Here is a 43,905-nt window from a genome sequence, read left to right as displayed (position 1 = left end):
TTACATCACAACCCATTTTTAATAAGCTTAATATGGTATCATCATTTGTATTCTTCTTACATTCCTCTAATAATGAAGAACTTGCTCCTACAGTAAAAGCATCGCTTAAAACAGATCCTTTTCTCTTACCCTGGTGCCTATGTTCTCTTTTCTTTCCCTTTTGCACACGTTCAATATCATTTAATAATATTTTACTTCTCTTCTTTGATACATGTTTAGTATAAGTCTTTGGTCCATCTGATAACGTATTTTTTACAACCTCTACATTTTTCTCTGCCTCTATCTCTGATTTTATACTATCAAACACCTTATAAAACTTAATATAATCTATTTTTTCTCTCTTATTATTATTATTTATATTTTCAAATCCTTCACTTATTTGAGATATATCAAACTTGTCTATCAAAACTGGTATATTACTATCTTTTACTTGATTTATTATGTCCACTGAAATAATATTTTTTATATCCCCTATTCTCATTAAGATTGTTTTCAAGTTGCCTTCTGTCATATCATCTTTCGTTATATCTTTAATTAATTTGCTCTTTAATACACTTTTTAATTCACCATTTGTTTTGTTAATTGCACCTTTTTTATATAGTAAATTTATTATACAATTACGCTTTCCTTCTTGGGTTATTAAATTAAATATATCATTTATTAGGGAAACATTTACTCTTTTTATTAGTACTTCTAAAGTATCCTCATTAGATAAATTAATTAACTCTACTAAAAGATCTTTAGGTAAAATCCCTCCAACTTTATCTAATTGTTTTTCTACCTCATCTTTATTATTCTTAGCACATGCACTCCTTAACTTTATTCTTGCTACTGCTCCTAACAGTTTAGCTCGTGCTTTACTATCCAGCATGCTTATTAGAGTTCTCCCCTTGTTGTCTTTATTGTACATATCTGCCCCATTATCTATTAAATATTCTATTATTTCTTTTGGTGCATTATGGGTACATGCATACATCAACGCTGTTTTACCATTTTCACTCTGCATATTTACTTCTGCACCGTTCTTTACCAATAACTCTACCACTTTCTTTTTTGCATTCATGACACATGTATACATCAAAGCTGTTAGCCCGCCTTTATCCCGCTTATTCACGCCTGCACCGCGTTTTAACAATAACTCTATCACTTCCGCTTTTGCATTACTGCCACATGCACCCATCAATGCTGTTTGGCCATCTTTGTCCTGCATATCCGCTTTTGCACCATTATCTAGCAATAACTCTATTACTTCTTTAGGTGCATTTACATCACACGCATACATCAACGCTGTTTGGCCATCTTCACCCTGCGCATTTACTTCTACACCGTTCTTTAACAATAACTTTACCACTTCTTTTGTTGCACATTTACATGCAATCATCAACGCTGTTTGACCTTCTATGTTTTTCATATTCACATCTGCACCGCAATCTATCAATAACTTTATCACTTCTTTTTTGGCACATTTACATGCAATCATCAATGCTGTCCGACCCGAATCACTTTTCATATTCACATTTGCACCGCGTTTTAACAATAACTCTATCACTTCCGCTTTTGCATTCATGGCACATGCAACCATCAACGCTGTTTGTCCCAAATCATCTTTCATATTCATTTCTGCATTATTATCTAGCAATATCTCTACCACTTCTTTGGGTGCGTTTATACTACATGCAATCATCAAAGCCGTTTGTCCCAAATCATCTTTCATATTCACGTTAGCACCACACTTTAACAACATCTCTACCCCTTTTTTGGTTGACCCACTGTTACAGGCATCCATCAATGCTGTTCTACCGTTTTTATCCTGCTTATTCACGTCTAAACTATTATCTGGCAATATCTTCATCACTTCATCATTCTTCATTAAAATACATCTCCCGTTCTTTTCTTTTACTAAAAAATCTCGATTAATCTAGCGTCAATTACCTCGACTCTAAAGGGTCATGGCTTCAACCAAATTAATTTTTGTGAAAATATTGTAGCATCATTAAATTTGTTTTTCAACTGTTTCCTTTATATTGGAAACTATGTTAAAAAAACTAATTTATGTGCCTAAGATGTTGCATCCATGGAAAAGCTATGCGTTTTAAAAAATATTCTAATCAAAAATTACAACAATTGATATAACCTTAAAATTAGAACTTAAAAAAGGTCGCAATATCATGTGTTGACTTTTAAAAAACACTATTATATAATAGCCCCTATGAAAAGTGTATTTTTTTGAAAATATGTTCTTTTGTTAACATAACTCTTTTGTTGATTTTTCATTTTTGAGGAGGCATAACTATAAAAAAAATATTAAGCAAGTTAACCAAAACAATTAAAGATTATAATATGATTGAACCTGGTGACAAAATAGCTGTAGCTGTGTCCGGTGGCAAGGATAGCCTTGTGTTACTTCTTGCGTTAAATGAATTAAGAAGATTCTTTATACATAAGTTTGATATTTGCGCTATCACTGTATCACTTGGATTTTCCGAATTTGATACTGCACCAATCGCAAAACTTTGTGAAAAAATTGGAATAGAATATCATGTCTGCAATACAATGATAGGTGATGTTGTATTTAATGTACGAAAAGAAAAAAACCCATGCTCGCTATGCGCCAATATGCGAAGAGGCGCAATAAATGACATGGCAACTAAATTGGGATGCAATAAAGTCGCGCTAGGACATAATAAAGATGATTTTGTTGAAACTAGTATAATGCGACTCTTCTATGAAGGAAATTTTAAATCATTTCTTCCTGTAACATATTTGAGTAGACAAAATCTATATGTAATAAGACCTTTATTGTATGTCCTAGAAAAAGAAATAAAGGAATATGCAAAGAAAAATAATCTGCCTATAGTAAAAAATCCTTGCCCGGCAGACAGAGCAAGCACTAGAGAAGATATAAAACAACTTCTTAACAATTTATCTAAAACAAATAGGAATTTAAAAAATAATATCTTTGGAGCCATACAAAGAAGTCAAGAGGAGTAATATACTCCTCTTATATTTGATTTTTCTTTTGACTATTTCATTTCTAATGTCACAATAATTATGTAAACGTACTCACCAAGCCTAAACTCTCTTTTTAATTGAATTCGTCCTTTTCTTACGTTTTTATCCCTATAAAATAATACCTCATGATAGGAAAAACGAGCCGATTGATATCGTCAACCAACTCGCTTAAGTAGTACAATGCAAATCATGAGAAAAAATTATAAAAAACAATCTACATAAACCCTCTAAACACAGAAGAGAATTTTGATACGAGGCGGAGCATAAGATGCACAATACGACATACGTCATCTTTTCAAGTGTATCTTTTATATAAGAAACGTGGATAAAGGAAGAAATTTATTTCTTTAAATCAATACATAAAAAATAGAATAAACGTAACTATGTCCCACGTATCCATATGATTCAAACAGGCCCAAGGCCTATTTTAACACAACGAAATATTCAAAGAGTTTACTACTTACTTTCCTGAAAAATTCTCATTTTTCTGGTGAACCATCCGAGACTCGAACTCGGGACACCTTGATTAAAAGTCAAGTGCTCTACCGCCTGAGCTAATGGTCCACGCAACAAATTCTTGCAACCTCGCCCCTCACAAGTATGTATTCTATAATATTTCATATTGTTTGTCAATACTTTTTATAAAAAAAATAGCTATTTTTCGTGGAAAAATATTACAAATTGTAGCATTTTATACTCTACTTTGGTGCACACATATTTGCTTGAGGTAGTTTTTGACTGGCTTCCAAAATTAGGCAAAATACGTATCTTGAGATGAATCTTGGTTAATCTCACTGTTTGCGTACTCTATTATACTTTGAGGAAAACCTACCACTTGCAAAAGCTTTATCGCGTTACTTGAAGCACATATCCCTTTATGTAAAATATAATCAAACAAAATATCATTCTCATTAATAACTTCCGAAAAATAATAATTGTCATAACTTTCTTTGAAATATCTGGCAATTTCTAAGTCGTGGGTTGATATCAACAACATACAACGCTTTCCTTTAAAATACTCTAGCACTGCCTTTGATGCAGCTATTCTTTCTTTTGTATTGGTACCCTTTAATATCTCGTCTATTGCAAAAAATATTAATTTCTCACTTTTACAAAGTTCAACCATCCTTTTTAAATATTTTATTTCGCGGAAATAATAACTTTCACCTGTTAAAATATCATCGCGAACTGCCATAGACGTAATAACACCACATTTAGGTATAACCGCTTTTTTAGCTATACAAGTATTAATTGTTTGCCCAAGTATCAAATTTATTGCTACTGCTTTAATAAAAGTTGACTTACCTGAAGCATTTGCCCCTGTTAGGATAGTGTTCTTATGATACTCAAAATTATTTGAAACAGCATTTTTCACAACCGGATGTACCACTTCTTCAAAGTAAAAACTATCCTTATCCATAATTTCTGGTATGACATAATCTTTTACACTTTTCCTGTACGATAAAATAGAAATACATAACTCGATTTCTCCAATAAATTTATATACATTCATAAACTCATTTCTTTTGTTAAAAAAGCCTATTATTATTTTATTATACAACATCATTTCCCACATAAACGGTTCAAATATACTTTCTATAATCACATTAAAAATACTTTGTTGTATATTTTGTTCTAAACTTTGTTTCAAAAAAAATAATTTTTTATTAACCTCTTTCAAAGATTTTATATCTTTCTTCATATGATGACTAAACTCAGGAACAGTATTACTTATAAAATCTGCCATATTTATTATATTTGAAATTTCAAACAAATTTTCAATTCGAATCTGCTTCTTTTTGATAATAACACTAAATCTATTAATTGTATAAATAACTCCGCAACCCAAAATAACTATTGGGGTCCTAAATATCGCACTAAATATAACAAACACAATCATTAAAGCTGACAACAACTTATACTTCCAAATATCATTGATCTTATATTTATCTATATTATTTATTTGTGAAAGAATATCCTCCAAGTTCTTTTTCCCTATTCTATAAAGTTTTTTTCTTATACTATTTCTCTTTTCTTCATTTTTGTCAAAATACGAAATTTTATCCTCAAGCATTTTTAAATCTTTTTCATTTTTTGAAAGATCATGAAGCCTCGAATACAAATATCGTTCTCCTATAAAACTATCTGTGTGATTAATTAACATAAATATATTATCCATACCAAGATCATCCCATGTTATGTCATCTACTACTTCATATTCCTTTAGACTCCCTTTATTATAAAATGATTTAAAATGTTGAATCCTTTGTTCTTGTTTTTTTAAGTCTTCTCGAGGCTTTCCAAATGTTTCTTTTATATACCTTTTAGTGTTTTCTTTTATCTTTTTATTTTCTTTTCGTATATCGCAAACTATAAAAATTATACCTAATATTATTATCATTACTGCTGACACACAAACTACCTCCTCTTCTTACACTTCTTGTGATTGTATCATATTAGCTCAAGTGAAGTCAATATACATCTCCTTGAAAAAACTTGTCTCATTTTTTCAAAAAAAATAAGTGCACTAAATCTTTAAAATTTAAGCACACTTAAAATTAGAAATTCTCTTGTTTGAGATATACATGTAGTAAGATTTGAAACAAAAATTATACGTTTTCTAATATATCTACTCTTATTTTATTTTCTAATACTTCCACTTTTATTACTATATCATTTTCTCTATTATTTTTAAATCTCAAGTCTGTGCTAGGATACGCTACCGTTGCATCATCACCAATTTGTGTATAAAAAACTTTTTTAGAATGTGCATGTCTTTCTAATATTTCTAGTTTAGCATTCTTAGCAGCTTTATATATAGTTGATGAAACTTGACAAACTCCTCCTCCAACTCCCACACCTTTCTTAGTTCCTCCCGTAGTTTTTATCAAAATAGGAGCCTCTCTATAACCCTTAATCTTCGTCCTCTCTCCCACTATTTTGTTAAATGAAAATTCCTGACCTGGAACTATTATTATGTTGTTTACACTCTTAGCTGCTAGCTTTATGTTATTAACTCTATCTGTATTTTTTTCATAAAGTGGTGTCTCACTGGTTGATATTAGTTGCAAATTCTTTTTTTGTGGTTTGTAATCACTAGATAATTTTATATTGATTGAATTTTTATTTAAACTGCTTTTATTTTTTTCTAAACTATAACAACCTACCTGTATATTAAATATTAACATTAATATCAGTATATTTAATATTTTTTTCATTTAATATCTTTCTCCTTATTAATATTCTACCATTACTTATTATAGTCTAGAACATTATTTTTTATTCTATAGCAAAAAAAATGACCTCTTAATCTAAATCAACTATATTTTAAATTTTTTACTCGTCTGGCAATACATTATCAACAACAGCTTTACTGGATTTTTCCATCACCAACTTAATTATATCCTCGTCTCCTAGTTCTAAAGCATAATCAAGAGCATACTTACCATATATATCTTTAATATTAGCATCTGCACCATGATCTAACAAAAGCTTTATTATACCTTCATCAGGAGAATAAGATATAATTGCACTTATTAAAGGAGTATATCCACAACAATCCACACTATTAATGTCCGCACCATTATCTAATAAGAATTTGACGTAGTCACAGCTTTTTGAATAAGCACAAGCACTTAACAAAACAGTCTCCCCCCACGTACTCTTTACATTAATATCTGCACCATATTTCAATAACAAATAAGCTTTTTCCTTATTTTGAATAAGATGTATACTCTCCTGGTTATTAAGAGTTTTATCCTCAACATTAGCACCATGTTCTAATAATAACTTTACCGAATCAACACTTCCAAGTAAGCAAGCATTATGCAAAGGTTTAAATCCAATAGAATCATAAGATTCAATATCTGCACCATATTCCAACAACAATTCTACAATTTCAGCATTTGAAGTAGTATTGCTAAGTATCGAATTGTGATACATATCACAGGCATTAACGTTAGCTCCATTTTCTAAAAGATATTTAGCAACCTCAACTTTATTATTATATGAAGCTACATATAAAGGTGTATAATCGCCTTGCCCTTTTGATTCAATGTCTGAACCTTTATCTAAAAGATATTTGACTACATCTAAATGCCCAAACTTACAGGCATAATGTATAGGAGCATTACCATCCTTATCTCTAGTATTAATATCCAAACCTTTATTTATCATTTTTTTTACTTCATCTAAATCACCCATCTCGCAAGCACGATTAAGTAATGCCTCATCCTCCAACGCCACTTTAGTTTTATTAAAACTATCTTGTTTGGAATCATCTCCATTCATGCTATAACAATAACCCATCTTTGCAAAAATCAAAACTAAACATACACAACAAAAAAAACTCTTTAAAACCTTTTTCTTCATACATATCTTCCTTCCTTTAAGAGAAAATACTTCTAAGTGACATCCTTCCCTACCTACATCTCAAATTTTTGCCATAAAATTCTCGTCGTGAAGACAAAGACTTCCTTTTTTTAACAACGTATAAACAGTCGGTTTCCCCCACTCTCTTCGATATCACCAATGTGCGAAGGTAATACAAGCTAACCCCGCAATTCTTTACTTCTTCATTTTTATTCCGAACAAGTTTGTGAGCTTTTTTAAAAAACTATAAACCTTCTTTTGCCCATCTCTTCTAATTTGTATTTTAGAAATGTCATAAACATTCCCCATCCATTATCACATATTGATTTTTCAAAGTTCAAATCTTGTGATATTGCCTTCATTTTTAGGTCCTCTATACATGTACAATTATATACATTTACTTGCTTTCTTGATAGTTTATGCAAAAAATCTCTTAAACTGATCTTAAGTCTATTACATTATCCCAAAATTGTCAATACTATATTTTAGGGACAATTCATTCCAAATTAAAATGATTCTATAAAAAAAAATAAGGATTACCCAAAACTCGGTAATCCTTGTCTCTTCTAGCTTATTACTTAATTATCTTTGATATAACTCCTGATCCTACAGTTCTTCCACCTTCACGAATCGCAAATCTTAATCCTTCTTCCATCGCAACTGGTGTTATCAATGTAACAGTCATCTCTACGTTATCTCCAGGCATACACATTTCTGTTCCCTCTGGTAGATCAACTATTCCTGTAACGTCGGTAGTTCTGAAATAGAATTGTGGTCTGTAACTATTGAAGAATGGTTTATGTCTTCCACCTTCGTCTTTAGTCAACACGTAAACTTGAGCTTTAAATTGTGTATGAGGATTGATTGAACCTGGTTTTGCTAAAACCTGTCCTCTTTCAATTTCATTTCTTTGAATTCCTCTTAACAATGCTCCTACGTTCTCTCCTGCATCTGCAAACTCAAGAACTTTTCTAAACATCTCAAGTCCTGTTACTACTGTCTTTCTTGATTCTTCTGCAAGTCCTACGATTTCAACTTCTTCTCCAACTTTTATTCTTCCTCTTTCAACTCTACCTGTTGCAACTGTTCCACGACCTGTGATTGAGAAAACATCCTCTACTGGCATTGCAAATGGTTGATCTGTTGGTCTTTGAGGAATTGGAATATATTCGTCAACTTTCTTCATTAACTCAACGATTGGTGCATACTCTGGTGCATTTATATCTGTTGATGTTGACTCCAATGCTTTTAATGCTGATCCTCTTATTATTGGAGTATTGTCTCCATCAAAATCATATGATGTTAACAAATCTCTTACTTCCATCTCTACTAACTCTATCAACTCTTCGTCGTCTACTTGGTCGCATTTATTTAAAAATACAACTATGTAAGGAACTCCAACCTGGTGAGCCAACAAGATATGCTCTCTTGTTTGTGGCATAGGGCCGTCTGCTGCTGATACAACCAATATAGCTCCATCCATTTGTGCAGCACCTGTTATCATATTCTTTACGTAGTCAGCGTGTCCTGGGCAGTCCACGTGTGCATAGTGTCTATTCTCAGTTTCATACTCAACGTGTGCTGTTGAAATTGTTATTCCTCTTTCTCTCTCCTCTGGAGCTGCATCTATTTGATCATATGCCTTATATTCTGCTCTTCCCAAAAATCCTAATACTTTTGTTATTGCTGCTGTCAATGATGTTTTACCATGGTCAACGTGACCAATTGTTCCAATGTTAACGTGTGGTTTGTTTCTCTCAAACTTAGCTTTTGCCATTATTAATTCTCCTCTCTAATTACTCTTTTTTATTTTTTTTATAATATGCAAGAACATTTTTAATATGATCTCGCTATTAGTGACTAAACAATCTACCTTGCTGCTTTTCCACTTATAATCTCTTCTTGTTTGCTCTTTGGAACTTCCTCAAAATGACTTATTTCCATAGAGAACACTCCTCTTCCTTGAGTCCTGGATCTCAATGTAGTAGCATATCCAAACATCTCAGCCAATGGAACAAATGTTCTTATAACCTGAGCACCAGCTCTAGCATCCATTCCTTCAATTCTTCCACGTCTGGAATTTATATCTCCTATTACGTCTCCCATATACTCTTCTGGAACTGTTATCTCAACCTTCATTATAGGCTCTAATAATACTGGATCTGCTTTTCTGCAGCCATCTCTAAATCCCATAGAAGCGGCAATCTTAAACGCCATTTCTGATGAATCCACTTCGTGATATGACCCATCTACTAATGTAACCTTCACATCCACTACAGGATACCCTGCCAATACACCGCTATTCATTGCCTCTTGTATCCCAGCATCAACTGATCCTATATACTCTTTTGGAATAGCTCCTCCAACAATCTTGTTCTCAAACTCATATCCTGATCCTGGTTCCTTAGGCTCAATTTCCAACCAGCAGTGTCCGTATTGTCCACGTCCTCCCGACTGTCTTACAAATTTACCCTCAGCTCTAACAGGTTTTCTTATTGTTTCCTTGTAAGCAACTTGTGGATTTCCAACATTAGCTTCTACTTTAAACTCTCTTAACAAACGGTCTACAATTATATCCAAATGCAATTCTCCCATTCCAGATATTATTGTTTGCCCAGTTTCTTTATTTGTATAAGTCCTAAATGTAGGATCCTCTTCCGCTAACTTTTGCAATGCTATACCCATCTTGTCTTGACCAGCCTTACTCTTTGGCTCAATTGCTACAGAAATAACTGGCTCTGGGAATACCATTGACTCCAATATAACAGGAGCTGACTCTTCACACAAAGTATCTCCAGTTGTTGTATCTTTAAGTCCTACAGCTGCAGCTATGTCTCCTGAATAAACCTTGCTAATTTCTTTTCTGTCATTAGCATGCATCTGAAGAATTCTTCCTATTCTTTCACGTTTATTCTTTGTAGAATTTAACACATAAGATCCTGATTCCAAAGTACCTGAATATACTCTAAAGAAGCATAACTTTCCTACATATGGGTCTGTCATTATCTTAAATGCCAACGCTGAGAATGGACCTTCATCATCTGCTGGTCTTTCAATTTCTTCCTCTGTATCTGGTAATACACCCTTTATAGCTGGTATATCTAATGGTGATGGCAAATATTCTACAATCGCATCTAATAATTGCTGAACACCCTTATTCTTGTAAGAAGAACCACATGTAACTGGAATCATCTTAACTGCAATTGTCGCTTTTCTTATTCCATTATGAATCTCTTCCTCTGTTAAATCTTCACCTTCAAGATACTTCATCATGTAGTCTTCATCTTGCTCTGCAACTGTCTCTACCAACAATGTCCTATACTCTTCCACTTTGTCCTTCATATCATCTGGAATAGGTCCTTCTTCTATAACTTTACCCAAATCATCTTTGAAATACAAAGCCTTCATCTGTACAAGATCTATCACTCCTAGGAAATTATCTTCACTTCCTATAGGCAACTGAATAGGCACCGCATTCGCTCCAAGTCTCTCTTTCATCATGGAAACACAATTATAGAAATCAGCTCCCATTATGTCCATTTTATTTACATATGCAAGCCTTGGAACATGATACTTATCCGCTTGTCTCCATACAGTCTCTGATTGTGGTTCAACTCCACCCTTAGCACAGAATACTGTTACAGAACCATCTAACACACGCAAAGATCTCTCAACCTCAACTGTAAAATCAACGTGTCCTGGAGTATCTATAATATTAATCCTTCTTCCTTTCCACTGTGCAGTTGTTGCAGCTGAAGTAATTGTTATTCCTCTTTCCTGTTCCTGAACCATCCAGTCCATTGTTGCTGCACCTTCGTGAACTTCTCCTATCTTGTGTACTCTTCCTGTATAAAATAGTATACGCTCAGTTGTTGTAGTCTTTCCCGCATCAATATGAGCCATTATACCTATATTTCTAGTATTCTCCAAGCTAAACTCTCTATCAGTAGCCATAACTCACCATCCTTTCGATTATCATTTTATAAACATTACCACTTATACTGAGCAAACGCCTTATTAGCTTCTGCCATTTTATGAGTATCTTCCTTCTTTTTAAAGGCTCCTCCCATATTGTTTATTGCATCAATTATCTCTGATGCTAATTTTTCTTTCATAGTTCTTTCATTCCTCTTACGAGCAAATAAAACCAACCATCTTAAGCCCAATGTCTGTCTTCTATCTGCTTTCACTTCTATAGGAACTTGATATGTAGCTCCTCCTACTCTTCTAGCCTTAACCTCTAGCACAGGCATTATGTTATTTAACGCCTCTTCAAAAACCTCCATAGGATCTCTTCCTGTTTTCTCTTTTACTATATCAAAAGCCTCATAACAGATTGTTTGAGCTATACCTTTTTTACCATCTAACATTATATTATTGATTAGTTTTGTAACTACCTCACTTTGGTAAACTGAATCTGGTAAAACTTCTCTCTTTGGTACATGTCCTTTTCTTGGCACTTTTCTTCCCTCCTTTTTTGATATTCATCAATAGGTACTCGTAGACTTTAAGAAAGTCCACGTCAGTGCTTTGTACTATATATAATCGTACTTAGCACGTAAACCACATATTTCCAAAAAATATGTCCACTAAAAATCAGACCCGCTCCGTGCTACAGCACGTACATTATCTAGTTTTTAGCACCTGCTTTAGGTTTTTTTGCACCATACTTGGATCTTGCTTGCATCCTATTCGCAACACCCGCTGTATCTAGTGTTCCTCTTATTATATGGTACCTAACACCAGGTAGGTCTTTTACCCTTCCTCCTCTTATCAAAACAACACTATGCTCTTGCAAATTGTGTCCTATTCCTGGAATATATGCTGTAACTTCTATTCCATTTGTAAGACGCACCCTGGCAACTTTTCTTAGCGCTGAATTTGGCTTCTTAGGAGTAGTTGTCTTAACAACTGTACATACGCCTCTCTTTTGTGGACTGTTAGAATCAACAAGTCTTTTTCTTATTGAGTTCAATGTCTTCTGCAATGCAGGCGCTGTAGATTTCTTCTTTAGGGTTTTTCTACCCTTTCTAACCAATTGGTTAAATGTAGGCATTTACGCTCACCTCCCTCTAAAACTAAACTTCTACCTATATATTTTAAAAACACAAACCAACATTTCCTTAAACTTATTAAAAAGAACTGTCTCTTGTGCCAATATAGTGCGAATAATTTCCACATCAAGTAACTTAAAAAGTATATCAAATAATTTTCTAAAAAGCAATAACAAGATTCGCTGAAATTATATATCTTGTCTTTATGGTAACCCCAAAGCTTTACAATTGACCTTTAGTAAATTCACTCTCTACCATTTTAAAAAAAACATTCCTTTATATATTGTATGTGTACACAAAAAAGCCATACCACTGCACGCGATATGACCTACAATCCTAATGGCCTGCCCAAGAGGATTCGAACCTCCGACCTACGGATTAGAAGTCCGTTGCTCTATCCTGCTGAGCTACGGGCAGTTACATGTTGGAGCGGGTGAAGGGAATCGAACCCTCACAATCAGCTTGGAAGGCTGAGATTCTACCATTGAACTACACCCGCACATCCTTGCTCTCTCCAACTGACAGAGATTATTTTACAACACTTTATTTTGAATGTCAATACTTTTTTTAAATTTTTTTACTTCCCATGTTGACAACTATAGTAACCCCACTATATAATTGTTTTTGATATATAATAGGAGGTTTTTTTATGAATAAAGATGAAATAATAAAAACATATCTAACAGGTAATGTTCAAAATCTTAGATATTTAATTACAGTATCCAATGATATAAATGAATTAAATAATGATGGTGAAACTGCCTTAACTTGGGCATGTGACAATGATGAAATTAAATTGGTAGATATGCTTCTTAATAATACCACAATTGATGTTAATAAAAAAAATGAATTTGGTCACTCTCCTTTATCAATTGCTTGCTACAATGGCAATGTTGCAATTGCCAAGTTGCTTTTACAAAGAGATGATATCAAATTAGACAACTTTAATCAATTGGGACTTACCCCTCTTGTTCTTGCATATGAAAATGATTCGTTTGAGATAATTAAGTTACTTATTGATAGAGGAGCAAATTTATACTCATCTGAAGAATTTAATCTTATGCACAGAGCTTGTATTGATAATAAAACTAAGGTAATATCTATTATACTAGATAAGTACAATAATAAATATTTAGATGAACCGGACGAAAATGGATTAACTCCACTTCATTATGCTTGTAATAATAGATCTATTGATGCGGTAAATTTGTTGTTATCAAAAGGTGCAAATCCTAACGGTACATTTACTCAACAAATTGCCCCTTTAACATTGTCTTGCCTTTATGGATCTTACGATATAGCAGAAATTTTATTAAAAAAGAAGGCGCATATTGAGCCTCTTGAACTATTAATTGATTCTTGTGATGATCTTTATTTTTTACCCTTTGAAGATGATTCACTTTTAATTAAGACTTTACTCAAAAGTTCTAATCTTAGTGTACGTATTAAAACTGCATTTCATGTGGGAAATAACAGAGTTTTAACAGAAGGTTTTTCTTTATATTATAATACGTTAGGCCCATCAGAAGCTACTTCATTGGCACAAAAACTAAAATTAAGTCCTGACTTTACCTATAATAATGACTTGACTGTTTCATTGACTGACCATATTAAAACTTTCATACAAGAAACAAATATGATTGAAAACCGCATTAATAATAGTAAACGTTTGCTACATAAACTTTTCTATAAGAAAGAATTACAAAGTTGTTTAAATAAAATTCTACTATTTAGAAAAAAATTACATCAAATCAGATCTTTACTATCTACACTAGATACTTTTGACTTTTTAGAAAAACCTTTATCTCCTGAGAAAAACCAAGAGCGAAACATAAATATATAGTATAATCTTGCCTAACTTGTAAATATATGATAAAATGGTCACTCGATATATCATGATTTTTTAATGAACGTTTATTATACGTTATCAGGTTAGGAAGATATTTATTATCCTTCTTTGCAAAAATCATGTGTATTTTAACTCGTTTTTGAAGGGACTGATTTTTGTGAATAAAATTTCTAGGCTTATTACTATCACCAAAAAAGGAGATGTAGAAGGCGTTATTGGATTACTATCCTCAGAAAAGGAGTATTTAGATAGCGTAGACGAGTATGGCAATACTGCCCTACACTGGGCTTGCTTTATTAACTCGTATCCTATTGCATCGCTTTTAATAATGTCTGGTGCTCCGGTAAACATAAAAAATAACTTCGGTTACACTCCTCTTAAAAATGCATGTGCCAACGCGTCTTTGCCTTTGGTAAAACTTTTATTAAACAATGGTGCTAAAGTGGACATCGATCCCTCTTTAGCATGGGCAGCTGAATGTGGTGCCCTAGATATCGTCAAACTACTCGTTGAACGCGGTGCACCTGTTAATGCTATACTGAAACATGGTGTACCTTCATTACTTTTATCTTGCGAAAATGAAAGATTGGATGTAGCTGAATACTTACTTTTGCATGGTGCGGAAGTTGATTCTAAAAATAAAAATGGTTTTACTTCTTTATTTTATGCATGTTGCCTTTCATCTACTGATATGGCTAGGTTATTACTTAAACACAATGCAACTATTAATTTAACTTCTTCGCTAGGTTTTACTCCTTTTTTCAGGGCTTGTATGTCTGGCAATGTAGAGTTAATACATTTATTGATGGAACACGGTGCAGACGTTGATATGGCATCCAAAAAAGTACTAACGCCATTATTTATGGCATATCAACAAAAAAATATAAACGTTGCTGCACTTTTAATTGAAAATTTTGCAAATCTTTTTGTTTTACCCCGTAATAAAGATGATATATTTATTCAAAAGTTACTTGAGACTAAAAATCCAAGAGTTGGCATACGTATATCTTTATACATAGGTAATCAATATGCCTTGGATACGTTTTTAGATAAACTTCAAGGAGTTTATTCTTCAAAAAATTTAAATTCTTCAAGTATTCTTAAATTTATTACCACATTAAAAAACTCAAGGGAATTTGTGGCACTTAACAGAAAAATCACAAATTTAGAGAATCGTTTAACACTCGATAGATCAAGCACAATATCGCTAATTGAATGTCGTCACATGCTTAACGCCATCAACAACTTTTCTCACTTCTTATCTTACAAAACACTTAACCCCGTTGGTAAAAAACGGCGTTTAAACAATGATAGATGTATCTAAATATTGTAGATTCATGTCGGTGTCGCTACTATAGCACACCGACATTTTATATCCACCATCAACATTATATGTACAAAAATGATACTTACATTGTTTATCACAAACTAGCGTATCTTCATTTATAGTAAATTTACTAAACGGCATACCACTAAACCCTGTTCCTATACACTTTACGTAACTTTCTTTTTGTGTCCACATTTTAAAAAAATAATCCTTTCTCTCCTTTTGTTCCACAGTTTCAAATTTTTTTATATCTTCCTTTGAAAAAAAACGATTCACTATTTTAAAATTAACATCTCGTATCTTTTCTATGTCTACCCCTATAGGCAATTTATCCACTGCTATAACTAAAATATTTCTTGTATGAGAAATACTAAAGTAACACCCTCTTATATTTGATACATAAGGCTTTCCTCGTTTATTTTTCTTTATACACGGTTTAGTACCTGGAAAGTTTTTTTTCAAGATATATCTTAGTATATTATCTCTATCTCTATCTCTATCTTTATATTCACTACATATGTATATATTCATTTCTCCTCCTTTGTATATTTTCATTGTCCTTGTGTCATATTAACATATACAATCCAAAAAAACAAATACAAAGTTGAGGTAATAATTATGTTTCTAGAAAATAAACTACTTTTGAAAAACATCACACTTTCTGTTCTTGTAACTCTATTCTTAGGGATATATCTTTGGCATATGGTCCCAAATCACACATCCTCAAATACAGTGACAAAACTTAATTACAGTACTCCAAATGTTCCAGTTCAACAAAATTCTTTTTCTATACCTACTGTTGTATCCAATAGCATAAACGGTGTTGTTGGAATATCTGCACTAAAAATAAACAATGATATACTGTTTGGCAATTCTTCAAGCTGGGGTATAGGATCTGGTGTTATTGTAAGTACCAATGGTTATATATTAACAAATCAACATGTAACAAACAATGATTCCGAAAAACTTGTCGTAACCTTTTCGGACGGATCTGAAAAAGAAGGAACTCGCGTATGGTCCGATGAGATGCTAGATTTAGCTATAATAAAAGTTCCTTCCTCTAATTTAGAGGTACTACCGCTAGGTAATTCTGATACACTCACTGTAGGTGAAATTGCAATAGCTATTGGAAATCCTTTGGGCCTCCAGTTCCAACGTACTGTAACATCAGGCATAATCAGTGCATTAAATAGAACTCTTCGTGTAGATACCAGCGATGGTGAAAATTATATGGAAGATCTTATTCAAACTGACGCCAGTATAAATCCTGGTAACAGTGGTGGCCCCCTTCTAAATTCGCAAGGTGAAGTAATTGGTATAAATACAGTGAAAATAGACACCGCGGAAGGAATTGGATTTGCTATTCCTATCAATATTGCAACACCTATTATCAATCACTTCATAGAAGATAATAAATTTGTTGAACCTTACCTTGGTGTATTTGCATATGATAGGGCATTAATTCCCTATGTGATGCAAGATTTAACTCTACAAAATGGAATTATTGTTGTAGATGTCGATGAAAATGGTCCCGCATACAAAAGTGGTATCAAACAAAATTCTATAATCATAAGTATAGATGATAAGGTAATAAATACCATGCTCGACCTTAGAAGCTATCTTTATAGCAAAAAACCTGGAGATGTTGTTTTAGTAAAATATTACTCTGACAATGAGTTAAAATCCTCCTCTGTCAAGCTTACAAAAAAATCTTAATTATATTTAATCAAAAACAACAGTTCGACAATTTTCTTAATAACGATTAGTTTATAATGTACATGCTTGGTAAAAAATGTCATAAGACATTTAATTCTATCTATTCTAAAAAAATATTAAGGAGGAGTTTAGATTGCAACAAGGGAAAATAAAAATCCTTTTAGTCGAGGATGACAACAATTTCAGAAGCATGGTAGAAAATTATTTAAACGAGCAAGATGATATAGAGGTCGTAGGCAGTGTAGAAGATGGAATAAAAGCATGTACTAGCATACCTAACACCAATCCCGACATTGTGATAACAGACATAATCATGCCTCATTTAGATGGTATAGGCATACTAGAGAGGATACAGCACGAACATCTTCTAAAAAAACCAGCCTTCATCATCCTATCCGAGGTTACTAGCGAAAGTGTTATAAGAAAAGCAATGAGCTTAGGTGCACAATACTATATCACCAAACCATTCGATATGAAAACTTTGGTTAAAAGGATAAAAGATATCTATATGAACGCTCCACTATCAGACACCAAACTCCCACGTCAAACGTATCTAAAGACTATGCAAGAAAAACTCAATTTGCAAGAAAAAGTAACTCACATAATGCATGATTTAGGGGTTCCTGCACACATAAAGGGATATCACTACATACAAGACGCAATACTTATGGTAATAGATGATTTAGATATGATCAACTCCATCACAAAATTACTTTATCCTTCTATTGCCAAAAAATACAAAACTACATCCAGCAGGGTAGAACGAGCAATTCGTCATGCAATAGAGGTCGCGTGGGGACGTGGACAAATTGAAGTAATCGATGAAATATTTGGCTACACAATAAGTAATGGCAAAGGAAAACCTACCAATTCTGAATTTATTGCCATGATAGCAGACAAACTTAGATTGTCGGAAGCTATTGCACTGTAACCTATACTGTCAAAACCCAATTGCTATATAATAGCCTCCAATTGGGTTTATATTTTTCGTCAAACTAAATGCAACATTTTATTATTCAAAGTAAATGCAACATTTTTTATATTAGGGGGTGCGTTTACTTTGAATATTATCTTTCATATTTTTCTTTTGTAAAAATTCTAATAATATATTGTATCCTATGAAAGTATGTAGTATAATTGGGCATGGACATACTCTTCATATTTTAACCATATGTAGTATATAGTCTTAGCTATCATGCTAAATACCACAAGCGTCGAAATTTTATACGGAGATACATTTAATTAGGAGGTCTTTTTTGATGAGTAAGAAAATAAAAAATATGCTATTCTTAGTAGGAATAGTATGCATCTTAGGTAAAAGTAATGCTTATGCAAACAAATTAAATTTGGTAAGAACTCTTCCTTCAACCAAATCTCAGATTGATTCTAGTTATTTAACATTAAACGAAGATACATTTATAGAAAACGGTCGATTATTTGTTCCATTAAGGGAATTAGCTGAAAAAATAGGATGCACTGTAACCTGGAATTCATCAACTAATCAGATAAAAGTAACACGCGGATTTAAAAGTGTTTTGTTTGCTTTAAACAAAAATAAAATATTTGTAGACAATATAGAAAAAACTATTGATGTCGCTCCCAAATTGATAAATAACAAGACATATCTTCCTATCAGATATTTGGTAGAGTCATTGGGTGATAAAGTTGAATGGGTACCACCATTTAATTCCAATTATTTTGTCGAAATACTGGAACAAGATAAATCTTATGTTAATGGTAACTGGTGTAATATAGTGGATTTGTCAAAAACATATCAAGAAAAATTAGACAATGGTGCTATAGTTAATATAAAAGTATCTGTACCTCAAATATTAAACACAAATGATTCTGTTGCTATAGACAAGATAAATGAATATTATCGTAAACTTGGACGTGATCAATTTGACAAATTTAAAAAGCTTTCTCTAGATTGTAACGATTTGGATCCTGAGGTTATAAAGCATTTTAAGGCAGAAAATGTCGATTTTCAACTTTCATACGCAATCGGATATAATGCTAATAATATTTTATCCGTTATAAGATTGTCATATGTTAGTGCAATGTGGGCTACTCACCCATCATATGAATTGTATTGTGATACTTTTGACATAAATACAGGTAAAAAACTACGCATTGATGAGATATTAAATGGATCTACTGATGAAATCAAGGATTTCCTAATCAACAGATTCTCAAAAATGATAGATGAAAGTAAGTATTATGACTTTACTGTAAAGGAAGGCGTAAAAAACAATATATCTGAAGTTCAATTTTATTTGAGTAATAATAACCTCGTTTTCTTCTTTAATCGCTACATTGTTACTTCCTATTCAGGAGGAATGCCTGGTATTTCAATTGATCTACAAGAGAATTCCTTGTTGTTTAAACGCAAATTCACCAATATAACCAATGTTGAGGAAGAAAGTAATGTGTTGAACACTGCTAAAAATATTTACACCAATCCAGTTATAATTGATAAATCTATATTAAATGGACAAGATTGCTATATCTTGCAATGTGATAATAATTTAATTGCTATTGATAGAAATTGTGAAAACTTATATACAATTGTGAATAATAAAAATTCATATCATATATTAAATACTAAACGTATCAACAAGATTAACAATCTATCTGCATTAAGATTAGTAATGAACAAAATGAATTCAGAAGATCTGTCATATGACATTGGTGGAGTTTTACACAATGATGACGGCGAATATATAATAGTTGCAATGCAAAGCTTAGAAGAAGATGTTACTTCAAAACTTGCTGTTAATAAGGATACAGGTGAAATCTTTAGCTATTACTTTGAAGAACATAAATAGAACTTATTTAATAACAAAACATCTGACCTCTACTATTTATGGGGTAGGTGTTTTTGTTTAATAACAATGGCCACAGGGAAGGATTTCTCATTAAATAGAAATCACTTATCTATAAACACCGTTGTAACTTTTTGTTTATTTTTTGTGTGTGTTTTTCCGATATAATTACAGGTAGCATTTTGTTGCCCTATTTTATAGTATTTTATCAAGGAGGGATTTTATGAATTTATTTAAAAAATTATTTTTCGTAGCTAGCTTATCTCTTTATGTGTTTACCGCACCTTCATTTGCTGATAACAAACAAATATACGTGGACAATCATCTAATATCATTAAAAGAAGAAATAATTGTAGGTGATAGCGTATTAGTTCCATTAAGAGATGTTTGTGAAAACTTAGGATATAACGTTTCTTGGTATGGTCCTTCACGTTTGATACATTTGAAAAAGAATTTTCACGATATTTTAATTGATCTAAAAAATGAAAAAGTTTTCGTAAATAATAACGATAAAGGCGAAACTTTTTCAACAAATATTTTAAATGGTAGAACTTATGTATCTTTAGATGTATTAAATAATATTTTATGTGATACTCTTACATGGGATACAAATAAAAATTTGGTATCAGTAAAAACAGATGCTGGAACATTTGGTGCTTCTAGTATTCATTATGCTGACACTTATTCTTTGCGTACAGATTTCAAAACATATTCCATACCTCAGATAATAAATCCTTTAAGGATGCAGTCCATAGATAAAATAAATGCAGTTTTAAAAGAAAAATTTATTCCTACTTCAGTTGAAACTTCAGATTATATAATTGGTTATAACCAAAACGATATTATATCTGTATGCCCAAAAAACAATAATAGTAACGGTCGCTTCTCACACCAATGCTATACATTTAATTTATCAACAGGCGAAGAACTTAAAATAACCGATATACTAAATGGCACTAATGATGAAATTTTAAATACCTTAGCTAAACTTGTATTAGACTCTTTATCTACTGATTTAAAGAAATCATATCCCGACATATACAACGTAAAATCCATCAAACGTAATATTTCAAATTTTACATGGTTTATAGATAAGGAAGATATTGTATTCTTCTTTGATGGAAATCAATATCAAATCCACGAATATAGGCTAAACATGCGTAATCATTCTAGCTTATTAAAAACTAATTTGTGTATCTTTAATGATCCAATTGAAGAAGCTTTTGTAAAACAACGTGTAAACGATTTCTGTGTACAGAAACAATACTTCAATTTCAACATTTCCCTAATAGACAAAACAGCTTTTAATAACAAAGCTTTCTACGTATTTCTTATAAAATCATCCTCAAATGAAAATAATAAGGTTTTATTAGTGGACAGATCTTGTGATGATTTTTACTTAAGTAAAATTGACAATAACTTGTACGTATTTTCATCTTTTGAAAAATATACTCTTAATAAAATAACTGACTTAGATATGTACAAAGCTGCATTATCTAAAGATTATAGTAGCAATTTCTATGAAGTAACAGACTATAAAAAAGATTCCCATGGTAATACTATGATGGAATTAACTTGTTTGTATAATAACACAAAACTTCATGTCTTCGATAAAATAACTTATGACCTATCTGAATTATCAGATGAACCTATTTGTAATATATGTACCAGAGATTTTCATGGTTATCTATATACTGTACCATATATAAATATAAATTCAAGCGATGCTTATGTTACAAATCTAGAAATAGATAAGTTAAGCAATGCTTATTTTGAATCTTATAGATATAGTTATTCTGTAAATGACAATACATTATCTCTTATAATATCTCTTGCATTTAAAGAGATACACGCTTACAACTTTGACTTAACTACGGGCAATCGTTTGTCCAACGCAGATTTATTACAACGCAAAAATTTATCTTCGGATGAATTTTTAGATAAGCTACATACTCAAGTAAAAAATGCCTTTTTAGTACAAAATAAGATATCTTCACAAGATGCTGATCGCTACTTAGACGAGTATAAAAAAGAGCTTTTATTAAATTGTTCTCTAGTGTTACCTATATATTTGTCTAATGATACTAATAAGTTTATTACAATAACAAGAATTCCAAGTATAAATAAAGATACAAATTCACCTTTACAAATACTCGATATACCAATTAATTGATAAAATAACAAAACAAGAGCCTATGGCAAGATTTAATCCTCTGCCATAGGCTCTTGTTATAATATCTAACGATCCATCGATAATGATTGTTGAGATTTTTCTTTAACTTCTTCTGGAATTACTTTTTGCCTTGTTTTATCTATATTTTCCTCTGACTCATTATCTTTCTCTTCTGGTTTTGCTTCTGGAGCATTAGATGATGTGTTACTCAAACTTTCTACTTCATTATCTTTCTCTTCTAGCTTACCTTTTGAGTCTTCTTTCTCTTTCACAGAAGCTTCTTCTGGTTTTGCTTCCGGGACATTAGATGATGTGTTACCCAAGCTTTCTACTTCATTAGCTTTCTCTTCTACCTTACCTTTCAAATCTTCTCCCTTTTTCATAGAAACTTCCTCTGGATTCTCTTTCTTTTTGTTTATAGAATCATTATCCTCCAAATTAGCCAACAACCCATCTTCACCTAAACTCTTATCTATAGAATCCTTAACCAAACCTACTTTTGCTCCTAAAGACTCTACTAGTTTCTGATATTTCTCCTTTAACATTTGCATAAAACCAGCTGGCTTATATAACACTAGCAAGCACGGGATCACTACTGGCAAATTAAAAGCATATAATAACTTCTTTGCAAAACCATCAGCAAAACCATCAAACGGTGCTCTTTTTTTCTTTAATGTATCATATAAAGCTATAGCCCACAAACCTAGAAATCCAAATACCACTATATATGCTAAAAACAACCATTTAGCTGAAGGTCTTCCGTCTTTTGGCTCTTCTTTAGTATTAGATTCAGCACCAGTATTACTTTTCTCGCCTTCACCAGAATTACTAGAAGTTCCTTTTTCTAAATTATCTTCTTCTCTACCCTTTTCCTTTTTGGTATCAGATTCAGCTCTAGTATTACTCACTCTATCTTCAATAGAATTACTAGAAGTTCCTTTTTCTAAATCGTCCTTTTTATCTAATGGTATATTGGAGACCATATTGGGATTAATTTCTTTACTCATAATATCTAACTTCCTTCCATTTAAAAATCTAAGCTCATTATATCATCATTTGGTTTCTTTTACAACATTTTTTAAAAAAAATTAGGCTTTAAACCATTAATGTCATGATTTATCTGCCTAAATCTTATTATACAAAACCTGTCTACATTACTGCTAGAACATACGGAGAGGGCTCTTTAAGAAAAGCTACAATCTCTCCACATATCATAGATAAGTCAAGACGATGTATCTTTTTATACTAATTCAAGTATTGCTACTTCAGCACCGTCGCCTCTTCTTGGGCCTAATTTATAAATTCTTGTATATCCACCTTTTCTCTCTGAATACTTAGGTGCAATTTCATCAAATATCTTATTTGCTAGATGTATATAATTTCCATCTTTATCTTTTGTTCTATATAACCAACTAGTTACCATTCTTCTTGCTTGCAATCTAGAAGGTGCGTCAACCTTAACTTCCTTAGTTGCAAACTCTCTTTCTACAACACTATATTCCCTACCATTTTTAGACTTAACTACCTTTGTTACTTTCTTTCCTTTAGCATCTACTTTTGCTTTAGATACTTTTATCTCTTTAGTAGTATAATTATTAGCCTCTTTAGCTGCAAGTGTTATCAAATTTTCAACTATACTTTGTATCTCTTTAGCACGTGCTAATGTAGTCTCTATCCTACCACTTTCAAAAAAAGCTGTAACTAATCCTCTTAGCATAGCCCTTCTTTGATTCGCCACACGTCCCAATTTTCTATTAACTGGCATTGTATAAACCTCCCTTTTTTATTGACCAAATCCAACTCTTCTTTGAATGCACTACTAAAAGCTTTTGCTTTATAGCAACACCCCTAGTATCTAAAAAATCAACCCTAAGTAGATTCAACAACCTACATATTAAAATTTCTTTATCTGATACCATATTTATTTTTCAAAATCACATATACTTATCATTCTTCTGAAGGTGACAACTTCAAATTCAATGCATCTAACTTTTGTAAAACTTCCTCTAATGATTTTCTTCCTAAGTTTCTAACTTTCATCATATCATCTTCAGTCTTACTTATTAGATCCTCTACAGTGTTTATATTTGCTCTCTTTAAGCAATTATATGACCTAACAGATAAATCTAACTCCTCTATTGTCATCTCAAGAACTCTCTCTTTCTTTGGCTCTTGCTTTTGAATCATTATTTCCTTTTCTCTTGTAGTCTCTGATAAATCAATAAACAAATTTAAATGCTCATTTAAAATTTTAGCGCCTAAACTTATTGCCTCATCTGGCTTTATACTACCATCTGTCCACACTTCCAATACTAACCTATCATAATCTGTTACTTGACCTACACGTGTATTTTCTACTTTATAATTCACCTTTGTAACAGGTGTATATATAGAATCTATTGATATAACACCTATAGGTTGCCCACTATTCTTGTTTCTTTCAGCAGACACGTAACCTCTTCCCTTTCCTACTGTCATCTCTATGTATAACCTATGCCCACCTTCTAATGTAGCTATATGTAGATCAGGATTCAAAATTTCAATCTCAGAGTCAGTCTTTATATCTCCTGCTTTAACTTCTCCTTCTCTATCAATATCGATATATATAGTTTTTGGTTCTTCAGCATAAGATTTTAGAGACAACTGTTTTATGTTTAGGATTATCTCAGTAACATCCTCCATTACCCCTGGAACTGTTGTAAACTCATGTAACACTCCATCAATCTTTATAGAAGTTACTGCAGCTCCTGGCAAAGATGACAACAATATCCTTCTCAAAGAATTACCTAGAGTAATACCATAACCTCTCTCTAATGGCTCAACAACAAATTTTCCATAAGTAAATTCTTCATTTTCAGCTACCTTTTCAATCTTTGGTTTTTCTATCTCTATCATCTAAAAACCTCCTTTAATTACATGCATTATCTCGTAAAGTGGTCTACTTCCTCCCAATATGACTCTCATACCCATCGAGTGTACTTGTCATATTAGCTAAATCCAAATTTATATTGACATTCCCCAACGACTAGCGTCGTGGGATTCTTGTTTTAACAAGCATAAACTCGGGGACTGTCATACCCTACTCAAAATTGCTTCTTATGTATCAATCTTCAATTTCTCACAACCAAAAATAAATCTTACATAGGTCACCTAAAACCATAAGTTCACTACATCCTTATAAACTATTTAGAGTACAACTCAACTATTAGATGCTCTTGAACTTGTAGATCCACATCTTCTCTCTCCGGTAATGCAATAACTTTACAACTGAAATTAGCAGCATCAACCTCTAGCCATCTTGGTGCCTTAACACTATTTGACTCTACAATTTCTTTTATAACAGAAATACTCCTGCTCTTCTCCTTAAGAGCTATAATATCCCCTACTTTTACCAAGTAAGATGGAATATTAACTTTTTTGCCATTAACAGTTATATGATTATGCCTTACAAACTGTCTAGCCTGAGCTCTTGAATCAGCCAACCCCATCCTATAAACAACATTGTCCAATCTTGTTTCTAATAAAGTTAATAAATTTTCACCTGTAACACCTTGTTTCTTAAACGCAATCTCAAAATATTTCCTAAATTGACGTTCCAAAATACCATAGAATCTCTTGGCTTTTTGCTTCTCACGCAATTGTAATCCATACTCTTTCAAATTTTTCTTTTGTTGACCATGCTGACCTGGAGCATAAGCTCTTCTCGCAACCGGGCATTTCTCTTTATAACACTTTTCTCCTTTTAGAAAAAGCTTTTCTCCTGCTCTACGACAACGCCTACACGACGCCCCTGTATATCTTGCCATTTATTCAAACACCTCCAAATTAATTCTTTAAAAGCCCTAAGCTAACCCCTTCGTACGCTTAAGTCTTCTATACATCCGTGTCTTAACCTAATACAAAACTAAACTCTTCTCCTCTTTGGTGGACGACATCCATTATGCGGAATAGGAGTCACATCCTTTATAAGAACTACCTCTAACCCTGCTGCTTGCAATGCTCTAATAGCTGCCTCTCTTCCTGATCCAGGCCCTTTTACATATACTTCTACATATTTTAACCCATGATCCATAGACACTTTCGCTGCAGTCTCCGCTGCCATTTGTGCCGCAAACGGCGTACTCTTTCTTGAGCCTTTAAAACCTAATCCACCTGCACTGGACCATGCTATAACATTACCAGCAACGTCAGTTATTGTAACTATAGTATTATTGAAAGATGAACGTATATGCGCTGCACCTCTCTCTACATTTTTACGCTCTCTTCTTTTTCTTGTAGTTTTTTTAGCTCCCTTTGCTACTGCCATCAGATTTCAAACCCTCCTTCTATTTCTTTTTCTGCCCTACTGTCTTTTTAGGACCTTTACAAGTTCTCGCATTTGTCTTTGTCTTTTGACCCCTTACAGGCAATCCTCTACTGTGTCTTATTCCTCTGTAACATTTAATTTCCTTAAGTCTTTTAATGTTTAAGGCAATTATTTTTCTAAGTTCACCTTCAACTTTATAATTAGATAGCTCTTCTCTTATTGCTGCAACTTGAGCTTCTATTAAATCTTTCACTCTTATATCAGGACTTACGCCTAATTTTCTCAAAATTTTATTTGACAACGATCTACCTACACCAAAGATATAAGTTAAACCAATCTCTATTCTCTTCTCTCTAGGCAAATCAACTCCGGCTATACGTGCCATTCTTTTACACCTCCAAAATAAGTTCTTTCTAGTTTTGCAAAACAGCAAAATTGTATTAATTAGGACATGGACAATACCATGCAGCCGCTCCTATTTTATCAACAATTTTATTAAATTGCATCTTAAATAATCCTTTGTGTCAAAGCAAAAACCCAACACGGTTAATTAAACTCTAACATTCAAATTCTATATTAGATTGCTAAAAATGTCAAGTGTTTTAAAAAAATAACTAACCTTGTTTTTGTTTGTGCTTTGGATTTTCACAAATTACCATTACACGACCTTTTCTCTTTATTATCTTACATTTTTCACATATAGGCTTAACGGATGGTTTTACTTTCATCTAATATCCCTCCTTTACAATTACTTAGCTCTCCATGTAATTCTTCCTCTTGTTAAATCATATGGCGATAATTCCAATCTCACTTTATCCCCTGGAAGAATTCTTATAAAGTTCATTCTTAACTTTCCTGAAATATGAGCCAATATCTTATGTCCATTTTCTAACTCTACCTGAAACATAGCATTTGGTAAAGCTTCCAATACTGTTCCTTCTACTTCTATTACATCTTCTTTAGACATATATTTTCTCCTATTTTTATATTTTTTTACAACATAGTTAATATCAGAGGATCTTTATCTGTGATCGCTACTGTATTTTCATAATGAGCCGATAACTTCCCGTCAGCAGTAACAACTGTCCACTTATTACCTAGAATTTTAATTTTATAAGTACCTATATTAACCATTGGCTCAATTGCTAACGCCATACCTCTTTCTAGTCTAGGTCCCCTAAATATAGTTCTATAATTAGGAATTGATGGATCCTCATGCATCTCTTGCCCTATGCCATGTCCCACATAGTCTCTCACTACAGAATATCCATGGCTTTTTACATAGTCTTCCACTGCTCCAGAAATATCTATTATTCTATTGCCTTCAACAGCTTTACTCATGCCTTTAAAGAAACTTTCTTTTGTAACTTCTATAAGCCTACGTGCCTCTTCTGATATATTACCTACTGGCACAGTTCTTGCTGCATCTCCATGATATCCATTATAATAAGCACCTATATCAATACTTATTATATCTCCTTCTTTTAAAACTCTAGCTCCAGGTATTCCATGTACAACCTCCTCATTCACAGAAGCACAAATACTTGCTGGAAAATCAACAGCCCCAGGTAACCCTTCATAACCTTTAAAAGATGGAATAGCATTATGTTTTTTTATAACTTCCTCTGCTATTCTATCTAACTCCAATGTAGTCACTCCAGGAACTACATTTTTCCGGATTTCTTCATGTGCTAATGCTACTATCTCTCCTGCTTTTCTCATTATGTCTAATTCAGCTTTATTCTTTATTGTTATCATATTATACACCCAAAACTCATCTTTCTATAGCGTCTATAACACTATCAAAAATCTCTTCAACAGTCCCCTTACCCTGTACTGTCCGTATCTTCTTATTATTAGTATAATACTCTACCAATGGCATAGTCTCCTGTTTGTAAACGTTAAGTCTTTTCTTCACAGTTTCTTCTTTATCATCATCTCTTTGAATCAATACAGTACCACATTTGTCACAAGAAACATTATCCTTTGATTTATTGAAAATCACATGGTATGTTGTGTTACACTTAGTACACACTCTTCTCCCTGTCATTCTCTCTAATATATCTTTTTCATCAACCTCTATGTTTAATACCATATCCAAATCCTTACCCTGTTCCTCTAATGCTTTGGTAAAAAACTCAGCCTGTGATATAGTTCTTGGATATCCGTCTAGAATAAATCCATTCTTAAACTCATCTTTTAATAACACTTCTTTTACCATGTTATTAGTCACATGATCAGGAACTAATAATCCCTGATCTATGTAACTTTTCGCAGCAACTCCTAGTGGAGTACCGTTTTTTATAGATTGTCTAAATATATCACCTGTTGATACATGAGGTATACCGTATTTTTGAGAAATCTTCTCAGCTTGAGTTCCTTTTCCCGCTCCAGGAGCTCCCAACATTACTATATTCATAAAATCCTCCTTATCTTACCAACAAGTTTCATTCAAAACTTACCCTAAAAAACCTTTATAGTGTCTCATTATCATTTGAGACTCTATTTGTTTTACTGTATCTAATGCAACATTTACAAGGATCAATACACTTGTACCAGCAAACCATACTCCATTAATATGTGTTAACTTTCCTACTATTGATGGGAATAACTGTATGATCGCCAAAAATATTGCTCCAAACCAAGTTACTCTATTCAAAATTTTAGATATATATTCCGATGTAGGTTTACCTGGTCTTATACCTGGAATAAATCCTCCATTTTTCTTCATATTATTCGCAATCTCAATTGGATTGAATTGAATATATGAATAAAAGAATGTAAAGAATATTATCAATACACCTGTAAGTAGCGCAAACAATATACTTGTCTGTGCATTTCTAAACCAAACAAGTATTTTATTTTGTGAATTTGGTGCAAACACTGATATTATTGTTGATGGTAATGCAACAAAAGACATTGCAAATATTATTGGCATTACTCCTGCTAAGTTTACTTTGATTGGAATATGTGTACTTTGGCCACCGTACATTTTTCTTCCAACTACTCTCTTTGCATATTGAACAGGTATCCTTCTCTCTGCCTCTTGCACCCATATAACTAATGCTATAATTGCCACAAACACGGCTAAAACAACACTTATAGCTAAATACGCCATCGCTCCCTGTCCAAATTTACCAGCTCTAAAATTCTGAACTATAGCAAGTGCACCTACTGGAGCTCTAGATACTATTCCAGCAAAAATAAGCATAGATATACCATTACCAATTCCTTTTTCTGTTATTTGCTCACCTAACCACATCAAAAATGCTGTACCTGCTGTAAATGATAACGTAACTGTAATAAAACTTAACACATTCAATCCACCATATATTGATGATCTCATACCTATAGTCAAACCAACTGCCTGCACAAATGCCAATACCACTGTTGTATATCTTATAATTTGGGCTATAATCTTTCGTCCCTCTTCTCCCTCTTTTGATAACTGTTCAAATTTAGGGATAGCGACAGTTAACAATTGAACTATTATAGATGCATTTATGTAAGGAGTTATACTCATTGCAAATATTGTTGCATTCGCGAATGAACCCCCCGATACTATATCAAAAAATCCAAAAATAGCTCCACCACGCCTCATTAAATCTTGCAACCTTGCTGCATTCATACCTGGTACAGGTATATGTGAACCTAACCTAAAAACTAACAACATAAATATAGTAAAGAATATCTTCTTTCTAAGATCTGAAATTTTCCAGGCATTCCTAAATGTGTCTAGCATATTACCCACGTTATATCACCTCTACCTTTCCTCCTACAGACTCTATTTTTTCTTGCGCTGTCTTTGTAAATTTAGTGGCTTTAACTACTAGTTTCTTTGAAAGCTCCCCATTACCTAGTATCTTAACTCCATCTACAACTTTTTTTACTAACCCAGCTTCTTTTAATAAAGCTGCTGTTACTTCTGTATCATTATCGAATCTTTCTAAATCAGATACATTGACTACAGCATAAATCTTTCTGAATATGTTATTAAATCCTCTCTTTGGTATCCTTCTGTACAAAGGCATTTGTCCACCTTCAAAACCTAGCCTTACTCCTCCACCAGATCTTGCGTTCTGACCTTTATGCCCTCTTCCAGCTGTCTTTCCATTTCCTGTTCCATGCCCTCTTCCTTTTCTTTTACTAACTTTCGTAGAATTAGGTATAGATCTTAATTCATTTAGTTTCATATTCACACCTCCTCATTAAATCTCTTCCACTTGTAATAAATGAGGTACCACTGCTATCATACCTCTTATTTGAGGATTATCATTTTGAACAACTGTTTGGCCTATTTTTTTTAATCCTAAGGCCCTTACAGTCGCAAATTGATTTTTTTTAGCTTTGTTTGTACTTTTTATTAAAGTTATTTTTAATTTTGACATCAAAGTTTTCCTCCTAGCTTAAAACTTCTTCTACGGTCTTGCCACGAAGCTTAGCTATTTCTTCAGCTGTTCTTAGCTCCATAAGACCATTTAATGTTGCTTCTACCATATTTCTAGCATTGTTCGACCCTAAAGACTTAGTTCTTATGTCTTTAATTCCTGCTAACTCTAGTACCATTCTAACTGGTCCTCCTGCTATAACTCCTGTACCTTTTCCTGCAGGCTTTAATAAAACCTTTCCTGCTCCATGTATTCCTACAATTTCATGTGGTATTGTCGTATCTAATAACGCAATAGTCTTTAGATTCTTTTTAGCTTTCTCTACAGCTTGCTTAATTGCATCTGGAACTTCACGAGATTTTCCTGTTCCGATACCAACATGACCATTCCTATCTCCTACCACTACTAATACGCTAAAGCGAAAATTCCTACCACCTTTTACAACTTTTGTTACACGCTTTGAAATTACTACTTTTTCCTCCAACTCAAGAGTATTTGGATCTATTCGTTTGTTTTCTTGCACTTATTTTTCCCTCCTTTATTAAAATTTCAAACCTGCCTCACGAGCAGCTTCAGCTAAAGCTTTTATTCTGCCATGATATATACATCCACCTCTGTCAAATACAACTGTTGTTATACTTTTTTCAAGTGCTTTTTTCGCTATTAGCTTACCTAATTCTTTAGCTGCTTCTATATTGCCTCCAAAATCTAAGACCGATTTTAATTCTTCAGTAGATGCTGCAACCAATGTCATTCCAGCAGTGTCATCAATTATTTGAGCCCTCATATGCTTTAAGCTTTTATGCACACTCAATCTAGGTCTACTAGCTGTTCCGCTTACTTTTTTTCTTACCCTTCTGTGAATTCTCTCTCTTCTTTTCTTCCTGTCAAGTTTTACTGCCATGCCAATTTCACCCCTTCCTATTTTTTACCTTTCCCGCCTGCTTTTCCTTCTTTACGTCTTATTCTTTCTTCTTTATACTTAATTCCCTTTCCTTTATAAGGTTCAGGCTCTCTCTTACCTCTTATATTGGCTGCAAACTCTCCAACAATCTGCTTATCTGCACCTTTTACAATTATAACATTAGGTGCTGGCACTTCTATAGATATTCCTTCAATCTCTTCTATTTCAACTGGATGTGAATATCCTAATGAAAGAACTAATTTCTTTCCTTGTTTCTGTGCCCTATAACCTACTCCGTTTATTTCCAACTCTTTTTGGAAACCTTCTGTAACACCTAAAACCATATTGGCTATCAATGTTCTAGTTAACCCATGCAATGCTTTATGCTTCTTTATTTCAGATGGTCTCTTAACTTCTATAACACCATCTTTAAATTCTATGATCATATCTTCATGTAACTTCTTTTTTAATAAGCCTTTAGGTCCTTTTACTGTAACCATATTCCCGCTTTCTAACTTAAACTCTACATTCTTAGGTACATCTATCGGCTTTCTTCCTATTCTTGACATTTCCTTTTTCATCCTTCCATTCTTAAGATTATGAACTACTTTGGTCCTTTTCAGAATTTTTTTAATTACCAAACATAAGCTAATACTTCTCCACCAACACCTAGTTTTCTAGCATTCTTATCTGTCATTACACCTTTAGATGTTGAAATTAATGCTATTCCCAAACCTCCCAAAACCTTTGGAAGATCCTCTTTTCCTGCGTAAACCCTAAGTCCTGGTTTACTGATTCTTTTCAATCCAGAAATAACACCCTTCTTATTAGCATACTTCAATGTAATTCTTATAATACCTTGCTTATTATCCTCTATTACTTGTACCTCACGAACATATCCCTCTTCTAGCAATATATTAGCTATTGCTTTCTTCATATTTGATGCAGGAATATCTACTGACTCATGCTTCGCCGCACTCGCATTTCTTATTCTTGTTAATAAATCTGCTATAGTATCAGTTATTTGCATTTTTCTTTCTACCTCCCTTCTTAATTTTACCAGCTTGCCTTCTTAATTCCTGGTATTTGACCTTTATATGCTAACATCCTAAAGCATAAACGACAAATACCAAACTTCCTCATATATGCATGTGGTCTACCACATAACTTACATCTATTATACTCTCTTGTTTTATATTTTTGCTTTCTTTTTTGCTTCTCTTTTAGAGACATCTTTGCCATCAAACTTCCCTCCTTCTAGTTGTGGTGAAATGGCATACCTAGCATAGTCAAAAGTTCTTTTGCTTCCTCATCTGATTTTGCAGAAGTAACAAAAGTGATATCCATACCCCTAATTTTATCTATTTTATCATACTCTATCTCTGGAAAAATAAGTTGCTCTTTTATTCCCAATGAGTAATTACCTCTTCCGTCAAAAGAATTTTCTGAAACTCCTCTAAAATCTCTTACTCTAGGAAGACCTATATTAAATAGTTTATCCATAAACACATACATTTTTTCTCCTCTTAGAGTAACTTTACAACCTATACTAACACCTTCTCTTAATTTAAAAGCTGCTATAGATTTCTTAGCTTTTGTAACTATTGGTTTTTGTCCTGTTATTAATGCCAAATCGTTCATAGCCGACTCAATAGCTTTTGGATTTTCTCTTACTTCTCCCAATCCTATATTTATAACTATTTTTTCAACTTTTGGTACTTGCATAATACTTGTATATTTAAATTTTTCTTTTAACGCACCTTGTACTTCTTGCATATATCTTTCCTTTAACCTAGACATTCTTTTCCTCCTTTCTACTTATACCTAACTAAGCTTTTTTGGCTTTCTTTATAACGTCTATTGTTTCTTTACACTTTTTGCAAACTCTAACCTTATCTCCATTTTCTAGAATTTTTCTCTCTACTCTAGATGCTTTATTACATCTTGGACATACTAGCATAACGTTAGATGCATCCAATGCTGCTTCTTGTTCTATTATACCACCTTGTTGACCTGCAGATCTTGGTTTTTTATGTTTCTTAACAATATTTATACCTTCCACTACAACTCTATTCTTATTTGGATATACTTTTAATATCTTTCCTTCTTTTCCTCTATCTTTACCAGTTAATACTAATACTTTGTCACCTGTTTTTACATGTACCTTATTTGCCATGATATAAACTCCTCCTTCCTCATATACTTCTAGAAACTTTATCTTACAATACCTCTGGTGCTAATGATAATATCTTCATGTATTCCTTATCTCTTAGCTCTCTAGCACATGGTCCAAATATACGTGTACCCCTAGGATTTTTGTCATCCTTTATTAAAACTGCTGCATTCTCGTCAAACCTTATATATGATCCATCCGGTCTTGCAACTCCTCTTTTTGTGCGAACAACAACGCACTTTACAACGTCTCCTTTTTTAACAACTGCTCCTGGTGTTGCCTCTTTTACAGAAGCAACTATTACATCTCCTATATTAGCATATTTTCTCAACGAACCACCAAGAACTTTTATACATTTAACTCTTCTGGCTCCACTGTTATCTGCTACCTTTAGTTCTGTTTCAACTTGTATCATATCATACGCCCTCCTTCCTTATTCACTACTATTTAGCCTTTTGAACAACTCTAACGAGTCTCCATCTTTTATCTTTACTCAACGGTCTTGTTTCCATAACTTCAACTATATCCCCTATTTGACACTCATTATTCTCGTCATGGGCCTTTAGCTTATATGTTCTCTTTATTATTTTACCATACAATGAATGTGCTACGTTATCCTCAACTGCAACTACAATTGTCTTTTCCATCTTGTTACTTAAAACTTTACCAACTCTTGTTTTTCTCAAACCTCTCTTCTCTGCCACCTCTAATTGCCTCCTTTCCATCTACACCTTAATTAAACACTCTTTATTTCTCTTTCTCTAATAATTGTCTTTATAACAGCTATATTCCTCTTGACTTTTTTTATCTTCATAGGATTCTCAAGCTGATTAGTAGCAGGTTGAAATCTCAATTTGAACAACTCTTTCTTAAGCTCATTCAACTCTTTTTCTAATTCTTCATTAGTCTTTTCTCTGATCTCATTAGCCTTCATTTGCTTCACCACCTACTTCTTTTTCACGTGCAATAAACTTACACTTGATTGGCAATTTATGCATTGCAAGTCTTAATGCTTCACGCGCTACCTCCTCTGGTACTCCTGATAACTCAAACAACACTCTACCTGGCTTCACTACAGCAACCCAAAACTCTGGTGAACCTTTACCTTTACCCATACGAGTTTCAGCTGGCTTCTTTGTTACTGGTTTGTCTGGAAAAATCTTTATCCAAACCTTACCACCCCTCTTTATGTAACGAGTAAGCGCTATTCTGGCAGCTTCTATTTGATTACTTGTAACCCAAGCAGGCTCCATAGCCACCAAACCATAATCCCCATACGCAAGGAAATTTCCTCTTCTTGCTACACCTTTCATTCTACCTCTATGCACTTTCCTACGTTTAACTCTCTTTGGCATTAACATCAGTTTTTACCTCCTTCCACTTCGTCATTCCTCTTCACAGCTGGAAGTACTTCTCCTTTATAAATCCAAACTTTTACTCCTAATTTTCCATAAGTAGTATTTGCTTCTGCAAAACCATAATCTATATCAGCCCTTAAAGTTTGAAGTGGAATTGTCCCTTCATGATATTGCTCTGTTCTAGCTATCTCCGCTCCACCTACACGTCCTGACACTGAAGTTTTTATTCCTTTTGCTCCAGCTTTCATTGCCTTAGACATACACTGTTTCATCGCTCTTCTAAATGAAATTCTTCTCTCTAACTGAGATGCTATATTCTCTGCAACTAACTGTGCATCCATCTCTGGCTTCTTTACTTCTGTTATATTTATAACTATTCCTCTATTAGTTACCTTTTCTAAAATTTTACGAAGCTCTTCTACTCCAGCACCACCTTTTCCTATTACAATACCTGGTCTTGAAGTGCTTATGTTTATTTTTACTTTATTCGCCGCTCTTTCAATCTCAATTCTTGAAATACCTGCTACATATAATTTCTTCTTAAGTACTTCTCTTATTTTAAAATCTTCTACCAAAAACTCGCTAAACTCTTTTTTATTTGCATACCACTTTGTGTCCCAATCTTTTATTATACCAACTCTTAGACCGTGTGGATTTACCTTCTGACCCATTATTCAACCTCCTTTTTTTATTATTTCCTTTCTTTTACTACTATTGTAATATGACTTGTTCTCTTATTTATTCTATTTGCCCTTCCTTGCGCTCTTGGTCTAATTCTCTTCAATGTTGGACCTTGATTTGCATAGGCTTCTGCAATATATAAACTTTCTGAATCTAGTCCATTATTATTAACAGCATTAGCTATAGCAGAATTCAATAATTTCAAAAGAATTGGTGAAGCTGCTTTTGGTGTATTCTTTAATATACCTGTTGCTTCTACTATTCCTTTATTCCTTATTAGGTTAAGGACAATTCTTGCCTTTCTTGAAGAAATTCTAATATATTTTACTATAGCTCTTCCTTCATCTTTTCCTATACCTTGCTCTCTTTTCTCTTTCTTAGTAAGAACTGGTAATCTTTTTGATTTTGGTACATGCACTACTTTGTTTTTCTTAACCTCGTTACTAACTTCTAAATTCTTTTTTTCCTCTGACACCTTACTTTCCTCCTTTCTCTAGAATTCATATCATTTCACCGAAGATGAACGTTCATTATTTTTACCATGTCCTTTGTAAGTCCTTGTTGGTGCAAACTCTCCCAATTTATGACCTATCATATCCTCTGTTATATATACCGGAACATGTTTCCTTCCATCATGAACAGCTATTGTGTAGCCTACCATTTCAGGATATATTGTTGAAGATCTTGACCAAGTTTTTATAACTTTCTTCTCGCTGTCATCTGCCATTTTTAATATTTTATCAAACAACGATTTTGAAACAAATGGTGCTTTTTTCAATGATCTACTCATGTAACTTTATTCCCTCCTTTTAAAACTTTTTTATTCTACTTCTTATTCCTTTTCTTCACTATATACTTATCTGATTTTTTATTTTTCTTTCTTGTCTTATACCCAAGTGTTGGTTTACCCCATGGTGTAACCGGACTAGGCCTTCCAATAGGTGATTTACCTTCTCCTCCTCCGTGTGGGTGATCTACTGGATTCATTACGATACCACGTACCTTAGGTCTTCTTCCCATCCATCTTTTTCTTCCTGCTTTTCCTATTGTAACATTCTCATGATCTAAATTTCCAACTTGACCAATTGTAGCTCTACAAGTCACCAACACCATTCTAACTTCTCCTGATGGAAGTCTTACTTGCGCATACTTTTCATCTTTAGCCATAAGTTGGGCAACATTTCCTGCAGATCTAACCATCTGTCCACCTTTGCCTGGCTTTAACTCAATATTATGAATCAATGTACCTACAGGTATATTTGATATTGGCAATGCATTACCTACTCTTATATCTACATTATCTCCTGACTCTATTATATCTCCTACTTTTAACCCTAATGGAGCCAATATATATCTCTTCTCTCCGTCATTATAAACAAGCAATGCAATATTTGCACTTCTGTTAGGATCATATTCTATAGAAAATACTTTTGCTGGAACTCCATCTTTATTCCTTTTAAAGTCTATAAGCCTATATTTTCTTCTATTCCCGCCTCCGCGATGACGAACAGTTATTCTTCCATGCATATTTCTTCCGCCAGTTTTCTTTAATGGTCTAAGAAGAGACTTCTCTGGCTCTGTTCTCGTAATCTCATCAGATTTTACGAATGTCATAAATCTTCTCGCCGGTGTAACCGGTTTACAACTTTTTATTGCCACTTTTTCTCACTCCTTTTTTTAATATTTCTATTGAGCTGTACCAAATATCTCAATCTCTGTTTTATATTTCTTATCTACAGCAGCCTTCTTTCCGCCCTTTTGTAAATAACTTTCCTCTCCTGGATTCAACGCAATTTGAACAATTGACTTCTTCCACGCTGCTGTGTAACCTTGGTGAACTCCTACTCTTTTTTTCTTTCCTTTGCAGTTAATTATGTTCACTTTCAAAACTTTAACTCCAAAAAGCTCCTCAACAGCTTTTTTCACATCTATCTTAGTAGCTTTCTTATCTACTACAAAAGTGTATTTACCTTGGCTCATTAAAAAATTGCTTTTCTCTGTAATATAAGGCTGTATAATGATATCCTCTGCTCTTTTCATTATGCATACACCTCCTCAACCTTAGACACTGCATCTTTTGTCATAATAAGATTTCTATGTCTTAGTATATCATAAACATTTATTGTATTAACTGATGCAACAGTCACTCCTGGTATATTTCTAGCTGAATTAACTACCTTTTTATCGCATCCTTCTATAACTAGCAATGCTGTTCCATCCACCTTCAAGTTATTAAATATCTCTACCATTCTCTTTGTTTTAAATTCATCTAACTTTAACTCATCTAAAACCAACATCTCTTTCTCATTAACCTTTGAAGCAAATGCTGACTTCAGTGCTATTCTTCTAACCTTTTTGGGCAATGTATATCTATAACTTCTTGGCTTTGGTCCTAGTACAATTCCGCCACCTGTCCATTGTGCTGAACGTGTACTTCCTTGTCTTGCCCTTCCTGTACCTTTTTGCTTCCAAGGTTTTTTCCCTCCTCCACTAACTTCGCTCTTTGTCTTAGTGGATTGAGTTCCTTGTCTTTTGTTAGCAAGTTGATTTTTTACTACCAAATGCAATGTACTCTCGTTTACTTCTATTCCGAATATATTCTCACTTAACTCTAATTTCCCTACAACTTCACCTTTTACATTATGTACATCTATATTAGGCATACCTTATTCCCCCCTTCATTATTAATTTCCAGCCTTAACTGCTCCTTTTATTATAAGATACGCACCCTTTGGTCCCGGTACTGCTCCTTTTACTAATATAACATTCTTTTCTTCATCTATTTTTACCAAGGCCAAATTTTGAACTGTTACTCTCTCTGCTCCCATATGTCCTGGTAATTTCTTCCCTTTGAATACTCTACCTGGAGTTGAACATGCACCCATAGATCCTACTCTCCTATGATACATAGAACCATGTGTCTCTTTTCCTCTAGCATGACCATATCTTTTAATTACACCTTGAAATCCTTTACCTTTTGAAATGCCTGTTACATCTATCTTATCTCCATCTTTAAACATATCAGATATTTTTAGATTTTGTCCTATTTCATATCCTTCTACTGTGTCAACTCTAAACTCTCTCAAAAATTTCTTTGGAGCTAACTTATTCTTTTTAAATAATCCCAATTGTGGCTTATTTAATTTTTTCTCTAAAATATTCTCATATCCTAATTTAACAGCAAAATAGCCATCCACTTCTTCTGTCTTTACTTGAACAACTGTACATGGACTACTCTCTATAACTGTTACAGGAATCACATTTCCGTTCTCATCGAAAACTTGTGTCATTCCCAATTTCTTTCCTAAGAAAAACTTATTCATTTATTTCCCCCCTATGATTATTGGTTCATAATTTCCTATGAACTTAACCTGCTAGCTAATAACTCACATCTAAAAGCACTTTATTGCCAGCTATTAATTCATAATTTTAATTTCAATATTTACCCCTGCTGGTAAATCTAATCTCATTAGAGCATCTACTGTCTCTGGTCTTGGAAGCAATATATCAATTAATCTGTTGTGTGTTCTCATCTCAAATTGCTCTCGTGAATCCTTATATTTGTGCGGTGCCCTTAAGATAGTTATTATCTCCATCTCTGTTGGCAATGGCACAGGACCAGAAACTTTTGCACCAGTTCTTTTAGCAGTTTCAACAATTTTTTCTGCGGACTGATCAAGAACTTGATGATCAAATGCTTTTAATCTAATTCTGATTTTTTGTTTTTCTGCCATACATAAACCTCCTTATATTTGTTACGTACAACAAGGTATTTTCTGCACACTATGCCTTATCCTAACCTGTATAATAAAAAAAACCAGCGATAAAATAGTCTGAAATCGACTTTTTGTCTCCCTGGGCAATAATATTCTATACGACTAATGCAAAATGCACAGTGACTTGTCGCCCGGTTTCTTGAATCGGACATTCTCCATGAAAGTTACCTACCTCTAGGATAGCAATCTCTCACTTCATCGTCTGCCTCGTCACAACATTGAAAATTATACTACACAATACTCTTTATTGCAAGTACTTTTTTCCCTGTTTTTAACATAATTTTCACTAAAATTATGTTAAAAATGGAACCTTTATTTGTGCATAATTAAAACTTTACATTTATTTTCCCACTATCTACTCACAAAGAATTAAAAACCTCTTAACCTTTAATTTTAGCATCAATTAGGACACACTAAAATCTGTATCTATTGCTATATCTATCTTATAATCTGCATACTTTTTTATTAACACACTATATATTTCTTTGTACAATACATCTTTGTTCTTCTCATCAAAGCTAACTACTATGTCAAACCGTATTTCTTTTTCTTTCTCATTATAATAAAATCCATGCATCTGAAGTACATTTTTATACTGTTTTAACATATTATTTATATTATCTCTAGTTTCTATCGCACTTTTATCCCTAGTATTTACTGGATATGCGCCTATAGCATATAAAACAACACCATGTTCTTCATATACCCTGGCAGTTATTTCTCTCGTTAATCTATCTAAATCATCCACCGTATAAGTATCAGGAACTTCTACATGTACTGCGCCCATATAAGAATTAGGTCCATAATTATTAAATATCATATCACATGCATCGTAAACCCCCTCAAAAGAGCATATTGTCCCTTTTATAGCTCGAACTAGCTCAATATCCACTCTTTCTCCTAATATAGAATATATCGCTTCCTTAAGCATATCAATACCTGCCTTAACTATAAATACAGATATAATAATACCCAAATATGCTTCAAGTGATACTTTTGTTATTAAAAATATTATTGCCGCAACCAATGTGGTCGACGAAATCAAAGAATCTAACAGAGAATCTTGACCTGAATTCATAAGAACAGATGATTTTAATTTCTCTCCTCTTCTTTTCATGTATCTACCTAACAAAAACTTACCCGTTACCGCTATTGCAACAATAATTAACATTGGCACATTATAACTTGGTACATCCTTAGTAAATACCTTTTTTATAGACTCCCACAGTGACATAACTCCAACATACAATATCATAACTGACACTATCATTGCACTTAAATATTCTAGCCGCCCGTGTCCAAACGGATGCTCCCTATCTGGGCTTTTATTAGCAAGCTTTGTTCCCATTATAGTAACAATGGACGCTGCTAGATCTGACATATTGTTAACCGCATCCAAAATTATAGCTATCGATCCAGACATAAATCCAACAATAGCCTTCAATAACGTCAAAGTCAAGTCTACCCTTATAGCAACTTTTCCCGTCTTTATAACTTCTTCGCTTCTATTTTTTTTAAATACCGCGCCATTATATTTTTCCTCTAGTCCATCCAAAAAATATCCCCCCATAGCAATTGTCACTTGGTCATTTTTATCCACCTATATATACAACAGGAGGGGCACAAACCCCTCTCGTTCTATCAAAAACTATTCTTTTATTTCTTCTTAACATTTAGTTTCTCTTTTACTCTAGCTGCCTTTCCTACCCTATTTCTTAAATAGTTAAGCTTAGCTCTTCTTACTCGTCCCTTTCTTACTACTTCAACTTTTACAACTTTAGGCGAGTGTAACAAATATATCTTCTCTATTCCAACTCCCTGAGAAACTCTTCTAACTGTGAAAGTCTCACTAACACCTCCACCTTTTTTAGCTATAACAGTTCCCTCGAATATTTGAATTCTCTCCCTGTTACCCTCTTTTATCTTTTCATGTACCTTAACAGTGTCACCAATATCAAACTGTGGTACTTGAGCTTTTAGCTGCTCATTTTCAATTTCTTGTATTAAATCTACCATTCGTATTTTCCCCCTATTTCTTATAGACGTTCTTGATTTTTCACAGAGGACCGCCTGAATGAATTTATTCTACCACACAAAAATATCTTTGTCTAGATCTTTTTAAATTTTTTTCTTATTACCAATGATAAAATTAAATTACAGGTTTTAGGGTAAAAGAAATGCCACATAATTAAAACCATAATACAATGTTAGCATCAACCAAACATCGAAAGAAGGCATAAAATTATGTGTCGCAATGATACTAACACGAAAAGTAGGAAAAATAAACAGTTATTTGAAAAAATAATATTAAATTATGGAGAAGATAATATTCAAAGTAAACGCACCCCCTAATATAAAAAAGTGTTGCAACATTATCAAATTTACAAAAATTTGCTTTCTAGCGTAATATATGTTATATTGATACACAAGATTTTATTTCTTTTTAAAAAAATAGAAAGGAGAATTTGTATTTGTCTAATAAAATTTTAATAGATAAACATGGTGATCAAACAAGAGTTGCCATAATAGAAGATAATGATTTAGCTGAAATATATATAGAAGACAAAGATACCCAAAAGTCTGTTGGTAATATTTATGTAGGCAAAGTATGTCGTGTGTTACCAGGTATGCAAGCTGCTTTCGTTGATATTGGCGCTGAAAAAAATGCGTTCTTATACGTAAAAGATGCCTTACCTGACTCTTTATATACTAAGAATCCAAATTCTGAATTTAAAATATCTAATGTTCTAAAGGTTGGCCAAGAACTACTTGTACAAGTAGTTAAAGAAGCACTAGGCACAAAAGGAGCTCGCGTAACTAGGCATATTACATTGCCTGGTAGGCACTTAGTCTTACTTCCAAACAGTGATTATATAGGTATTTCAAGACGAATTGAAGATGAAACAGTAAAAAAAAATCTAGTGTCTATTGCTCAAAAAATAAAACCATCTAATATGGGTCTAATCATTAGAACTATTGCCAATAATGATCCTTCTTTTGATTTCTCAACTGATATAGAGTTCTTGACCAAACTTTGGAATAATATATTAGAAAAATCTAAAAAGGGTGCTGTCCCTAGGTGCGTTTACTCAGATATGGATATAACGAAAAAAATATTACGAGACTATCTTAGTCCAAGCGTAGATAAATTGATTGTAAACGACTCTCATCTTTATAGGGAAATATTAGAGTTTGTGAATTTTATATCTCCTTCTTCAATTGGGAAAATTCACTTTGACTCCACTGATTCAATATCTTTGTATAATCTTGATCATTCTATAAACAAAGCTTTAAGTAAAAAAGTATGGCTTAAGTGTGGTGGTTATTTATTAATTGAAGAGGCAGAAACTTTAACTGTTATAGACGTTAATACTGGTAAATTTGTTGGAAAAAATAACTTCGAAGATACTATACTTAAAACAAACTTAGAGGCTGTTAAAGAAATAGCTAGACAACTACGTCTGAGAGATATTGGTGGTATTATTATAGTAGATTTTATTGACATGAACAAGCCAGAAAACCAAGCTAGTATCATTACTGCTATGAATGAAGCTTTAAAAAAAGACAGAACTAAAACCACTGTGGTTGGTATGACTCAACTTGGATTACTTGAAATGACTAGAAAAAAAATCAGAAAAAAACTATCTTCCGTACTTGAAACTTCATGTCCTTTATGTAATGGCTCTGGAAGGATATTAAAAGGTTCTTATAATTAAATTGTTCTTTAACAGGTATTAGCAAGAATTCTCCCACCTCTATAGGTGGTGAGATGAATTGCAAAAAATATTTGACTTTTTATGACATAAATGGTATTATTTATTCAATAGAAATTTAGGAGTGAAATGGTTATAAATAAAGCTTATAGATTTAGAATATGTCCGAATAACACACAAAAGACAATGTTTGCAAAGACGTTTGGCTGTGTTAGATTTATATATAATAAAATGCTTGAGGATAAGATAGAATACTATAAGGAACATAAGAATATGCTA

Annotated in this window: 52 protein-coding genes and 3 tRNA genes; 9 read left to right on the top strand and 46 right to left on the bottom strand. The window is 33.0% G+C overall.

The window, feature by feature from the left end:
• Positions 1-1,870, bottom strand: a 1,870-nt coding sequence (locus tag J6Y29_05530; protein ID MBP5427329.1) for an ankyrin repeat domain-containing protein, incomplete at its 3' end; no start/stop codon positions are given.
• 470 nt (positions 1,871-2,340) lie between these two features.
• On the opposite strand from J6Y29_05530, the gene tilS reads away from it, so the two are divergent.
• Complete coding sequence (gene tilS, locus J6Y29_05525) at positions 2,341-2,991, top strand: tRNA lysidine(34) synthetase TilS (protein MBP5427328.1); 651 nt, start codon at positions 2,341-2,343, stop codon at positions 2,989-2,991.
• Between the two features lie 509 nt (positions 2,992-3,500).
• Here tilS and J6Y29_05520 read toward each other — a convergent pair.
• The 10 genes from J6Y29_05520 to J6Y29_05475 form a co-directional block, all read right to left on the bottom strand.
• Positions 3,501-3,576: transfer RNA gene (locus J6Y29_05520), tRNA-Lys, on the bottom strand.
• A 187-nt stretch (positions 3,577-3,763) separates the two neighbouring features.
• Entirely contained in the window at positions 3,764-5,413 is a 1,650-nt protein-coding gene (locus J6Y29_05515) for a DNA mismatch repair protein MutS (GenBank protein ID MBP5427327.1), read from the bottom strand.
• 208 nt (positions 5,414-5,621) lie between these two features.
• Positions 5,622-6,230, bottom strand: a complete 609-nt coding sequence (locus J6Y29_05510) for a VanW family protein (GenBank protein ID MBP5427326.1) — start codon at positions 6,228-6,230, stop codon at positions 5,622-5,624.
• A gap of 118 nt (positions 6,231-6,348) precedes the next feature.
• Positions 6,349-7,383 (bottom strand): ankyrin repeat domain-containing protein, encoded by a 1,035-nt coding sequence (locus J6Y29_05505; GenBank protein MBP5427325.1) that lies wholly within the window; start codon positions 7,381-7,383, stop codon positions 6,349-6,351.
• Between the two features lie 574 nt (positions 7,384-7,957).
• Positions 7,958-9,160 (bottom strand): elongation factor Tu, encoded by a 1,203-nt coding sequence (gene tuf, locus J6Y29_05500; GenBank protein ID MBP5427324.1) that lies wholly within the window; start codon positions 9,158-9,160, stop codon positions 7,958-7,960.
• A 92-nt stretch (positions 9,161-9,252) separates the two neighbouring features.
• Positions 9,253-11,337, bottom strand: coding sequence for an elongation factor G (gene fusA, locus J6Y29_05495; protein MBP5427323.1), 2,085 nt, complete (start codon positions 11,335-11,337; stop codon positions 9,253-9,255).
• 35 nt (positions 11,338-11,372) lie between these two features.
• On the bottom strand, positions 11,373-11,843 hold the full coding sequence (gene rpsG, locus J6Y29_05490; GenBank protein ID MBP5427322.1) for a 30S ribosomal protein S7: 471 nt from the start codon (positions 11,841-11,843) through the stop codon (positions 11,373-11,375).
• A 170-nt stretch (positions 11,844-12,013) separates the two neighbouring features.
• Positions 12,014-12,439, bottom strand: coding sequence for a 30S ribosomal protein S12 (rpsL, locus tag J6Y29_05485; GenBank protein ID MBP5427321.1), 426 nt, complete (start codon positions 12,437-12,439; stop codon positions 12,014-12,016).
• A gap of 338 nt (positions 12,440-12,777) precedes the next feature.
• Positions 12,778-12,854, bottom strand: a tRNA-Arg gene (locus tag J6Y29_05480).
• An 8-nt stretch (positions 12,855-12,862) separates the two neighbouring features.
• Positions 12,863-12,936, bottom strand: a tRNA-Gly gene (locus J6Y29_05475).
• Positions 12,937-13,086: 150 nt separating this feature from the next.
• Between J6Y29_05475 and J6Y29_05470 the strand changes: the two genes are divergently transcribed.
• Both J6Y29_05470 and J6Y29_05465 read left to right on the top strand, forming a co-directional pair.
• Positions 13,087-14,280, top strand: a complete 1,194-nt coding sequence (locus J6Y29_05470; protein ID MBP5427320.1) for an ankyrin repeat domain-containing protein — start codon at positions 13,087-13,089, stop codon at positions 14,278-14,280.
• A gap of 163 nt (positions 14,281-14,443) precedes the next feature.
• A complete protein-coding gene (locus tag J6Y29_05465) occupies positions 14,444-15,610 on the top strand; it encodes an ankyrin repeat domain-containing protein (protein ID MBP5427319.1) in 1,167 nt (388 codons plus the stop codon).
• Here the strand turns inward: J6Y29_05465 and J6Y29_05460 are convergent.
• Positions 15,587-16,144, bottom strand: a complete 558-nt coding sequence (locus tag J6Y29_05460) for a 4'-phosphopantetheinyl transferase superfamily protein (protein MBP5427318.1) — start codon at positions 16,142-16,144, stop codon at positions 15,587-15,589. The two genes, J6Y29_05465 and J6Y29_05460, sit on opposite strands and share 24 nt — an antisense overlap.
• Positions 16,145-16,231: 87 nt before the next feature.
• On the opposite strand from J6Y29_05460, the gene J6Y29_05455 reads away from it, so the two are divergent.
• The 4 genes from J6Y29_05455 (at position 16,232) to J6Y29_05440 (ending at position 22,327) form a co-directional block, all read left to right on the top strand.
• Complete coding sequence (locus J6Y29_05455) at positions 16,232-17,329, top strand: trypsin-like peptidase domain-containing protein (GenBank protein ID MBP5427317.1); 1,098 nt, start codon at positions 16,232-16,234, stop codon at positions 17,327-17,329.
• Between the two features lie 133 nt (positions 17,330-17,462).
• Positions 17,463-18,260: a sporulation transcription factor Spo0A gene (gene spo0A / locus J6Y29_05450; protein ID MBP5427316.1), complete on the top strand. Its 798-nt coding sequence runs from the start codon at positions 17,463-17,465 to the stop codon at positions 18,258-18,260.
• Positions 18,261-18,588: 328 nt separating this feature from the next.
• On the top strand, positions 18,589-20,157 hold the full coding sequence (locus J6Y29_05445) for a DUF3298 domain-containing protein (GenBank protein MBP5427315.1): 1,569 nt from the start codon (positions 18,589-18,591) through the stop codon (positions 20,155-20,157).
• Positions 20,158-20,377: 220 nt separating this feature from the next.
• Positions 20,378-22,327: a copper amine oxidase N-terminal domain-containing protein gene (locus J6Y29_05440; GenBank protein MBP5427314.1), complete on the top strand. Its 1,950-nt coding sequence runs from the start codon at positions 20,378-20,380 to the stop codon at positions 22,325-22,327.
• 65 nt (positions 22,328-22,392) lie between these two features.
• Here J6Y29_05440 and J6Y29_05435 read toward each other — a convergent pair whose 3' ends face one another.
• From J6Y29_05435 to rplS, 34 genes are all read right to left on the bottom strand, one after another.
• Entirely contained in the window at positions 22,393-23,334 is a 942-nt protein-coding gene (locus J6Y29_05435; GenBank protein MBP5427313.1) for a hypothetical protein, read from the bottom strand.
• 233 nt (positions 23,335-23,567) lie between these two features.
• A complete protein-coding gene (rplQ, locus tag J6Y29_05430) occupies positions 23,568-24,092 on the bottom strand; it encodes a 50S ribosomal protein L17 (protein ID MBP5427312.1) in 525 nt (174 codons plus the stop codon).
• A gap of 182 nt (positions 24,093-24,274) precedes the next feature.
• Positions 24,275-25,222, bottom strand: coding sequence for a DNA-directed RNA polymerase subunit alpha (locus tag J6Y29_05425; GenBank protein ID MBP5427311.1), 948 nt, complete (start codon positions 25,220-25,222; stop codon positions 24,275-24,277).
• A 287-nt stretch (positions 25,223-25,509) separates the two neighbouring features.
• The gene (gene rpsD, locus J6Y29_05420; GenBank protein ID MBP5427310.1) at positions 25,510-26,133 is read right to left on the bottom strand and encodes a 30S ribosomal protein S4; all 624 of its coding nucleotides are present in this window, start codon (positions 26,131-26,133) and stop codon (positions 25,510-25,512) included.
• Between the two features lie 98 nt (positions 26,134-26,231).
• Complete coding sequence (gene rpsK / locus J6Y29_05415; protein ID MBP5427309.1) at positions 26,232-26,633, bottom strand: 30S ribosomal protein S11; 402 nt, start codon at positions 26,631-26,633, stop codon at positions 26,232-26,234.
• A 19-nt stretch (positions 26,634-26,652) separates the two neighbouring features.
• Positions 26,653-27,018, bottom strand: coding sequence for a 30S ribosomal protein S13 (gene rpsM, locus J6Y29_05410; protein MBP5427308.1), 366 nt, complete (start codon positions 27,016-27,018; stop codon positions 26,653-26,655).
• 229 nt (positions 27,019-27,247) lie between these two features.
• Entirely contained in the window at positions 27,248-27,361 is a 114-nt protein-coding gene (gene rpmJ, locus J6Y29_05405) for a 50S ribosomal protein L36 (GenBank protein MBP5427307.1), read from the bottom strand.
• 20 nt (positions 27,362-27,381) lie between these two features.
• Positions 27,382-27,600 (bottom strand): translation initiation factor IF-1, encoded by a 219-nt coding sequence (gene infA, locus J6Y29_05400; protein MBP5427306.1) that lies wholly within the window; start codon positions 27,598-27,600, stop codon positions 27,382-27,384.
• Positions 27,601-27,626: 26 nt separating this feature from the next.
• On the bottom strand, positions 27,627-28,391 hold the full coding sequence (map, locus tag J6Y29_05395) for a type I methionyl aminopeptidase (protein MBP5427305.1): 765 nt from the start codon (positions 28,389-28,391) through the stop codon (positions 27,627-27,629).
• A gap of 16 nt (positions 28,392-28,407) precedes the next feature.
• On the bottom strand, positions 28,408-29,052 hold the full coding sequence (locus J6Y29_05390) for an adenylate kinase (GenBank protein MBP5427304.1): 645 nt from the start codon (positions 29,050-29,052) through the stop codon (positions 28,408-28,410).
• Positions 29,053-29,091: 39 nt separating this feature from the next.
• The gene (gene secY, locus J6Y29_05385) at positions 29,092-30,375 is read right to left on the bottom strand and encodes a preprotein translocase subunit SecY (GenBank protein MBP5427303.1); all 1,284 of its coding nucleotides are present in this window, start codon (positions 30,373-30,375) and stop codon (positions 29,092-29,094) included.
• A gap of 10 nt (positions 30,376-30,385) precedes the next feature.
• Positions 30,386-30,826, bottom strand: coding sequence for a 50S ribosomal protein L15 (rplO, locus tag J6Y29_05380; protein MBP5427302.1), 441 nt, complete (start codon positions 30,824-30,826; stop codon positions 30,386-30,388).
• 15 nt (positions 30,827-30,841) lie between these two features.
• Positions 30,842-31,021 (bottom strand): 50S ribosomal protein L30, encoded by a 180-nt coding sequence (gene rpmD / locus J6Y29_05375; GenBank protein MBP5427301.1) that lies wholly within the window; start codon positions 31,019-31,021, stop codon positions 30,842-30,844.
• A 13-nt stretch (positions 31,022-31,034) separates the two neighbouring features.
• A complete protein-coding gene (gene rpsE / locus J6Y29_05370; GenBank protein ID MBP5427300.1) occupies positions 31,035-31,544 on the bottom strand; it encodes a 30S ribosomal protein S5 in 510 nt (169 codons plus the stop codon).
• A gap of 18 nt (positions 31,545-31,562) precedes the next feature.
• Positions 31,563-31,925: a 50S ribosomal protein L18 gene (gene rplR, locus J6Y29_05365; protein ID MBP5427299.1), complete on the bottom strand. Its 363-nt coding sequence runs from the start codon at positions 31,923-31,925 to the stop codon at positions 31,563-31,565.
• Positions 31,926-31,942: 17 nt separating this feature from the next.
• Positions 31,943-32,494: a 50S ribosomal protein L6 gene (gene rplF / locus J6Y29_05360; protein MBP5427298.1), complete on the bottom strand. Its 552-nt coding sequence runs from the start codon at positions 32,492-32,494 to the stop codon at positions 31,943-31,945.
• A 65-nt stretch (positions 32,495-32,559) separates the two neighbouring features.
• Positions 32,560-32,955, bottom strand: a complete 396-nt coding sequence (rpsH, locus tag J6Y29_05355; protein ID MBP5427297.1) for a 30S ribosomal protein S8 — start codon at positions 32,953-32,955, stop codon at positions 32,560-32,562.
• A gap of 26 nt (positions 32,956-32,981) precedes the next feature.
• Positions 32,982-33,167, bottom strand: coding sequence for a type Z 30S ribosomal protein S14 (locus tag J6Y29_05350; GenBank protein MBP5427296.1), 186 nt, complete (start codon positions 33,165-33,167; stop codon positions 32,982-32,984).
• A gap of 15 nt (positions 33,168-33,182) precedes the next feature.
• Positions 33,183-33,725, bottom strand: coding sequence for a 50S ribosomal protein L5 (rplE, locus tag J6Y29_05345; protein ID MBP5427295.1), 543 nt, complete (start codon positions 33,723-33,725; stop codon positions 33,183-33,185).
• Between the two features lie 28 nt (positions 33,726-33,753).
• Positions 33,754-34,101 (bottom strand): 50S ribosomal protein L24, encoded by a 348-nt coding sequence (locus J6Y29_05340; GenBank protein MBP5427294.1) that lies wholly within the window; start codon positions 34,099-34,101, stop codon positions 33,754-33,756.
• A 43-nt stretch (positions 34,102-34,144) separates the two neighbouring features.
• The gene (gene rplN, locus J6Y29_05335) at positions 34,145-34,513 is read right to left on the bottom strand and encodes a 50S ribosomal protein L14 (protein ID MBP5427293.1); all 369 of its coding nucleotides are present in this window, start codon (positions 34,511-34,513) and stop codon (positions 34,145-34,147) included.
• Positions 34,514-34,541: 28 nt separating this feature from the next.
• Positions 34,542-34,823 (bottom strand): 30S ribosomal protein S17, encoded by a 282-nt coding sequence (gene rpsQ / locus J6Y29_05330; protein ID MBP5427292.1) that lies wholly within the window; start codon positions 34,821-34,823, stop codon positions 34,542-34,544.
• Between the two features lie 11 nt (positions 34,824-34,834).
• Positions 34,835-35,032, bottom strand: coding sequence for a 50S ribosomal protein L29 (gene rpmC / locus J6Y29_05325; GenBank protein MBP5427291.1), 198 nt, complete (start codon positions 35,030-35,032; stop codon positions 34,835-34,837).
• Positions 35,022-35,459 (bottom strand): 50S ribosomal protein L16, encoded by a 438-nt coding sequence (rplP, locus tag J6Y29_05320; protein ID MBP5427290.1) that lies wholly within the window; start codon positions 35,457-35,459, stop codon positions 35,022-35,024. Before rplP ends, rpmC begins: the two co-directional genes overlap by 11 nt.
• On the bottom strand, positions 35,459-36,127 hold the full coding sequence (gene rpsC / locus J6Y29_05315) for a 30S ribosomal protein S3 (protein MBP5427289.1): 669 nt from the start codon (positions 36,125-36,127) through the stop codon (positions 35,459-35,461). Before rpsC ends, rplP begins: the two co-directional genes overlap by 1 nt.
• Positions 36,128-36,147: 20 nt before the next feature.
• Positions 36,148-36,555: a 50S ribosomal protein L22 gene (rplV, locus tag J6Y29_05310; protein MBP5427288.1), complete on the bottom strand. Its 408-nt coding sequence runs from the start codon at positions 36,553-36,555 to the stop codon at positions 36,148-36,150.
• An 87-nt stretch (positions 36,556-36,642) separates the two neighbouring features.
• Complete coding sequence (gene rpsS / locus J6Y29_05305) at positions 36,643-36,927, bottom strand: 30S ribosomal protein S19 (GenBank protein MBP5427287.1); 285 nt, start codon at positions 36,925-36,927, stop codon at positions 36,643-36,645.
• Between the two features lie 35 nt (positions 36,928-36,962).
• Positions 36,963-37,796 (bottom strand): 50S ribosomal protein L2, encoded by an 834-nt coding sequence (gene rplB, locus J6Y29_05300; GenBank protein ID MBP5427286.1) that lies wholly within the window; start codon positions 37,794-37,796, stop codon positions 36,963-36,965.
• A gap of 27 nt (positions 37,797-37,823) precedes the next feature.
• Positions 37,824-38,177 carry a 50S ribosomal protein L23 gene (gene rplW, locus J6Y29_05295; protein MBP5427285.1) on the bottom strand — a complete coding sequence of 118 codons (354 nt, stop codon included), beginning with the start codon at positions 38,175-38,177 and terminating at the stop codon, positions 37,824-37,826.
• Positions 38,177-38,800, bottom strand: a complete 624-nt coding sequence (rplD, locus tag J6Y29_05290) for a 50S ribosomal protein L4 (protein MBP5427284.1) — start codon at positions 38,798-38,800, stop codon at positions 38,177-38,179. Before rplD ends, rplW begins: the two co-directional genes overlap by 1 nt.
• A gap of 21 nt (positions 38,801-38,821) precedes the next feature.
• The gene (gene rplC / locus J6Y29_05285) at positions 38,822-39,460 is read right to left on the bottom strand and encodes a 50S ribosomal protein L3 (protein ID MBP5427283.1); all 639 of its coding nucleotides are present in this window, start codon (positions 39,458-39,460) and stop codon (positions 38,822-38,824) included.
• A 93-nt stretch (positions 39,461-39,553) separates the two neighbouring features.
• Complete coding sequence (gene rpsJ / locus J6Y29_05280; protein ID MBP5427282.1) at positions 39,554-39,871, bottom strand: 30S ribosomal protein S10; 318 nt, start codon at positions 39,869-39,871, stop codon at positions 39,554-39,556.
• Positions 39,872-40,316: 445 nt separating this feature from the next.
• Positions 40,317-41,468 (bottom strand): cation diffusion facilitator family transporter, encoded by a 1,152-nt coding sequence (locus J6Y29_05275; protein ID MBP5427281.1) that lies wholly within the window; start codon positions 41,466-41,468, stop codon positions 40,317-40,319.
• Between the two features lie 101 nt (positions 41,469-41,569).
• Positions 41,570-41,929, bottom strand: coding sequence for a 50S ribosomal protein L19 (rplS, locus tag J6Y29_05270; protein MBP5427280.1), 360 nt, complete (start codon positions 41,927-41,929; stop codon positions 41,570-41,572).
• A 455-nt stretch (positions 41,930-42,384) separates the two neighbouring features.
• Here rplS and J6Y29_05265 point away from each other — a divergent pair, with 455 nt between their 5' ends.
• Both J6Y29_05265 and J6Y29_05260 read left to right on the top strand, forming a co-directional pair.
• Complete coding sequence (locus J6Y29_05265) at positions 42,385-43,629, top strand: Rne/Rng family ribonuclease (protein ID MBP5427279.1); 1,245 nt, start codon at positions 42,385-42,387, stop codon at positions 43,627-43,629.
• 126 nt (positions 43,630-43,755) lie between these two features.
• Positions 43,756-43,905 (top strand): helix-turn-helix domain-containing protein (locus tag J6Y29_05260; protein ID MBP5427278.1); only part of this gene is annotated, 150 nt, incomplete at its 3' end.

It is taken from the genome of Clostridiales bacterium (assembly GCA_017961515.1).
Taxonomy (GTDB): Bacteria; Bacillota; Clostridia; order Acetivibrionales; family RGIG10202; genus RGIG10202.
This window is presented reverse-complemented; position numbering and strand designations above follow the sequence as displayed.

What these genes read in the sequence shown, in the direction of transcription:
- rpsK (MBP5427309.1), bottom strand. Translation starts at nt 26,633, where the DNA reads ATGGCAGTAGCAAAGGGAGCTAAAAAAACTACAAGAAAAAGAAGAGAG.
- rplD (MBP5427284.1), bottom strand. Translation starts at nt 38,800, where the DNA reads ATGCCTAATATAGATGTACATAATGTAAAAGGTGAAGTTGTAGGGAAA.
- J6Y29_05425 (MBP5427311.1), bottom strand. Translation starts at nt 25,222, where the DNA reads ATGATAGAGATAGAAAAACCAAAGATTGAAAAGGTAGCTGAAAATGAA.
- rpsD (MBP5427310.1), bottom strand. Translation starts at nt 26,133, where the DNA reads ATGGCAAGATATACAGGGGCGTCGTGTAGGCGTTGTCGTAGAGCAGGA.
- J6Y29_05510 (MBP5427326.1), bottom strand. Translation starts at nt 6,230, where the DNA reads ATGAAAAAAATATTAAATATACTGATATTAATGTTAATATTTAATATA.
- rplR (MBP5427299.1), bottom strand. Translation starts at nt 31,925, where the DNA reads ATGGCAGTAAAACTTGACAGGAAGAAAAGAAGAGAGAGAATTCACAGA.
- secY (MBP5427303.1), bottom strand. Translation starts at nt 30,375, where the DNA reads ATGCTAGACACATTTAGGAATGCCTGGAAAATTTCAGATCTTAGAAAG.
- J6Y29_05350 (MBP5427296.1), bottom strand. Translation starts at nt 33,167, where the DNA reads ATGGCAAAGATGTCTCTAAAAGAGAAGCAAAAAAGAAAGCAAAAATAT.
- rpmD (MBP5427301.1), bottom strand. Translation starts at nt 31,021, where the DNA reads ATGTCAAAATTAAAAATAACTTTAATAAAAAGTACAAACAAAGCTAAA.
- rpsJ (MBP5427282.1), bottom strand. Translation starts at nt 39,871, where the DNA reads ATGGCAGAAAAACAAAAAATCAGAATTAGATTAAAAGCATTTGATCAT.
- tuf (MBP5427324.1), bottom strand. Translation starts at nt 9,160, where the DNA reads ATGGCAAAAGCTAAGTTTGAGAGAAACAAACCACACGTTAACATTGGA.
- infA (MBP5427306.1), bottom strand. Translation starts at nt 27,600, where the DNA reads ATGTCTAAAGAAGATGTAATAGAAGTAGAAGGAACAGTATTGGAAGCT.
- rplF (MBP5427298.1), bottom strand. Translation starts at nt 32,494, where the DNA reads ATGTCAAGAATAGGAAGAAAGCCGATAGATGTACCTAAGAATGTAGAG.
- J6Y29_05435 (MBP5427313.1), bottom strand. Translation starts at nt 23,334, where the DNA reads ATGAGTAAAGAAATTAATCCCAATATGGTCTCCAATATACCATTAGAT.
- J6Y29_05340 (MBP5427294.1), bottom strand. Translation starts at nt 34,101, where the DNA reads ATGGCAAATAAGGTACATGTAAAAACAGGTGACAAAGTATTAGTATTA.
- rplO (MBP5427302.1), bottom strand. Translation starts at nt 30,826, where the DNA reads ATGAAACTAAATGAATTAAGATCTATACCTAATTCTACGAAAGTTAGT.
- fusA (MBP5427323.1), bottom strand. Translation starts at nt 11,337, where the DNA reads ATGGCTACTGATAGAGAGTTTAGCTTGGAGAATACTAGAAATATAGGT.
- rpmC (MBP5427291.1), bottom strand. Translation starts at nt 35,032, where the DNA reads ATGAAGGCTAATGAGATCAGAGAAAAGACTAATGAAGAATTAGAAAAA.
- rpsQ (MBP5427292.1), bottom strand. Translation starts at nt 34,823, where the DNA reads ATGGAAAGGAGGCAATTAGAGGTGGCAGAGAAGAGAGGTTTGAGAAAA.
- map (MBP5427305.1), bottom strand. Translation starts at nt 28,391, where the DNA reads ATGATAACAATAAAGAATAAAGCTGAATTAGACATAATGAGAAAAGCA.
- rpsM (MBP5427308.1), bottom strand. Translation starts at nt 27,018, where the DNA reads ATGGCACGTATAGCCGGAGTTGATTTGCCTAGAGAGAAGAGAATAGAG.
- rpsS (MBP5427287.1), bottom strand. Translation starts at nt 36,927, where the DNA reads ATGAGTAGATCATTGAAAAAAGCACCATTTGTTTCAAAATCGTTGTTT.
- rplP (MBP5427290.1), bottom strand. Translation starts at nt 35,459, where the DNA reads ATGTTAATGCCAAAGAGAGTTAAACGTAGGAAAGTGCATAGAGGTAGA.
- tilS (MBP5427328.1), top strand. Translation starts at nt 2,341, where the DNA reads ATGATTGAACCTGGTGACAAAATAGCTGTAGCTGTGTCCGGTGGCAAG.
- J6Y29_05460 (MBP5427318.1), bottom strand. Translation starts at nt 16,144, where the DNA reads ATGAATATATACATATGTAGTGAATATAAAGATAGAGATAGAGATAGA.
- J6Y29_05455 (MBP5427317.1), top strand. Translation starts at nt 16,232, where the DNA reads ATGTTTCTAGAAAATAAACTACTTTTGAAAAACATCACACTTTCTGTT.
- rplC (MBP5427283.1), bottom strand. Translation starts at nt 39,460, where the DNA reads ATGAATAAGTTTTTCTTAGGAAAGAAATTGGGAATGACACAAGTTTTC.
- rplW (MBP5427285.1), bottom strand. Translation starts at nt 38,177, where the DNA reads ATGAAAAGAGCAGAGGATATCATTATACAGCCTTATATTACAGAGAAA.
- rplS (MBP5427280.1), bottom strand. Translation starts at nt 41,929, where the DNA reads ATGGTAGATTTAATACAAGAAATTGAAAATGAGCAGCTAAAAGCTCAA.
- rplQ (MBP5427312.1), bottom strand. Translation starts at nt 24,092, where the DNA reads ATGCCAGTTAATAGAAAATTGGGACGTGTGGCGAATCAAAGAAGGGCT.
- rpsL (MBP5427321.1), bottom strand. Translation starts at nt 12,439, where the DNA reads ATGCCTACATTTAACCAATTGGTTAGAAAGGGTAGAAAAACCCTAAAG.
- rpsC (MBP5427289.1), bottom strand. Translation starts at nt 36,127, where the DNA reads ATGGGTCAGAAGGTAAATCCACACGGTCTAAGAGTTGGTATAATAAAA.
- J6Y29_05505 (MBP5427325.1), bottom strand. Translation starts at nt 7,383, where the DNA reads ATGAAGAAAAAGGTTTTAAAGAGTTTTTTTTGTTGTGTATGTTTAGTT.
- rplE (MBP5427295.1), bottom strand. Translation starts at nt 33,725, where the DNA reads ATGTCTAGGTTAAAGGAAAGATATATGCAAGAAGTACAAGGTGCGTTA.
- J6Y29_05440 (MBP5427314.1), top strand. Translation starts at nt 20,378, where the DNA reads ATGAATTTATTTAAAAAATTATTTTTCGTAGCTAGCTTATCTCTTTAT.
- J6Y29_05470 (MBP5427320.1), top strand. Translation starts at nt 13,087, where the DNA reads ATGAATAAAGATGAAATAATAAAAACATATCTAACAGGTAATGTTCAA.
- J6Y29_05390 (MBP5427304.1), bottom strand. Translation starts at nt 29,052, where the DNA reads ATGAATATAGTAATGTTGGGAGCTCCTGGAGCGGGAAAAGGAACTCAA.
- rpsH (MBP5427297.1), bottom strand. Translation starts at nt 32,955, where the DNA reads ATGCAAATAACTGATACTATAGCAGATTTATTAACAAGAATAAGAAAT.
- J6Y29_05445 (MBP5427315.1), top strand. Translation starts at nt 18,589, where the DNA reads ATGAGTAAGAAAATAAAAAATATGCTATTCTTAGTAGGAATAGTATGC.
- J6Y29_05515 (MBP5427327.1), bottom strand. Translation starts at nt 5,413, where the DNA reads ATGATAATAATATTAGGTATAATTTTTATAGTTTGCGATATACGAAAA.
- rplN (MBP5427293.1), bottom strand. Translation starts at nt 34,513, where the DNA reads ATGATACAAGTTGAAACAGAACTAAAGGTAGCAGATAACAGTGGAGCC.
- rpmJ (MBP5427307.1), bottom strand. Translation starts at nt 27,361, where the DNA reads ATGAAAGTAAAACCATCCGTTAAGCCTATATGTGAAAAATGTAAGATA.